Annotated in this window: 49 protein-coding genes and 1 pseudogene; 16 read left to right on the forward strand and 34 right to left on the reverse strand. The window is 71.0% G+C overall.

The window, feature by feature from the left end; genetic code table 11:
* A pseudogene (locus LQ222_RS19060) lies at window positions 1–482 on the reverse strand (hypothetical protein); the annotation flags it as partial.
* An 89-nt stretch (window positions 483–571) separates the two neighbouring features.
* Between LQ222_RS19060 and LQ222_RS19065 the strand changes: the two are divergent.
* On the forward strand, window positions 572–2,371 hold the full coding sequence (locus LQ222_RS19065) for an alpha/beta hydrolase (protein WP_230168476.1): 1,800 nt from the start codon (window positions 572–574) through the stop codon (window positions 2,369–2,371).
* A 189-nt stretch (window positions 2,372–2,560) separates the two neighbouring features.
* Here LQ222_RS19065 and LQ222_RS19070 read toward each other — a convergent pair whose 3' ends face one another.
* The 10 genes from LQ222_RS19070 to LQ222_RS19115 form a co-directional block, all read right to left on the reverse strand.
* The gene (locus tag LQ222_RS19070) at window positions 2,561–3,193 is read right to left on the reverse strand and encodes a hypothetical protein (protein ID WP_230168429.1); all 633 of its coding nucleotides are present in this window, start codon (window positions 3,191–3,193) and stop codon (window positions 2,561–2,563) included.
* Window positions 3,190–3,768 (reverse strand): hypothetical protein, encoded by a 579-nt coding sequence (locus LQ222_RS19075; protein ID WP_230168430.1) that lies wholly within the window; start codon window positions 3,766–3,768, stop codon window positions 3,190–3,192. The genes LQ222_RS19070 and LQ222_RS19075 overlap by 4 nt, the downstream gene beginning before the upstream one ends.
* Window positions 3,769–3,833: 65 nt before the next feature.
* Complete coding sequence (locus tag LQ222_RS19080; protein ID WP_230168431.1) at window positions 3,834–4,811, reverse strand: 2-dehydropantoate 2-reductase; 978 nt, start codon at window positions 4,809–4,811, stop codon at window positions 3,834–3,836.
* Window positions 4,808–5,203, reverse strand: a complete 396-nt coding sequence (locus tag LQ222_RS19085; protein WP_230168432.1) for a VOC family protein — start codon at window positions 5,201–5,203, stop codon at window positions 4,808–4,810. The genes LQ222_RS19080 and LQ222_RS19085 overlap by 4 nt, the downstream gene beginning before the upstream one ends.
* Window position 5,204: 1 nt before the next feature.
* Complete coding sequence (locus LQ222_RS19090) at window positions 5,205–6,716, reverse strand: acyl--CoA ligase (RefSeq protein WP_230168433.1); 1,512 nt, start codon at window positions 6,714–6,716, stop codon at window positions 5,205–5,207.
* Between the two features lie 86 nt (window positions 6,717–6,802).
* Window positions 6,803–7,351, reverse strand: coding sequence for a gamma carbonic anhydrase family protein (locus LQ222_RS19095; RefSeq protein ID WP_230168434.1), 549 nt, complete (start codon window positions 7,349–7,351; stop codon window positions 6,803–6,805).
* Window positions 7,352–7,532: 181 nt separating this feature from the next.
* Complete coding sequence (gene argC, locus LQ222_RS19100; RefSeq protein ID WP_230168435.1) at window positions 7,533–8,498, reverse strand: N-acetyl-gamma-glutamyl-phosphate reductase; 966 nt, start codon at window positions 8,496–8,498, stop codon at window positions 7,533–7,535.
* Between the two features lie 142 nt (window positions 8,499–8,640).
* A complete protein-coding gene (gene rpsI / locus LQ222_RS19105; protein ID WP_230168436.1) occupies window positions 8,641–9,126 on the reverse strand; it encodes a 30S ribosomal protein S9 in 486 nt (161 codons plus the stop codon).
* A gap of 4 nt (window positions 9,127–9,130) precedes the next feature.
* Complete coding sequence (gene rplM / locus LQ222_RS19110) at window positions 9,131–9,616, reverse strand: 50S ribosomal protein L13 (protein WP_230168437.1); 486 nt, start codon at window positions 9,614–9,616, stop codon at window positions 9,131–9,133.
* A 147-nt stretch (window positions 9,617–9,763) separates the two neighbouring features.
* Window positions 9,764–11,011, reverse strand: coding sequence for a S9 family peptidase (locus tag LQ222_RS19115; protein ID WP_230168438.1), 1,248 nt, complete (start codon window positions 11,009–11,011; stop codon window positions 9,764–9,766).
* Between the two features lie 167 nt (window positions 11,012–11,178).
* Here LQ222_RS19115 and LQ222_RS19120 point away from each other — a divergent pair, with 167 nt between their 5' ends.
* From LQ222_RS19120 to LQ222_RS19170, 11 genes are all read left to right on the forward strand, one after another.
* Window positions 11,179–12,153 (forward strand): tripartite tricarboxylate transporter substrate binding protein, encoded by a 975-nt coding sequence (locus tag LQ222_RS19120; protein WP_230168439.1) that lies wholly within the window; start codon window positions 11,179–11,181, stop codon window positions 12,151–12,153.
* Window positions 12,154–12,194: 41 nt separating this feature from the next.
* Window positions 12,195–12,587, forward strand: coding sequence for a VOC family protein (locus tag LQ222_RS19125; RefSeq protein WP_230168440.1), 393 nt, complete (start codon window positions 12,195–12,197; stop codon window positions 12,585–12,587).
* Between the two features lie 41 nt (window positions 12,588–12,628).
* Window positions 12,629–14,332 (forward strand): dihydroxy-acid dehydratase, encoded by a 1,704-nt coding sequence (locus LQ222_RS19130; RefSeq protein WP_230168441.1) that lies wholly within the window; start codon window positions 12,629–12,631, stop codon window positions 14,330–14,332.
* Window positions 14,333–14,369: 37 nt separating this feature from the next.
* Window positions 14,370–15,035, forward strand: coding sequence for an extensin family protein (locus LQ222_RS19135; protein WP_230168442.1), 666 nt, complete (start codon window positions 14,370–14,372; stop codon window positions 15,033–15,035).
* Window positions 15,032–15,892, forward strand: coding sequence for an SDR family oxidoreductase (locus tag LQ222_RS19140; protein WP_230168443.1), 861 nt, complete (start codon window positions 15,032–15,034; stop codon window positions 15,890–15,892). Before LQ222_RS19135 ends, LQ222_RS19140 begins: the two co-directional genes overlap by 4 nt.
* A 16-nt stretch (window positions 15,893–15,908) precedes the next feature.
* Window positions 15,909–17,090, forward strand: a complete 1,182-nt coding sequence (locus tag LQ222_RS19145) for a M20 aminoacylase family protein (RefSeq protein WP_230168444.1) — start codon at window positions 15,909–15,911, stop codon at window positions 17,088–17,090.
* 75 nt (window positions 17,091–17,165) lie between these two features.
* The gene (locus LQ222_RS19150) at window positions 17,166–17,657 is read left to right on the forward strand and encodes a hypothetical protein (RefSeq protein WP_230168445.1); all 492 of its coding nucleotides are present in this window, start codon (window positions 17,166–17,168) and stop codon (window positions 17,655–17,657) included.
* 147 nt (window positions 17,658–17,804) lie between these two features.
* A complete protein-coding gene (locus LQ222_RS19155; RefSeq protein ID WP_230168446.1) occupies window positions 17,805–18,299 on the forward strand; it encodes a cupin domain-containing protein in 495 nt (164 codons plus the stop codon).
* Window positions 18,300–18,372: 73 nt separating this feature from the next.
* Window positions 18,373–19,872: an ABC transporter substrate-binding protein gene (locus tag LQ222_RS19160; RefSeq protein ID WP_230168447.1), complete on the forward strand. Its 1,500-nt coding sequence runs from the start codon at window positions 18,373–18,375 to the stop codon at window positions 19,870–19,872.
* Window position 19,873: 1 nt separating this feature from the next.
* Entirely contained in the window at window positions 19,874–20,857 is a 984-nt protein-coding gene (locus tag LQ222_RS19165) for a zinc-binding dehydrogenase (RefSeq protein WP_230168448.1), read from the forward strand.
* Between the two features lie 12 nt (window positions 20,858–20,869).
* The gene (locus tag LQ222_RS19170) at window positions 20,870–22,573 is read left to right on the forward strand and encodes an amidohydrolase family protein (protein ID WP_230168449.1); all 1,704 of its coding nucleotides are present in this window, start codon (window positions 20,870–20,872) and stop codon (window positions 22,571–22,573) included.
* A 99-nt stretch (window positions 22,574–22,672) separates the two neighbouring features.
* Here the strand turns inward: LQ222_RS19170 and LQ222_RS19175 are convergent, their stop codons facing one another.
* The 3 genes from LQ222_RS19175 to LQ222_RS19185 are packed head-to-tail and all read right to left on the reverse strand — an operon-like array spanning window position 22,673 to window position 25,019.
* Entirely contained in the window at window positions 22,673–23,473 is an 801-nt protein-coding gene (locus LQ222_RS19175) for an ABC transporter substrate-binding protein (RefSeq protein ID WP_230168450.1), read from the reverse strand.
* On the reverse strand, window positions 23,470–24,306 hold the full coding sequence (locus tag LQ222_RS19180; RefSeq protein ID WP_230168451.1) for an alpha/beta fold hydrolase: 837 nt from the start codon (window positions 24,304–24,306) through the stop codon (window positions 23,470–23,472). Before LQ222_RS19180 ends, LQ222_RS19175 begins: the two co-directional genes overlap by 4 nt.
* Entirely contained in the window at window positions 24,303–25,019 is a 717-nt protein-coding gene (locus tag LQ222_RS19185) for a PIG-L deacetylase family protein (protein WP_230168452.1), read from the reverse strand. The genes LQ222_RS19180 and LQ222_RS19185 overlap by 4 nt, the downstream gene beginning before the upstream one ends.
* 100 nt (window positions 25,020–25,119) lie before the next feature.
* On the opposite strand from LQ222_RS19185, the gene LQ222_RS19190 reads away from it, so the two are divergent.
* Both LQ222_RS19190 and LQ222_RS19195 read left to right on the forward strand, forming a co-directional pair.
* Window positions 25,120–26,757: a GMC family oxidoreductase gene (locus tag LQ222_RS19190; protein ID WP_230168453.1), complete on the forward strand. Its 1,638-nt coding sequence runs from the start codon at window positions 25,120–25,122 to the stop codon at window positions 26,755–26,757.
* The gene (locus LQ222_RS19195) at window positions 26,754–27,689 is read left to right on the forward strand and encodes a carotenoid 1,2-hydratase (RefSeq protein WP_230168454.1); all 936 of its coding nucleotides are present in this window, start codon (window positions 26,754–26,756) and stop codon (window positions 27,687–27,689) included. The genes LQ222_RS19190 and LQ222_RS19195 overlap by 4 nt, the downstream gene beginning before the upstream one ends.
* On the opposite strand, the gene LQ222_RS19200 is transcribed toward LQ222_RS19195, so the two are convergent.
* Both LQ222_RS19200 and LQ222_RS19205 read right to left on the reverse strand, forming a co-directional pair.
* Window positions 27,664–28,812: an ATP-grasp domain-containing protein gene (locus LQ222_RS19200; RefSeq protein WP_230168455.1), complete on the reverse strand. Its 1,149-nt coding sequence runs from the start codon at window positions 28,810–28,812 to the stop codon at window positions 27,664–27,666. The two genes, LQ222_RS19195 and LQ222_RS19200, sit on opposite strands and share 26 nt — an antisense overlap.
* Entirely contained in the window at window positions 28,809–30,191 is a 1,383-nt protein-coding gene (locus LQ222_RS19205) for a cytochrome P450 (protein ID WP_230168456.1), read from the reverse strand. Before LQ222_RS19205 ends, LQ222_RS19200 begins: the two co-directional genes overlap by 4 nt.
* A 134-nt stretch (window positions 30,192–30,325) precedes the next feature.
* Here LQ222_RS19205 and LQ222_RS19210 point away from each other — a divergent pair, with 134 nt between their 5' ends.
* Together LQ222_RS19210 and crtD are read left to right on the forward strand one after the other, a co-directional pair.
* On the forward strand, window positions 30,326–31,063 hold the full coding sequence (locus LQ222_RS19210; protein WP_230168457.1) for a hypothetical protein: 738 nt from the start codon (window positions 30,326–30,328) through the stop codon (window positions 31,061–31,063).
* A 6-nt stretch (window positions 31,064–31,069) separates the two neighbouring features.
* Window positions 31,070–32,590 (forward strand): 1-hydroxycarotenoid 3,4-desaturase CrtD, encoded by a 1,521-nt coding sequence (gene crtD / locus LQ222_RS19215; RefSeq protein ID WP_230168458.1) that lies wholly within the window; start codon window positions 31,070–31,072, stop codon window positions 32,588–32,590.
* Between the two features lie 164 nt (window positions 32,591–32,754).
* Here the strand turns inward: crtD and LQ222_RS19220 are convergent, their stop codons facing one another.
* The 18 genes from LQ222_RS19220 to LQ222_RS19305 form a co-directional block, all read right to left on the reverse strand.
* On the reverse strand, window positions 32,755–34,314 hold the full coding sequence (locus LQ222_RS19220) for a phytoene desaturase (RefSeq protein ID WP_230168459.1): 1,560 nt from the start codon (window positions 34,312–34,314) through the stop codon (window positions 32,755–32,757).
* A gap of 93 nt (window positions 34,315–34,407) precedes the next feature.
* A complete protein-coding gene (gene pufC / locus LQ222_RS19225; protein ID WP_230168460.1) occupies window positions 34,408–35,499 on the reverse strand; it encodes a photosynthetic reaction center cytochrome PufC in 1,092 nt (363 codons plus the stop codon).
* Entirely contained in the window at window positions 35,496–36,476 is a 981-nt protein-coding gene (gene pufM, locus LQ222_RS19230) for a photosynthetic reaction center subunit M (protein ID WP_230168461.1), read from the reverse strand. The genes pufC and pufM overlap by 4 nt, the downstream gene beginning before the upstream one ends.
* Before the next feature lie 21 nt (window positions 36,477–36,497).
* Entirely contained in the window at window positions 36,498–37,322 is an 825-nt protein-coding gene (gene pufL / locus LQ222_RS19235; RefSeq protein WP_230168462.1) for a photosynthetic reaction center subunit L, read from the reverse strand.
* 124 nt (window positions 37,323–37,446) lie between these two features.
* Window positions 37,447–37,638: a hypothetical protein gene (locus LQ222_RS19240; RefSeq protein WP_230168463.1), complete on the reverse strand. Its 192-nt coding sequence runs from the start codon at window positions 37,636–37,638 to the stop codon at window positions 37,447–37,449.
* Between the two features lie 27 nt (window positions 37,639–37,665).
* Window positions 37,666–37,842 (reverse strand): light-harvesting protein, encoded by a 177-nt coding sequence (locus LQ222_RS19245; protein WP_230168464.1) that lies wholly within the window; start codon window positions 37,840–37,842, stop codon window positions 37,666–37,668.
* A 133-nt stretch (window positions 37,843–37,975) separates the two neighbouring features.
* Window positions 37,976–39,415, reverse strand: coding sequence for a chlorophyllide a reductase subunit Z (gene bchZ / locus LQ222_RS19250; protein WP_230168465.1), 1,440 nt, complete (start codon window positions 39,413–39,415; stop codon window positions 37,976–37,978).
* Window positions 39,416–39,417: 2 nt separating this feature from the next.
* A complete protein-coding gene (gene bchY, locus LQ222_RS19255) occupies window positions 39,418–40,917 on the reverse strand; it encodes a chlorophyllide a reductase subunit Y (protein WP_230168466.1) in 1,500 nt (499 codons plus the stop codon).
* Between the two features lie 3 nt (window positions 40,918–40,920).
* Window positions 40,921–41,928: a chlorophyllide a reductase iron protein subunit X gene (locus tag LQ222_RS19260; RefSeq protein WP_230168467.1), complete on the reverse strand. Its 1,008-nt coding sequence runs from the start codon at window positions 41,926–41,928 to the stop codon at window positions 40,921–40,923.
* Entirely contained in the window at window positions 41,925–42,863 is a 939-nt protein-coding gene (gene bchC, locus LQ222_RS19265; RefSeq protein ID WP_230168468.1) for a chlorophyll synthesis pathway protein BchC, read from the reverse strand. The genes LQ222_RS19260 and bchC overlap by 4 nt, the downstream gene beginning before the upstream one ends.
* An 82-nt stretch (window positions 42,864–42,945) precedes the next feature.
* Window positions 42,946–44,097, reverse strand: a complete 1,152-nt coding sequence (locus tag LQ222_RS19270; RefSeq protein WP_230168469.1) for an acetylserotonin O-methyltransferase — start codon at window positions 44,095–44,097, stop codon at window positions 42,946–42,948.
* Between the two features lie 7 nt (window positions 44,098–44,104).
* Window positions 44,105–44,971: a polyprenyl synthetase family protein gene (locus LQ222_RS19275; protein ID WP_230168477.1), complete on the reverse strand. Its 867-nt coding sequence runs from the start codon at window positions 44,969–44,971 to the stop codon at window positions 44,105–44,107.
* A 326-nt stretch (window positions 44,972–45,297) separates the two neighbouring features.
* Window positions 45,298–45,954, reverse strand: a complete 657-nt coding sequence (gene bchJ / locus LQ222_RS19280; RefSeq protein WP_230168470.1) for a bacteriochlorophyll 4-vinyl reductase — start codon at window positions 45,952–45,954, stop codon at window positions 45,298–45,300.
* 4 nt (window positions 45,955–45,958) lie between these two features.
* On the reverse strand, window positions 45,959–47,617 hold the full coding sequence (gene bchE / locus LQ222_RS19285; protein ID WP_230168471.1) for a magnesium-protoporphyrin IX monomethyl ester anaerobic oxidative cyclase: 1,659 nt from the start codon (window positions 47,615–47,617) through the stop codon (window positions 45,959–45,961).
* Between the two features lie 75 nt (window positions 47,618–47,692).
* Window positions 47,693–48,751 carry a phytoene/squalene synthase family protein gene (locus tag LQ222_RS19290; protein ID WP_230168472.1) on the reverse strand — a complete coding sequence of 353 codons (1,059 nt, stop codon included), beginning with the start codon at window positions 48,749–48,751 and terminating at the stop codon, window positions 47,693–47,695.
* On the reverse strand, window positions 48,748–50,037 hold the full coding sequence (locus LQ222_RS19295; protein ID WP_230168473.1) for a DUF3422 family protein: 1,290 nt from the start codon (window positions 50,035–50,037) through the stop codon (window positions 48,748–48,750). Before LQ222_RS19295 ends, LQ222_RS19290 begins: the two co-directional genes overlap by 4 nt.
* On the reverse strand, window positions 50,034–50,918 hold the full coding sequence (gene bchO / locus LQ222_RS19300) for an alpha/beta fold hydrolase BchO (protein WP_230168474.1): 885 nt from the start codon (window positions 50,916–50,918) through the stop codon (window positions 50,034–50,036). Before bchO ends, LQ222_RS19295 begins: the two co-directional genes overlap by 4 nt.
* 1 nt (window position 50,919) lies before the next feature.
* Window positions 50,920–51,687, reverse strand: a 768-nt coding sequence (locus LQ222_RS19305; protein WP_230168475.1) for a VWA domain-containing protein, incomplete at its 5' end; no start/stop codon positions are given.

The raw sequence follows: 51,687 nt of genomic DNA on the forward strand, positions 1-51,687 counted from the left end.
GCGGTGGCCGGCGCCGCGGGCACCGACGGCGGCAGGCCCGGCGCATCCCAGGGCACGCGCGGGGCCGCGGTGATCGGCGGCGGGCCGGGCGGGCGCATCGCCATGCTGCGGTCCCCCACCGTGCCGGACGGGCGCATCGGTTCCGGCCGCATCTCGGGGTCGAGCGGATTGCGGCTGCGCTGGCGTTCCTCGGCCAGGGCGGCGGTCAACGCGTCGCGCACGGCAGGGTCCGCCACGGCCGGGCGTGCGGGGATGGTGCCGAGATTGGGGACGGCCTGGTCGGTGCCCGGCGGTGGCTCGCGCCCCTCGAAGGCCGGGCCGGTGATGCGCGAAAACAGGGGGCCGATCGACGACGGCCCCTCCCCCGGGCTGCACCCGGCGGCCAGCAGCACCACGGCCAGCACCAGCGGCCGTGCTTGCCCGGCCCCTGCCCGGCCCCTACCGTGCCCCGGCAAGATCGCGTGGCCCGTCGTCAAGGTCATGCCGCCTCTGTTCCCGTCACGCGGAAGCGGTAACCCGAATCGGCCGGCCCGCGAAGTCAGGCATGCTGTCCCACGGACCGGAACACCCGATGGCCGAAAAAGAACCCCCGAACCCCGCCTTCCGGCTGCCCGACCCGGCGCTGGTCAGCCGCACGATGGCGGATGTGGCGGAGCGCGGGCAGCGCATCGTCTCGGATTTCCTGAAGCGCCAGGCCGACGGGTCGCCCGACCCTGATCCGCTGAAGATCGGCCACGCCTTCCTCGAGATGACGACGCGGCTGATGGCCAACCCGGCGCGGCTGGTGCAGGCGCAGCTGGGTTTCTGGCACGACTACCTCACGCTTTGGCAGAACACCGCGCGGCGCATGATGGGCGACGTGCCCGCCCCGGTGATCGCCGAGGACGACAAGGACCGCCGCTTCAAGGACGAGGCCTGGCGCGACCACGAGGTGTTCGACTTCATCCGCCAATCCTACCTGCTGTCCGCGCGCTATTTCCGGTCGGTGGTGGAAGGCACGGAAGGGCTGGAGCCCAAGACCGCGCAGAAGGTGGATTTCTACACGCGGCAATTCGTCGATGCGATGAGCCCGACCAACTTCCTGATGACCAATCCCGAGGTGCTGCGCCGCACCGCGGAATCCGGTGGCGAGAACCTGCTGCGCGGCCTGTCGAACCTGCTGAGCGACCTTGAGCGCGGGCGCGGCAAGCTGCGAATCCGCATGACCGACGACACCAAGTTCAAGGTCGGCGAGAACATCGCGGTCACCCCCGGCAAGGTGGTGTTCCAGAACGACCTGATGCAGCTGATCCAGTACGCGCCCAGCACCGAGAAGGTGCTCAAGCGCCCGCTGCTGATCATCCCGCCCTGGATCAACAAGTTCTACATCCTGGATTTGCGGCCGAAGAATTCCTTCATCCGCTGGGCGGTCGAACAGGGGCACACGGTCTTCGTCATCTCCTGGGTCAACCCGGACGAGGCGTTGGGCGAGAAGGGCTTCGACGACTACATGCGCGAAGGCCCCTATGCCGCGCTGGACGCCATCGAGCAGGCGACCGGCGAGAAGGGTGCCAATGTCATCGGGTATTGCCTGGGCGGCACGCTGCTGGCGTCCACGCTGGCGCACATGGCGGCGAAGAAAGATACGCGGGTGAAGTCCGCCACCTTCTTCACCACCATGGTGGATTTCGAGGAAGCCGGCGAACTGGGCGTGTTCATCGACGAGGAACAGCTCGCCGCGCTCGAGGACAAGATGCAGAAGCTCGGCTACCTCGAGGGCCGGGAGATGGCGACCACCTTCAACATGCTGCGCGCCAACGACCTGATCTGGTCCTTCGTGGTCAACAACTACCTGATGGGCCAGGAGCCCTTCCCCTTCGACCTGCTGTACTGGAACGACGATTCCACCCGCATGCCGGCGAAGATGCACAGCTTCTACCTGCGTCGCATGTACCAGCAGAACGACCTGGTGAAGCCGGGCGGCGTGGACCTGCTCGGCGTCAAGCTGGACCTGCGGAAGGTCAAGCTGCCGACCTACATACTGAGCACGCGCGAGGACCATATCGCGCCATGGAAATCCACCTATCGCGCCACGCAGCTCTACAAGGGGCCGACGCGCTTCGTGCTCGCCGCATCCGGGCATATCGCCGGCGTCGCGAACCCGCCCGATGCGGGCAAGTACAGCCATTGGGTGCAGGATGACCTGCCGCCCGACCCCGATGACTGGTTCAAGGGCGCGACCGAGCTCGCCGGGTCGTGGTGGCCGGACTGGCATCGCTGGGTCAGCGGGCTGGATCGCACGACCGTGCCCGCGCGAACCCCGGGCGCAGGCGCGCTGCCGGCGCTGGAGGATGCACCCGGATCCTATGTGAAGGTGATGGCGACGGATTGACCGCGCGCGCGGCACGGGAGCATCCGCCTGGAGCATGCTGCGTTCGCTCGCGCTCACTTCGCAGGCTCTAGCTTTTGTTTGAGAGCATCGTCACGCGTTCAGATAATTCGATCTGAACGCGATCTGCTCTGGCCGGCGCCCTGAAAGCCCGGCGCCAGGTGCCTGAATCGGCGGTCGCCGCCGGCCCGCCTATTCCCCGAGGCCGAGCCCATCCGTGATCGCCCCCGGTGCGCCGGCCTGCCACCAGTTCCCCGCCCCCGCCCAGCCACGGTCGAGGTCAAGCCGCCGGACATCGCGTGCCAGCGCCGCGGTCGCCTGTTCCGCCGCCGGCAGCGGGCCGATCGCGGCCAGGCGGTCGAGCGTCGCCTCGCCGCCTGGTTCGAACAGGCTGGCCGGCAGCGCGGCGGCCGCCCCGGCGCGGTCCCCGGCACGCAGCCGCGCCGCCGTGCGCGACAGCGCCTGCACCACCTCCGTGCCCGGCGCGCGCTGCGCGACGCCTAGCGCGGCGCGGGTCTCGTCGCGGGCCGTCCGCATCGCAAAGCCGATGGATGGCGAGAGCGACGGCCAGGCGCGCCGGTCGGCGACCTCCAGTTCCAGCGCCTCCAGCCGGGCGATCGCCAGCGCGGTCTCGGCCGGGCGGTCCTGCAGCGCCGTGCCCTGGTTGGCGAAGGCGGCGGCGGTCGCGAAGACCGCGGCGCGCAACGGTGCGCCCGCGCCGGGCGCACCGGCCAGGATCGCCGGCGGCAGGGTGGCGGGCGTGCGCAATTCCTCGCAGGCGCCGAGCGCGAGGGGGGCGAGCAGGAACATCCGCCGCGTCGTCATCGCCACCTGTCCCGCCCACCCTGGCGCTGGATGCGCCACATCTCGTTCTGCGCCATCGCGGCCGCCCAGGCGGTCCGCGGCAAGGCCGGCAGGGCTGCGAGCCGCGCGAGGGAGGCCGCCCCACCCGGCATGACCAAGGGTGGCTGCAACGCCGCACCCGCCGCCGCGCCGTCCTGCGCGCCGATGCCCATCCGCACGCGGGTCATGGCGTCGATCACCGCCTGCGGCTCGGCGGCCTCCGTGATGCCGAGCGCGCCGCGCCATTCCGGCCGTGCCTGCAGGAAGGCGATCTGCACGAGCGGCTGCATCTCGGTCCAGCGCTGGTTGGTGCTGAGGTCGATCGCCAGGAACTCGGCCTCGGCGATGGCCTGCGCGGCCTCGGCGGGGCGCCCGGCAAGGCGCTGCGGGTCGGCGAAGGCATAGGCGGTGTGCAGGATCCCCTGGCGCGCCAGGTCGGCGAAGGGGTTGTTCGGGTCGGCCGGCAGCGCGACGAAGGGCGGCGGCGGGCGGTTGCAGGCCGACAGGGCGACCAGTGGCAGCAGGCCGGCGGCGCGGCGCGGCAGGGCAAGGGGCATGGCGGCGTCCTCCCGCCGGTCCATCTGGCGCCGCGCGGGCGCCGGGGCAATGGCGCGGGTCGGCGTCACAGGCAGCCGGCGGCCCGCGCACGGGCGCGCACCAGGGACAGCACGGTGCGGCAGGTCGCCGCCGGCTCGCCCACCAGGTCGGCCAGTTCGACCACGGCGCCGAGCAGCGCCTCGACCTCCATCGGGCGGCCGCGCTCCAGGTCCTGCAGCATCGAGGTCTTGTGGGCGCCGACCTCGGCCGCGCCGGCGATACGCTTGTCGACATCGATGGCGAAGCGGATGCCCAGCGCCTCGGCCACGCGCTGGCCTTCGAGCATCATGGCGCGCGCCACGCCGCGCTGCTCGTCATCGGCGACCAGCACATCCAGCGTCGCGGTGGTCAGCGCCGAGATCGGGTTGAAGGCCAGGTTGCCCCACAGCTTCACCCATAATTCGTCGCGGATGCGCGGGCGCACCGGCGCCTTGAAGCCGGCGGCGATCAGCGCCTCGGACAGCTTCTGCGCGCGCGGGGACCGCGACCCGTCCGGTTCGCCGAGCGAGAAGCGGTCGCCATAGGTGTGCTCGATGATGCCCGGGGCCGGGACCTCGGCCGCCGGATAGACGATGCAGCCGATGGCGCGCGCGGGCGGCAGCAGGCGGGTGACCACGCCACCGGGGTCGACGCTCTCGACGATCCGCCCGGCATTCGCACCCTCGATGCCGTGGAAGTACCACCAGGGCACGCCGTTCACCGCGCTGACCACCGCGGTCTCGGGGCCGAGCAGCGGCTGCATCTGCTGCGCCGCGCCGGGCAGCGAATGCGCCTTCAGCGTGACCACCACATAATCCTGCACGCCCGCTTCCTCGGCGCTGGCGACGCAGCGCGGGCGGGCCACCACCTCCTGGCCCTCGCTGACCAGGCGCAGCCCATCCGCCTGCATGGCCGCCAGGTGCGGGCCGCGGGCGATGACGGTGACCTCGGCTTCGCCGCGCAGCGCCAGCTTCGCGGCCATCAGCCCGCCGATGGCGCCGGCGCCGAAGATGCAGATCCTCATGACGCGGTTTCCTTCGGCATCAGCGCCTGGCTGACATAGAGCGTGTGACCCTGGTCGTCGCGCAGCACGATCTCGCGGGTGTTCCAGGGGCGGTCCACCGGGCCGGCGATGATCGGCACGCCCTGCGCGCGCAGCCGCGCGGCCATGGCGTCCACGTCCTCCACATGAATGTAGAGATGCAGGTGATCCCCCGCCGCGACGTAGCCGACCGACGGGTCCGGGGCGTCCACGCGCTTGAGGTGGATCTCCGCATCGCCGGCGCAAATGCCCGCGTAGAAATCCTCCCAGCGGAACGCGAGGGTGAAGCCGAGCACCTCGACATAGAAGCGGATCGACGCCTCGATGTCCGTCGTGCGCAGCTGCGGCGTGATGCCGGTGATGCGCGTGGCCATGCTAGAGCGCCAGGCCCAGCTTCTCGGCGAGGCCGATCCGCATCAGCTTGCCGGTGGCACCCTTCGGGATCTCGGGCAGGAACACGACCTTGCGCGGCACCTTGAAGTCGGTCAGGTGCTGGGCGGCGAAGTCGCGCAATTCGCGTTCCGTGCAGTCCATGCCCTCGCGCAGCACCACCGCCGCACCCACTTCCTCGCCCAGCTTGGCGTGCGGAATGGCGAAGGTCAGCGCCTGCGCCACCGCGGGGTGGCCCGACAGCACACCGTCCACCTCCAGCGGGCTGACCTTCTCGCCGCCGCGATTGATCAGTTCCTTCAGGCGGCCGGTCAGCGTCAGGAAGCCATCCTCGTCGAAGGCGCCCTGGTCGCCGGTGCGGAACCAGCCACTCGTGTAGGCCTTGGCGTTGGCCTCGGGGTTGGCCTCGTAGCCGGCGGTCACGTTGGGGCCGCGGATCACCACCTCGCCGATCTCGCCTACCGGCAGCAGCGTGCCGTCATCGGCCATCACCGCGACCTCGGGGCCGGCCGGCTGGCCGACCGAACCGGGCTTGCGCGGCCCCGCCAGCGGGTTCGAGCACATCTGGTGCGAGGCTTCCGTCATGCCGTAGCTCTCGACCAGCGGGCAGCCGAACACGGCTTCGAGCTGCTGCATCACCGGGCCGGGCAGCGAGGCGGAGGACGAGCGCAGGAAGCGCAGCGGCGCGCGGCGGATGATGTCGGCATTGCGCTCGGCGCGCGACAGGATCGCCTGGTGCATGGTCGGCACCGCGGTCACCCAGGTCGGGCGTTCCTCATCCAGCCAGCGGAAGAAGCGCAGCGCGTCGAAGCCCTGGGTGCAGACCACCGCGCCGCCGGCGCCGACCGAGGCCAGCACGGCGGCCATCAGCCCATGGATATGGAACAGCGGCATGATGTTCAGGCACGCATCATCGGCGCCCAGTTCCAGCGTGCGCGCGATGTTGCGGGCCGAGGCACAGACATTCGCCTGGGTCAGCGGCACGATCTTCGGCCGCGCCGTGGTGCCCGAGGTATGCAGCACCAGCGCGATGTCCTCGGGCCAGGCGAGCCCCGGCTTCTCGGCATTGGCCGGGCTGCCGCCTTCCAGCGTGAAGTCGCCCGCGGCCTCGCCGGGCACCAGGTCGAGCACCGGGATGGACAGCCGCGCCGCCACCTCGCGCGCGTCGGAGGCCATGCCGTGCAGCACGACCAGCGCCTTCGCGTTCAGATCGGTCAGGTAGAAGGTGAATTCCTCCGCCCGGTAGGCGGGGTTGAGCGGCGCGGTGGTGGCGCCGGCGCCGATCGCCAGGAAGGCGGCCGCCATCTCCGGCCCGTTCGGCAGCACGATCGCCACGCGGTCGCCGCGGCCGATGCCCATGCCGTTCAGGGCCCTCACCGTGCGGGCGCACAGCGCGCGCAGCCCGCCGAAGGTCAGGGAGGCGCGGTCATTGGTCCCGCGGATCGCCGCCGCATCCTCCGCCCCGCCGGCAAGCAGGCGGGAAATCGTCTCGCTCATGCGCAATCCCTCGTTCGCGGCGGCGACTATGGGAGAGGCGGGGCCCGGCGTCAGCCCCCAACCCGCAGCCGCGACGCCCCCGCGGCTCAGCCGCCGAGCGAGCGCCGATGGCGTCCCGACAGCTCGACATAATGCCCCGCCGTGCGGTCGAAGCCGGCGCGGCGTTCGACGGTCAGCACCTGGACCATCTTGGCCGGGTTGCCCATCCAGAGTTCCATCGCCTTGATCACCTTGCCCGGCGGCAGCACCGACCCGGCGGCGAGCACGCCGCCTTCCTCGATGATGGCATCATCCAGCACGGTGGCACCCATGCCCACGAAGGCGCGGTCGTGCAGCGTGCAGGCGTGGATGATCGCCGCGTGGCCCACGGTCACGTCGTTGCCGATGGTGGTGCATTGCCGCCCGGCATTCACATGGATGATCGTGCCGTCCTGGATGTTGGTGCCGGTGCCGATGGTGATGGTGTTGGTGTCGCCGCGCAGCACGCAGTGGTACCAGACGTTGGACCCCTCCCCGATCGCGACCTGGCCGATCACGGCGGCGGTGGGCGCGACCCAGGCGCCGGGATGCACCGACGGGCGGTGGCCCTCGAAGACATAGAACGGGGGCAGGGTCGTGGGCTGGTTCGCGTCCATGGCGGGTCCTCCGGCGAAGTCCGGCGCAGTTTGCGCCTTCGGGCGAGGCGGCGGAAGGCCGGGCGCCGCGGTCGCGCCGCAGGCACGCGCCTGCCTGGCTTGCGCGCCACGCCGCGCCATGGCGTGGGCGCGCCGTGCGCCCGGCCCGAGGCTGCGCCCCGGGCCGAAGACGCCGTTGGCCCTATTCCGCCGCGCGGGCCGTCGCCGCCGGCAGGTCGGCCTGCACCGGGATGCCCAGCATCAGCCCCAGGTTCTGCACGGCCGCGCCCGACGCCCCCTTGCCGAGGTTGTCGAAGCGCGCGACCAGCACCGCCTGGCCCAGCGCCGCGTCCCCATGCACGCGGATCTCCAGCCCATTGGTGCCATTCAGCGCCTGGGGTTCGATCTTGCCGGAGGGATCGGCCGGCACCACGCGGACGTAGGCGCTGCCGGCGTAGCGTGCCGCGAGCAGCGCCTCGATCGCGGCCGGCGTCGTCGGCTTCGCCAGCATATCGAGGTGCAGCGGGATGGCGTCGATCATGCCCTGGGCATAGTCGGCCACCGCCGGCACGAAGATCGGCCGGCGCGTCAGCAGCGAATACTTCTGCAGTTCCGGCACGTGCTTGTGCTTCAGCGCCAGGCCGTACATCTCGAAGTCGGGCGCGGTGCGGGCCTCGTACTGCGCGACCATCGCCTTGCCGCCGCCGGTATAGCCCGACACGGCATTGACCGTGACGGGATGGTCGGTCGCCATGATGCCGGCCTCGACCAGCGGGCGCAGCATCAGGATTGCGCCGGTCGGGTAGCAGCCGGGGTTCGACACACGCATCGCCGCCGCGATCGCCGCCGGCTGGTCGGGTGTCAGTTCCGGCAGGCCATAGACCCAGTCCGGGTCCACCCGATACGCGGTCGAGGCATCGAGCAGCTTCGGCGCATCGGCGCCGAGCGAGGCGGCCATGGCCGTGCTTTCCTTCGCCGCGTCGTCGGGCAGACACAGGATCACCAGGTCCACCTCGGCCATCATCTCGCGGCGCGCGCCGGGGTCCTTGCGGCGGTCGGCGTCGATCGATCGCAGGGCGACATGCGGGTTGGCCGCCAGCCGCTCGCGGATCTGCAGGCCGGTCGTGCCGGCCTCGCCGTCGATGAACACCTTGGGGGTCTTGGCCATGGGATATGGACCTCCGTTGCGTAGCGAGTTTGCCGCGAAAAGCGGCCCGGAATGCAATAGGGGCGGATCCTCGCGGATCCACCCCCTTTTGCATGACAGTCCTGCGTCGAAGGACCGGCGCTGCCGCGCCGATCCGCCGGCGTCAGCGCTTGGAGAACTGGAAGGAACGTCGGGCCTTGGCCTTGCCGTACTTCTTGCGCTCGACCACGCGCGGGTCGCGGGTCAGGAAGCCGGCCTTCTTCAGGATGGCGCGCAGTTCCGGTTCGAAGTTGGTCAGCGCGCGCGAGATGCCGTGGCGCACCGCGCCGGCCTGGCCCGAGAGCCCGCCACCGACCACCGTGCAGTTCACGTCGAACTGCTGGTAGCGGTCGGCCACCAGGAAGGGCTGGGTGATCAGCATGCGCAGCACCGGGCGGGCGAAATAGCGCGCCGCCGGCTTGTCGTTGATCAGGATCTGGCCCTTGCCGGGCTTCACCCACACGCGGGCCACGGCGTCCTTGCGGCGGCCGGTGGCATAGGCGCGGCCCTGCGCGTCGCGCTTGGGTTCACGCTTGATCGCGGCCTCGGGCGCCGCCGGGGTGCCGGCGACCATCTCCTTGAGGTCGGCGAGGGTACGGGTCTCGCTCATGACCTCAGGCCACCTTCTTCACGAGGACGGAGTTCTTGCGGTTCAGCGCCGCGACGTTCAGGGTCTCGGGCGTCTGGCCGCCATGCGGGTGCTCGGCGCCCTTGTAGACGTGCAGGTTGCGCATCTGCTCGCGGCCCAGCGGACCGCGGGTGATCATGCGCTCGACCGCCTTCTCGATGACCCGCTCGGGGTACTTGCTCTCGAGGCGCTCGCGCACGGTGCGCTGCTTGATGCCGCCGGCATAGCCGGTGTGCCAGTAGAACACCTTCTGCTCGGCCTTGGCGCCGGTCACGCGGATCTTCTCCGCGTTCACGATGACGACATGGTCGCCGCAATCGACATGCGGGGTGAATTGCGGCTTGTGCTTGCCGCGGAGGCGATTGGCGACGAGGGTGGCGAGGCGGCCGAGCACGAGCCCATCCGCATCGATCAGCACCCAGGCCTTCTTCACCTCCGCCGGCTTCAGCGAGGTGGTTTGTCTCGTGAGCATCGGTTTTCCAGGTTCAGGCGTGTTTGGTGGCGCGGTGTATCAGCGCGATGGGCGGGAAAGTCAAGCACGCCGCCGCATACGCGAATGCGGTAACCGGATACCTGAACCTTGCCACACTCCCCCGCGCCACCGCGCCGGCGCGGCGCGTCACCCCGCCGCCAGCGAATCGAACCAGGTCTTCCAGGCCGTCACCGACCGCGCATAGGTGCCGCGATGGGTGGCGTCGGCGCCGGCCGAGATCGCCTGCACCGTGTCATTGCCGATGGCCTGCTGGAAGGTCATCGCCAGCCGGCCGATCCCGGTGCGGATCGCCTCGTCATTCTCGCCATAGTAGGTGCGGACCGGCGTGCGGATCACCCAGCGATAGGCCTGGTTCGCCGCCAGCAGGCGCCCGAGCGCCGAAGCCCCGAAGAAGGCCGGGTCGAAGTAGGCGTCGGCCACCAGGTCGCGCAGCACGGTCGGGATGCGGGCGGGATCGACCGCCTCGCCGGCCCAGGCCTGCCGCGAAATGTCGTAATGCGCCGGCTTCAGCACCGACCGCGCCAGGCCGGGGACGCCGTAGTAAATCTCGTAGGAAAACGACACCAGGATGAACAGCGTGGTGACCCAGGCGGCATCGTTCGGCCGCGGGAAGGCCAGGAAGCCGTTCAGCGCCGCCCAGGGATCGACCGGCGCGCTGGCGGTGACGGCGGCGCGCACCGGCACGCCGATCGCCTCGAGCCGTTCGAGCAGCGCCATCGTCACGTAGCCGCCCTGCGACCATCCGGCGAGGAACAGCCCGGGCGCGGCAAGGCCCAGCGCCGCCAGCACCGCCCGCCCGGCGGGAATGAGGTCCGCCGTCGCCTGCTGGTGGCTGGCCTTCACCATGTAGCCCTGCGGCTCGGTGGATTCGCCCATGCCGATGTAGTCGGCGCCCAGCAGCACGTAGCCCTGCCCGGCGAATTGCGCGAGCATCAGCTGTGTCTCGGGCGATTGCTCGGGAAACGAGGGCACCTGCTGGCGGCCATAGACCGTGCCGTGCTGGTAGGACACCAGCGGCAGCGTGGCCGCGCCGCCCTCGGGCACGGCGAGCAGCCCGGAGAGCACCACCGGCCGGTTGCCCCGTTCCGGCACGACCGAGGGATAGCTCACGCGATACAGCCGCACCGCCTGGCGCGCCGGCGTGGCGGCGACCGGCACGCCGAAGAAGGCCGGCGCATCGGTGGCGAGGATGCGGTTGAGCCGGTCGGCATCCCAGCGCCCGACCTGGCGATAGGCGATTCCCCCGGGCAGCTGGATCACCGCCCCCGGCGCAGGCTGCGCGCGGGCCGGCGCGATGGCGGCGGCCAGCGCGCCAAGGCCGGCGCCGCCGACAAGGCGGCGCGGCAGCGGCGGATCGGGATGGCGGTCAGTCATGCGGGTCCCCTGACGGTGGGCTGCCCGCGATGTGCCGGCCGCCCCCGCGGCAGCCTACCCGCCAGAGACCAACAGACCCTTGAAGCCGGCGCCATCGCGTGGCGCTGCGCTGGACAGCACGGCGTCCGACACGGCAGCCTGGGCACCACACAGGGAGAAACGCCGCAATGACGGGCACCACACGCCGCGCGCTGCTGATCGGCGCGACCACCACGCTGGCGGCCCCGCCGCTGCGCGCGCAGGGCGGCTATCCGGGCGGGGGCACCGTCGCGGTGGTCATCCCGTATTCGCCGGGCGGCGCCTCGGACGTGGTCGGGCGGCTGGTGACGCAGGGGCTGCAGGAACGGCTCGGCGGGTCCTTCGTGATGGACCACCGGCCCGGCGGATCGACCTCGATCGCGGCGCGGCACGTGGCCCGCGCGCGGCCGGACGGCATGACGCTGCTGCTGGGCACCATCGCCACCTTCAGCCTGACGCCGCTGGCGCTGCGCAACCCGGGCTACGATCCGCTCACCGACTTCGTGCATGTCAGCCAGGTCTGCGAGACGCTGTCGCTGCTGGTGGCGCATCCGCGCTGGACCAGCCTGCAGGAACTGCTCGCCGCGGCGAAGGCCCGGCCCGAGGCGGTGTCGTATGCCACCTGGGGTGCCGGCACCACGGCGCACCTGCCGATGCTGGACCTGTCGGCGCGCGCCGGCGCCACCATGCTGCACGTGCCCTATAACGGCGCGCCGCCGGCGCTCACCGACACCATCGCCGGGCGCACCGACTGCATGTTCGCGCTGCTGGCGGCCAGCAAGGGGCATCTGGAAGCCGGGCGGGTCCGTGGCCTGGCGGTGCCCACCGCGCAACGCGCGCCGCAACTGCCCGAAGTGCCGACCTTCATCGAGACGGGTTTCGCCGGCTTCACCTGGGGCGGCTGGTATGCGGTGCAGGCACCGGTGGGCACGCCGGCGCCGATCGTCGAACGGCTCAACGAGGCGCTGGGCCGGACCTTCGCCGAACAGCGCACCATCGACTTCATGGCGACGCAGGGGCTGGCCCCCGCGCCGATGGGCGGCGCCGCGCTGGTGGCGCGCATCCAGCGCGAATTGCCGCTGCACCGCGCCCTGATGCAGCGTGCCGGGCTGGAGCCGACCTGACCCCCCGCGCAGCCCCGGCCACCGCAAGGCAGACCGCACGGATGTACAGCCACGTCACCCTCGGCACGGCCGATATCCGCCGCGCCGTCGCCTTCTACGACCCGCTGCTGGCCTGTCTCGGCCTGGCCCGGCAGGAGGCGGATCTGGACAAGGGCCATGCCGGCTATGCGGCGGCACCCGAAACCACGCCGCAGTTCTGGGTGCTCGCACCGATCGACGGGCGGCCCGCCAGCGTGGGCAATGGCGTCACCATCGGCTTCGAGGCGCCCGACCGCGCCAGCGTGGACCGCTTCCACGCGGCTGGCCTGGCCCATGGCGGGACGGATGAAGGCGCGCCGGGCCTGCGCGCGCACTACCACCCCGACTATTACGGTGCTTATCTGCGCGACCCTGACGGCAACAAGCTCTGCTGCGTGTGCCACCGCCCGGCCTGAGGGCAGGCAGCCCTCGCGCGGACCGGAGAGAGACGCGCGCGATGACCGAACACAAGAAGCCCCATGGCCTGGGCCGCAACGCCTCGAACTACGGCGACCCGGCCTTCGCGCTGTATCTGCGCCGGTCCTTCGCCAAGTCCATGGGCTATTCGCAGGCCATGCTGGACAAGCCGGTGGTCGGCATCGCCGACACCGCGTCGGACTACAACAACTGCCACCGCACCATCCCCGAGCTGATCGAGGCGGTGAAGCGCGGCGTGCTCGCCGCCGGCGGGCTGCCGCTGTCCTTCCCCACCATCAGCATCTGCGAACCGTCGCTGTCGCCGTGCTCGATGCACTACCGCAACCTGATGGCGCTCGACACCGAGACGATGCTGGCGAACCAGCCGATGGATGCCGCGGTGCTGGTTGGCGGCTGCGACAAGACCGTGCCGGCGCAGCTGATGGGCGCGATCAGCTCGGGCACGCCATCGGTGATGCTGGTGGTCGGGCCGATGCTGGCGCAGTCCTTCGAGGGCGAACGCCTGTCCGCCTGCACCGATTGCCGCCGCTACTGGGCGCGCTATCGCGCCGGCGAGGTGACGGACGAAAAGATCGCCACGCTGGAAGGCAAGCTCGCCACCACCGCGGGGACCTGCGGCGTGATGGGCACGGCCTCGACCATGGCGTGCATCGCGTCCACGCTCGGCTTCATGCCGCTCGATGCCGCATCCGCGCCGGCGGTGCATGCGGACCGGCTGCGGATTGCCGAGGAAGCCGGCGCGCAGGCGGTGCGGCTGATCCGCAACCCGGTCTCGCCGCTGTCGCTGATGACGCAGGGCAACCTCGACAACGCGGTGCGCGTGCTGCTGTCGCTGGGCGGGTCCACCAATGCCATCGTGCACCTGGCGGCGATCGCCGGGCGCGCGTGGCTCGACCTTGACCTCAAGCGCCTCGATGCGCTGTCGGAGGAGACGCCGGTGCTGGTGGACCTGAAGCCCACCGGCGAGGGCTACATGGAGGATTTCCACGCCGCCGGCGGCATGCGCGCCCTGCTGTGGGAGTTGCGCGACCTGCTCGACCTGACGGCGAAGGACCTGGATGGCGTGTCGCTCGCCGATCGCATCGGCGATGGCAGTCACTTCGTCGACCGGCGCATCATCCGCGCGCGCGGCGAGCCGGTCTCGCCGGTCGGCGGGCTGGTCGCGCTGTTCGGCTCGCTGGCGCCGGACGGTGCCATCCTGAAGCGGTCGGCGGCGACCCCTGCCCTGTTCGAGACCGAGGCACGCTGCCTGGTCTTCGACGGCCTCGCCGACCTGTCCAACCGCATCGACGACCCGGAACTGGACGTCACGCCGCAGGACATCCTGGTGCTGAAGGGTGCGGGTCCGCGCTCGCCGGCCGGCATGCCGGAGGCGGGCTACCTGCCCATCCCCAAGAAGCTCGCGCGGCAGGGCGTGAAGGACATGGTGCGCATGAGCGACTGCCGCATGTCCGGCACCGCCTTCGGCACCATCGTGCTGCATATCGCGCCCGAGGCCGCGGTCGGCGGGCCGCTCGCACTGGTGGAGACCGGCGACCGCATCCGGCTGTCGGTCAAGAACCGCACGCTCGACCTGCTGGTGCCCGAGGCCGTGCTGGCGCAGCGCCGTGCCGCCTGGACGCCCGCCCCCGCGCCGAAGCGCGGCTGGGACAGGCTGGTGCATGACCAGGTGACGCAGGCGCCGCTCGGCGCGGACCTCGCCTTCCTGCGCGCGGAGCCTTGATCAGGCAGCCCGCCCCCATATTGGCGGGGTGCGCCGCGTGATCCTCCTGGCCTGCCTGCTCGCCACGGTATCGGCCGTGGCGTGGCTGCTTCCCCGCCTGCCCGAGGCCTGGAACCCCTTCGCGCCGATCGACCTGGCGGGTCCGGTCGGCCCCTTCACCCGCCACAAGCTGCGCGCGCTGGCGGGCGACCCGGCCGCCTGCTTCGCCGCGCTGGACTCCGCCGGGGTCGCGGCGACACCCTTGCCCGATGGTTCCGCCGCGCCGGATTGCCCGCTGCGCGCCACCACCCGCCTGCCTGGCGCCTTCGACCCGGCGCGGCCGCTGCTGACCTGCCCGATGGCGGCGGCCTGGACGGTGTATGAGCGCCAGGTGCTGGCGCCGGCGGCCGAACGTCACCTCGGCACCGGCATCGCGCGCGTGCGGCACCTCGGCACGCTGGCCTGCCGCGACGTGCGCGGCGGGACGCGGCGCAGCCAGCACGCCAGCGCCAATGCCATCGACCTCGCCGCCCTGCGGCTGGAGGATGGGCGCGAGGTGAGCATCCTGCGCGACTGGGGCCGCGACACCCCCGCCGGCGCCTTCCTGCGGGACGCGCGCGACGGCGCCTGCCGCATCTTCGCCGCGGTGCTGGGGCCGGCGCGCGATGTGGCGCATGCAAACCACTTTCACCTCGACCTCGGCCGCTGGAGCGCCTGCCAATGACGATCGCCCTGGTCGGCGCGACAGGGCGGTCGGGCCTGGCGCTGGCGCGCGCGCTGGCGGAGGCCGGCACGCCCTTCATCCCGGTGGCGCGCGACGCGGCGAAATGGCGCGCGCTGGGCCTGCCGGGCGATCCGCGCGCGGCCGACCTGCGCGACGCCACGGCGCTGGCGCGCGCCCTGGCCGGGGCGGACCGCGTGGTCAGCACCGTCCATGCGCGCTGGGCGCCGGCGCTGCTGGCCGCGGCCGACCCCGGCGCATCCTTCGTGCTGATGGGATCGACGCGGCGCTTCTCGCGCTGGCCCGACGACCATGGCGATGGCGTGCGGGCGGGCGAGGCCGCCCTGCTCGCTTCCGGCCGCGCCGGCGTGATGCTGCACCCGACGATGATCTACGGCGCGCAGGGCGAGGACAATGTGCGCCGCCTGGCGGCCCTGCTGGCGCGCCTGCCGGTGGCGCCCCTGCCCGGCGGGGGCCGCGCGCTGGTGCAGCCGATCCACCAGGGCGACGTCACGCGCTGCCTGGTGGCCGCGCTGCGGCACGACTGGGACGGGGCGCAGGCCATCGTCATCGCCGGGCCGGCGCCGATGGCCTATCGCGACTTCCTGCGCGCCGTCGCGGCCGCGGCGGGGCTGCGCGCGCCGCCCATCCTGCCCATTCCCGCGTTGCCGCTGCGCCTGGTCGCGCCGCTCGCGCGCCTCATTCCCGGCCTGCCGCGGGTGGGTGGCGACGAGATCCGGCGGTTGACCGAGGATAAGGATTTCGACATCGCACCGATGCGCCGCCTGCTGGGTGTGAACCCGATCGGCTTGGCGGAAGGCCTTGCCCTCACCTTCGGGGCGCCCCACACCACCGGCTGACAGGACGGAGGCCACCATGCCCGTGAACAACCGCATCGCCGATTTCCATGCCGAGATGACCGCCTGGCGGCGCGACTTCCACCAGCATCCGGAGCTCGCCTTCGAGGAAGTCCGCACCGCCGGCATCGTCGCGCAGAAGCTGCGCGACTTCGGCTGCGACGAGGTGGTGACGGGCATCGCCAAGACCGGCGTGGTCGGCGTGATCCGCGGCAACAACGCCGCATCCGGCCGCGCCATCGGGTTGCGTGCCGACATGGATGCGCTGCCGATCCATGAGGAGACCGGCGCGGCGCATGCCTCCACCATCCCAGGCAAGATGCACGCCTGCGGCCATGACGGGCACACCACCATGCTGCTGGGCGCCGCGAAGTACCTGGCCGAGACGCGCAACTTCGACGGCACCGTCTACGTGATCTTCCAGCCCGCCGAGGAGAATTTCGGCGGCGGCGAGGTGATGGTGAAGGAAGGCCTGTTCGACCGCTTCCCGATGGAGCGTGTCTTCGGCCTGCACAACTGGCCCGGCGCGCCCGAAGGCACCTTCCTGTGGCGCGAGGGCCCGGTCATGGCGGCGGTCGCGAACCTGGAGATCACCATCACCGGCAAGGGCGCGCATGGCGCCATGCCGAACAATGGCAACGACCCGATCGTGATCGCCGCGGCCATGGTGCAGGCGCTGCAATCGATCGTGGCGCGCAATGTCGAACCGGTGGAAGGCGGTGTCATCACCATCGGCCACATCAATGGCGGCTTCACCTACAACGTGATCCCGGAGCAGGTGCGGATGCTGGGCACCGCGCGCTGGTTCGCGCCCGAGGTCGGCGACCTGCTGGAGAAGCGCTTCCTCGAGACCGTGGGCGGCATCGCCGCCGCCTTCGGCGCGGCCGCGGAGGCGAAGTTCATCCGCCTGTATCCCGCCACCATCAACGAGGTCACCAGCGTCCACCTGGCGGCCGATGCCGCCCGCGCCGTGCAGGGCGATGCGCGCGTGGTGCCCATGCCCAAGCCGACCATGGGAGGCGAGGATTTCTCGTTCATGCTGAACGCCAAGGATGGCGCCTACCTGATGCTGGGCGGCGGGCGCGGGGCGGATGACGCGAATGTCCATCACCCGAAATACGACTTCAACGACGACATCCTGCCGGTCGGTGCCTCCTGGTGGGCGGCGCTGGCGGAACGGCTGATGCCGCGCGCCGGCTGATCCGTCGCGTTAGCGGATTGGCAAGCTTTGCGGGCGAAGGTTGCCGAGGTCCTGCCCTCGCACCCGGAGCCCGCCATGCCCCGCACCACGCCCCGCATCGACGCCTGGCCGCTGCTGCCGCGCAGCGCGGCGGGATGGGCTGAGGGGCGCCCTGTCGATGAACCCGCCCGCGCCGCCTTCGATGCCATGGCAGGCATCGCGGCGGCGCTGCTGGCGTTGCGCTGGCTGCTGCCCCAGGGCGCGCTGGCGCATGAATTCGCCGCCCAGGTGGCGCTGTGGGGCGGGCTCGGCGGCATGGCCGTGACGGCGGCGATCCTGGCCCTGGTCGGCGCCATGCCGCTGGCGATGCCGCTGATGGGCATGGTCGGCCCGCTGAAGGACGTGGCGCTGCGCGCCTTCGACCACGCCGTGCACCTGGCGCTGGTCATGAGCTGCGCGGGCATGGTCGGCGCGCTGGTGCTGTTCGGCCATGTCAGCGTGCCGGTGCTGCTGTTCGCCGGCCAGGCGGCGCTGCTGGTGCTGTGCTACCGCACGCGCATCTGGCTGGCGGGCGAACGCACCGCCTGACAGCGTTTCGCCCCGCGCGACGGCCCGGGAGAAACCGCTGCTCGTGCCCGCGCCGCGCGTGGCAGCGCATCGCTATTTCGGCCGACCGCTTGCGGCGCCCAGGGCGGCGACGCCATTCCTGCGACAGACACGCGCAGGAGACGACCCATGCCGCATGACGGCCACGACCACGCCGCCATCCCCGAGGATGGCTGGAAGCACAGCGGCGTCCGGGTGATCCCGGGCGACAACCTCGATACCAACACCGCGCAGACGCCGGGGATGAACCGCGCCGCCGCCATCAACGCCGCGCGGGTCGGCGCGCAGAAGATCTGGGCGGGCACCGTGCATATCCATGCCGATGCCAAGACCGGCGCGCATCACCACGGGCACCTCGAAAGCGTGATCTATGTGGTGAAGGGCCGCGCGCGGATGCGCTGGGGCGAGAAGCTGGAATTCGTGGCGGAGGCCGGGCCCGGCGACTTCATCTACGTCCCGCCCTATGTGCCGCACCAGGAGATCAACGCCTCGGCGCACGAGACGCTGGAATGCGTGCTGGTGCGCTCCGACAACGAGGCGGTGGCGATCAACATCGACATCGAGCCGGCCGAGAAGCCCGAGACGGTGCTCTGGATCGACCCGATCCACCGCGCGCCGGGCTGACCGGGCGGGGCGCTCCATTGCGCGCGGCGCGGCCGCGGGGAAGACTGGCCGCCCTGCCCGGGAGGCCTTCGACATGCGCATCCTCGCCACGCTGCTGGCCCTTGCCTGCCTTGCCGCGCCCGCCGGGGCGCAGCACCTCCGGATCGGCCTGACCTCCGACCCCGATGTGCTGGACCCGACGCTGTCGCGCACGGTGGCCGGCCGCCAGGTCTTCGCCGCGATGTGCGACAAGCTGGTCGACATCAACGAGCGGCTGGAGATCGTCCCGCAGCTCGCCACCGCCTGGCGCTGGGAACAGGACGGCCGCGCGCTGGTCTTCACGCTGCGCGACGGCGTGCGCTTCCATGACGGCGAGGCGCTGACCGGCGAGGCCGCGGCGATCGGCCTGCGCCGCCATCTCGAAACACCGGGGTCCACCCGCCGCGCCGAGATGGGCCCGGTCACCGAGGTGGTCGCGACCGGCCCCTTGGAAGTCACCTTGCGCCTGTCCGAACCCTTCGCGCCGCTGCTGGCCGCGCTGTCCGACCGCGCCGGCATGCTGGTCTCGCCACGCCAGGCGCGCGTGACGGGCGCGGATTTCCAGCGCGAGCCCGCCTGCGCCGGCCCGTTCCGCCTGACGCGCCGCATCGCGCAGGACCGAATGGAGCTCGAACGCTTCGACGGCTATTGGGACCGCGCCAATATCCATGTCGAGCGCGTCACCTATCGCCCGATCACCGATGCGACGGTGCGCCTGGCCAATCTGCGCGCCGGCGCGCTCGAGGTCATCGAGCGCGTGAGCCCGTCGGATGTCGGCGACGTGCGGCGCGACCAGCGGGTGCGACTGCACCAGGGGCCGTCGCTGGCGACCTTCTACATCGCCATCAACGTCGCGAACGGGCCGCGCGCGCAGACGCCGCTCGGCCAGGATGCCCGCGTGCGGGAGGCGCTGGAGCGCAGTATCGACCGCCAGGCGCTGGTCAACGTGGCCTTCGAGGGGTTGTGGGTGCCGGCCAACCAGGCAGTGCCGGCGGACCACCCCTTCTATGCGCGGTCGGTGCCGATGCCCACGCGCGACGTGGCGCGCGCCCGCGCCCTGCTGCGCGAAGCGGGCCACCAGCGCGTGCGCATCCGCCTGTCGGTGCCCAATACCACCGACTACCAGCAATCCTCCGAGGTCATCCAGGCCATGGCGGCTGAGGCCGGCATCGACATCGACATCCAGCAGGTCGAGACGGCGACGCTGCTCAACCAATGGAGCGTCGGCGATTTCGAGGCGCTGATGATCCAGTGGTCGGGGCGCGTCGACCTCGATGGCAACATCTTCGCCTTCACCACCTGCAACGTGCCGCTGAATGGCGGGAAATACTGCAACCCGCAGGTCGATGCGGCGCTGACGCAAGCGCGGCGCAGCGTGGACCCGGCGGTGCGCGCGGGTGCGTATGACCGCGCGGCGCGGATCTACCTGGCGGAGCGGCCCTACATCAACCTGTGGCAGCCCCTCACGCTGCATGGCGCGCTGGCCTCGGTCCAGGGCTTGCGCGTGGTGCCCGATGGCCTCATTCGCCTGCAGGGATTGCGGGGAGGACGTTGAGATGAGCGGCACGATGCGCGCGGCGATGGTCACGGCGGATGGCGTGAAGGTGCAGGAGGCCCCGCGCCCCGCGCCGGGGCCCGAGGAGGTGCTGGTGCGCGTGCGCGCCGCCACGCTGAACCGCGCGGACCTGGGTGTCGCGGCGGGCGGATCGCATGGCGCGATGGGCGGCGCGGGGACCATCCTCGGCCTTGATTTCGCCGGCGAGGTGGCGGCGGTGGGCAGCGCGGTGACCGGCGTGAAGCCGGGCGACCGCGTGACGTGCTCCGGCGCGGGCGGCTATGCCGAATACGCGATCGCCGACATGGCGCGGGTGCAGCCCGTGCCCGATCGCAACATGTCGTGGGAGGAAGCGGCGACGCTGCCGGTCGCGCTCGCCACCATGCACGACGCCATCGTGATGAACGGCCGCCTGGCCAAGGGCGATAGCGTGATGATCCTCGGCGCGTCGTCGGGCGTCGGCATCATGGGGATGCAGATCGCGAAGTTCATGGGGGCGTCGCTGGTGGTCGGCACCTCGACCGATGCGGCGCGGCGCGCGCGGCTGAAGGAATTCGGCGCGGATGTCGCGGTGAACACGCGCGACGCGGATTGGGCGGACCAGGTGCTGGCCGCGACCGGCGGCAAGGGCGTGAACCTGGTGGTCGACCAGGTGAGCGCGGCGACGATCAATGCGGCGATGCGCTGCACCGCCATCCTGGGGCGCATCGTCAATGTCGGGCGGCTGGGCGGCGCAAAGGGCGAATTCGACTTCGACCTGCATGCGACGCGGCGCATCGCCTATATCGGCGTGACGCACCGCACGCGGTCGCGCGAGGAGATCCGCGCCGAATACGCCGCCATGCGCCGAGACCTGTGGGAGGCGGTGGAACAGGGGCGGTTCTCGATCCCGATCGACCGCGCCTTCCCGCTCGACCAGGTGGCCGAGGCGCTGGCCCACATGAAGGCCAACCGCCACTTCGGCAAGATCGTGCTGTCGGTTTGAGGGAGGCGCGCCATGCATGACCTGGTGATCCGCGCAGGCACGGTGGTGGACGGCACCGGCGCACCGCCCTTCGAGGCCGATGTCGCCGTGCAGGGCGGGCGCATCGTCGCGGTCGGGCGCGTCGCGGATCGCGGCGCCGAGGAGATCGACGCCAAGGGCCTGCTGGTCACGCCCGGCTTCGTCGATATCCACACGCATTACGACGCGCAGGCGACCTGGAGTTCGCAGTTGCTGTCGTCGTCGATCAACGGCGTCACCACCGCGCTGATCGGCAATTGCGGCGTGGGCTTCGCGCCCTGCCGGCCGGACCGGCGCGACATGCTGGTGAAGCTGATGGAGGGCGTCGAGGACCTGCCCGAAGTCGTGCTGACCGAGGGCCTGCCCTGGAACTGGGAGAGCTTCCCCGAATACCTCGATGCCCTGGCGGCGCGGCGCTACGACACCGACATCGCCGCGATGGTCACCCATGCCCCGCTGCGCGTGCACGTGATGGGCGAACGCGCCGAAGCCCATGCCGAAGCCACGCCCGCCGAATGCGCGGAGATGGCGCGGCTCGCCGCGGAAGGGCTGGCGGCCGGTGCGGTCGGGATTTCCACGTCGCGCGCGCTGGCGCATCGCACGCTGGATGGGCGGCATATCCCCACGCTCGGCGCGCCGGAGGCCGAGCTGGAAGCCCTGGCCGGCGCGCTGCGCGCCCATGGCAGCGGCTGGCTGCAGGTGATCTCGGATTTCGACGATCCGGCCGAGGAGGAATTCGCGCGGCTGCGCCGCGTGGCCGCGGTGGCGGGGCGACCGCTGACCTTCTCCCTGTTGCAGCGGGAGTCGAAGCCGCGCTTCTGGCGCTGGCTGCTCGACCGCGTGGACGAGGCGAATGCCGCCGGCGTGACGATGCTGGGCCAGGTGATGGGCCGCCCGGTCGGGCTGATGTTCGGCTTCGAACTGTCGCAGCATCCCTTCCTGACGCGACCGTCCTTCCGCGAAGTGGCTGACCTGCCGCTGCCCGCGCGCATCGCAGCACTTCGCGACCCGGCGCGGCGCGCCCGCATCCTGGCGGAAGCGACCGACGACCCGGCGTTGAAGGCGCGACTGAACAACTGGGACAAGATCTTCCCGCTGAACGACCCGCCGGACTACGAGCCGCCGCCGGAGCGCTCCGTCGCCGCCATGGCCGCGGTGCGTGGCATGACGGCCGAGGCGCTGTGCTACGACCTGATGCTGGAACGCGATGGCCGCGCCATCCTCAACCGCCCGCTGCTGAACTACGCCGATGGCGACCTGGCGGCGATCCGCGAGATGATGACGCATCCGCACACGCTGATGGGGTTGGGCGATGGCGGCGCGCATGTCGGCTACATCTGCGATGCGTCCTGCATGACGCATATGCTGGTGCATTGGGCGCGCGACCGGGTGCGCGGGCCGAAGCTGCCGGTCGAGCAGGCGGTGAAGCGGATCAGCCGCGACAATGCCGCAGCGATGGGGCTGATGGATCGCGGCGTGATCGCGGCCGGGCGCAAGGCGGACATCAACGTCATCGACTTCGCGCGGCTGCGCATGAAGGCGCCGGAGATGCGCTACGACCTGCCCGCCGGCGGCAAGCGGCTGGTGCAGGAGGCCGAGGGCTATGTCGCGACGGTGCTGTCGGGTGCGGCGACGTATCGCGAGGGCCAGGCGACCGGCGCCCTGCCCGGCCGCCTGGTGCGGGGCGCGCGCGCATAGCGCAGATCGCGTTCAGATGGAATCATCTGAACGCGTGAAGATGCTCTGAAAGCAACAGGCTAGAGCCTGCGACGTGAGCGCGAGCGAACGCAGCATGCTCTAGGACCAGACCTCCTCAGGCGTCAGGGGCTGCGCGACCAGCCCCTGCTCCGCGCAGAACCGCCCGGCCAGCGCGATGGCCGGCGCCAGCGCCTCGCGCGGCGTCAGTGATGCGGCGAACACCTGCCGCAGCCCGTCCATCACCGCCGCATCGCGCGCCAGTTCCGATTTCACCACCACCAGGTGGTTCACCGGCTTGAAGCCGTAGCGCGCCTGGAAGTCGCGGCCGGCCTGCGCGGGGTCCGGGAAGACCGTCCGCATGCCGGCCGGCACCTCGAAGCCGAAGATCGCGGCATCCAGCGCGCCGCCGCGCAGCATGGTCGCGATGTCGCTGCCAGGCGCGGCGCGCGTCACGAAGGGCGGGTCGCGGAAGGTCGGCACATGCGCGTCCTCGAAGGTCGTCCAGGCGATCGAATCGGGCGGCACGCCGTGGCTGTCGGCCAGCACGCCGCGCAGCCACATCCCGGTCGTCTGGCTATACGCGCGCACGCCGACGCGCTTGCCCTTCAGGTCGGCCGGCCCGCGGATCGGGCTGTCCTGCGGGCAGACCAGCGCGCCTTCCTGGTAGCGGGCGGCCATCACCACGGGCAGCAGGGTGATGGGGATGCCGGCCGCCTTCGCCATCAGGAAGGTGGCGATGGCCATTTCGCTGACATCGAAGCGCCGTTCCCGCACCATCGGCGCGAAGGCCATGTTGATCGGGCTGACGGCGACGCGGTCGAGGCGCACCGCATCGCTGCCGGGCAGGTCGGCGGTGTGCGGATAGGCGCCGATCGCAGCGGTTAGGAGGCGCGGGCTCATGCGCCGACCTCGGCGAAGAAGGCATCGACCTTCGCGTTGAAGGCGACGGCGTGTTCAAAATGGCCGGAATGCCCGGCGCGCGGCAGCGGCGAGACGCGCGCGCCGGGGATGTCCGGTGCCATGCCGGCAGGTGCGAAGGGCGGGATCACCACGTCCTCCTCGCTGGGGACGAACATCAGCGGCGTGTTCGCCGCGGCGAAGGCAGCCGGCGGGCGGCTGCGCGCGGCGTGCAATTTCGCACGCAGCGCCTCGCGGTCGAAGCCCTGCGTCAGCCCGTAGATGTGCTGATAGAGCTGCGCCAGCGCCGGCTGTTCTTCCGCCATGCGCGCACCCGAGGCCGGCAGCATGTTGCGCGCCAGAAGGTCGGTGCGCGCCTCGGCGCTGGCCTTGCTCCAGGGCGCCAGCTGCGCGCGTTCCGGCTCGCGCATCTGGCGAGGATCGAGCGAGCCCGTCGTCGCCGCCAGCACCAGTGCCTTTACCCGCCCTGGCCGCAGCAGCGCGTATTCCACGCCCGACCAGCCACCCATCGACTGACACACCATGCGGATGTCGCCGAGCCCGAGCTCGTCGACCAGCGCCGCGACGTCGCCAGCATATTCCGCCGGGTCGGGCCCGCTGGCCGGCGCGGTGGAGAGGAAGAAGCCGCGGTGCGAGAAGGTGACGCAGGTGTAGCGGGTGGCGAAATGCGCAACCTGCTGCCACCAGGAGAACAGGCAGCCGCCGAGGCCATGCGCGAAGACGATGGCCGGCCCCTGCCCCGTCACCTCGTAGCGGATTCGCGCATCCGGGCGGTCGATCCAGCCGGCGCGACGCGGCGGTGCGGCGAAGCTCATGCCAGGGTCTCGACGACATGCGGGAAGACCGACTGGTAGCCCTCGCCCCAGGTGATCGACTTGTCGGAATTGCGCGCCGCCTGCGCGCCACGCTGCTGCGCCACGCGGGTGTAGTATTCCCACAGGTGTTCCTGGCCGGCCATGCATTCGATGGCGGCGCGCTTCTGCGGCCAGGCGCTGCCGATATCCAGCAGCACATCGGGCTTCCAGCCGCATTGCTCGGGCTGGTGCGGTTCGAACAGGAAGACCGGCGGCGCGCCCAGCACCTTCTGGCCCGGATTGTGGCCATGCGCCTGGGCGGTGATGCGCGCGTGCTGCGCGAAGTCGGTCACGGCGGGATGGTCGCGGTTGTAGATGTCCTCCTTGCTGTGCGTCAGCACGAAGGCCGGGTGGATGTCGCGATACACATCCACCAGGCGGAACAGCGAATCGTTGGTCAGCGTGATCGGATAGTCGCCCAGGTCCCAGAACTGGATGTCGTGGACGCCGAGCACCGCGGCGGCCTTCTTCGCCTCGGCCTCGCGTTCGGCCTTCACGCGCTCCAGCGTCATGCCGGGCACGCGCCACAGCTTCGCGGATTCGCCGCGCTCGCCATAGGACAGGCAGACCACCGTCACCTTCCAGCCCTTCGCGGCATGCAGCGCGATGGCGCCGCCGGCGCGCCAGACGAAATCGGCGGAATGGGCGGACACCACCAGGGCGGTCTTGGACATGCGGTTCCTCCAACGGGACGTTCGGCGCGCAGTCTGGCGGCAGAGAACGCGCGCGCCTAGGCTGTGCGGACCGGAAACCGCACGGAGCCGCCCGCCCGCCATGGCCAGCACGCCCGACACCTTCGACTACGTCATTGTCGGCGCCGGCGCCGCCGGGTCCATCCTGGCCGCGCGGCTGACCGAGGACCCGGGTGTCACGGTCTGCGTGCTGGAGGCCGGGCCGCCCGACCGCAACTTCTTCATCCATCTGCCGGCCGGCTTCATCAAGACGCTGGTGGACCCGTCGGTCACCTGGCAGTTCAAGACCGCGCCGACCGAGCGCACCGGCGGGCGCGCCATCGCGACCACGCAGGGTCGGACGCTGGGCGGGTCGTCCTCGGTGAATGGCATGATCTACAATCGCGGCCAGCCGGACGACCTGAACAGCTGGGCGCAGCGCGGCAATCGCGGCTGGGGCTATGCCGATTGCCTGCCCTACTACATGCGGACGGAGAAGCGCGTGGGCGTGGGCCGCGACGACCGCCGCGGGCGCGACGGCGCGCTGCCGGTCACCGACATGGACTGGATCCATCCGCTGAGCGAGGCCTTCATCGAGGGCTGCGTCGGCGCCGGCATCCCGCGCGCGCCGGACTACAACAGCGGCGACCAGGCTGGCGTGGGGTATTTCCAGCGCGCCATCCAGGGCGGCTGGCGGGTCTCGGCGGCGCGTGCCTTCCTGCACCCGGCGATGGCACGCCCGGAGCTGGAGGTCCGCACCAATGCGCGCGCCTGCGGCATCGTCTTCGAGGGACGGCGCGCGGTCGGCGTGCGCTACCTGGCGGCGCGTGGCGCCACGCCCATCGAGGTGCGCGCGCGGCGCGAGGTGATCATCTCCGCCGGCACGGCGAATACCGCGCGGCTGATGCAGGTCTCGGGCATCGGGCCGGCGGCCACGTTGGCGCGCATCGGCGTGCCGGTGTTCCACGAATTGCCGGTCGGCGAGAATTTCCGCGACCACTACGCGTCCCGAATCGTGATGCGTGCCAAGCCGGATACCGAGACGCTGAACCAGCTCGCCCGCGGCTTCGGCCTGGTGAAGCAGCTGGCGCGCTGGGCGACCGGCAAGCCGAACATCCTGGCCACCGCGCCATCGCATGTGCACCTGTTCTGGAAGTCCTTCGAGGGGCTGGACGAACCTGACCTGCAATGTGTGTTCACGCCCGGCTCCTATGCCGAGGGCAAGGTCTATGTGCTGGATGACTACCCGGGCTGCACCGCCGGTGCCTGGCAGCACCGCCCCGACAGCATCGGCTGGGTGCGCGCGAAATCCGCCGATGTCTTCGACGACCCCGAGATCCAGCCCAACTACCTGAGCGACGAGAATGACCGCCGCGTGCATCTGGGCGGCATGCGCCTGATCCGCCGCCTGCTGCACACGCCGCAGATGATGCGCTTCCTCGAACGTGAGACGCTGCCCGGCCCGAACATCGAGCGCGACGATGAGCTGCTGGATTTCGCCTATCGCAACGGCAGCACGACCTATCACCTGATCGGCACCTGCCGGATGGGGCCGGAGACCGACACGAGTTCGGTGGTGAACGACCGGCTGCAGGTGCATGGGCTGCAGGGGCTGCGCGTCGTGGATGCCTCGGTGATGCCGTCCATGCCCTCCGCGAACACCTATGCCACCACGATGATGATCGCGGAGAAGGCGGCCGACTTCATCCGCGGCCGCGAACCGCTGCCGGCGGCGGCGTGAGCGCGCGCCCCTGGTCCTTCGACCAGCCGGTCGCCTCGCGCGGCTATCGCTGGTGGTATGTCGATGCGCTGTCGGATGACGGCGCGCATGGCATCACCATCATCGCCTTCATCGGCACGGTCTTCTCGCCCTGGTATGCCTGGGCGCATCGGCGCGGCGAGGTCGATCCCGCCGAACATTGCTGCGTGAACGTCGCGCTGTATGGCGCGCCGAAGCGCTGGGCGATGACCGACCGGCGCGCAGGCGCGCTGAAGCGCGACGCCGACACGCTCACGATCGGCCCGTCATCGCTGCACTGGGACGGCACGGCGCTGACCATCGGCATCGAGGAAGTGACCGCGCCGATCCCTTCGCGCCTGTCGGGCAGCGTGCGCGTGCTGCCCGACGCGGTGTCGGAGCGCGCCTTCGTGCTGGACGGCGCCGGGCGGCACCGCTGGCAGCCGATCGCCGCGCGCGCGCGGGTCGAGGTGGCGCTGACACACCCAGCCCTGTCCTGGTCCGGCCCCGCCTACTTCGACACCAATACCGGCACCGCGCCGCTGGAGGATGATTTCGCCGAATGGGATTGGTGCCGCGCACCCATGCGCGATGCGACGGCGGTGCTCTACAACGCCACGCGGCGCGACGGGTCCACGCAGTCGCTGGCCCTGCGCGTCGGGCGCGATGGCAGCGTGCAGGATGTCGAACCGCCACCGCCGGTGCGGATGGCACCCACGCTGTGGCGCCTGCCGCGGCCCACGCGCGCCGAGGGCGCCGCCGCCACCGCCACGCGCACGCTGGTCGATGCTCCCTTCTATTCGCGCTCGGAGATCCGCACGCGCCTGCTCGGCCAGGACGCAACGGCGGTGCATGAGTACCTGAACCTCAAGCGCTTCCGCTCGCCGATCCTGTATTCGATGCTGCCCTTCAGGGTGCCGCGGACGCTGCGCTGAGCGCGTGCTCGGCGCGCCAGCCGACATCGAGCGTCGCGACCTCGCCGAAACTCGCGCGGCTCGCCATGGCGGCGCGGATGATCGGCCAGGTGGTGAAGGTCATGGTCAGGAAGGGCATCGGGTCGCGCGCGCTCCAGGTGACGTCGCGCGTGGTGGCCAGCGTGCGGAGCTTGCGCCCGAAGCCGCCGCCGCGGAACAGCGAGAGCTGCGTCTCGGTCAGGCAGGAATAGAATTGCTGCAGGCGAGTATCGGGCCGGTGGCGCAGCGGATGCGCGGGGTCCAGCACGGCGCGCGCAAGGTCGTCCGGCGCGAAGAAGTGCAGGCCACTGGTGGTGCGCGGATTGCACTCGATCGCGAAGGGCTGGCCCTGGTCATCCAGCATGAAGTCGAAGGAGAGGAATCCGGTCCAGCGCGTGGCGGCGGCGTAGTCGCGCACGAAGGCCTCGATCAGCCTGTCCTGCACGCGTTCGAAGGCGATGCTGACCGAACCGGACTGCATCACGCCCTGGTAGACGACGGTGCCGCTGACCACGCCGTCATGCACCAGGGAACAGGTGCTGCGTTCGCCCCCCTGGATGCGCGCCTGCACGATGGCGGGCGCGTCGGCGTCGGGCAGCGCCTCGCCGCGACGGACCACGCGCACGCCGCGCCCCGAACAGGCATGCAGCGGCTTCACCACGACATCCTGCATGGCAGCCAGGGCCGCGCCCTCGCCGCTGCCCAGCGGATGCGTGGCCGGCACGGGCAGCCCCCAGTCCGCCGACTGCGCGGCGAAGCGGCCCTTGTCATGCGCGGCGAGCACGACGTCCTGCGGCATGGAAAACAACCGTGTGCGCGCCGGCAGGCGGCCGTGCAGGGCGGCGACATGCACCACTTCCTCGGAGACCGGCACCACCAGGTCGACGGCTTCGTCCTGCACCACGCGCAACAGGTCGGCCAGATAGCGCGCGCGGTCCTGCGCCGGCGCGGTGACCTGGATGCTGCGCGCGACCGTGTTGGATGCGCCGGCCAGGTGGCGGCGGAAGGGTTCCGCAACCACCACGCGCCACCCCGCGGCGTGGAAGGACCGCGCCAGGTCCAGCGCCTTGGGCAGCCGCCCCAGCGTCAGCAGCACCGTGTTCATCGCGCCGGCGTCACGGTGACCATGATCTGCCCGACCGGGCGCGTGGTCAGGCGCGCGGCGGGGCGCACCGATCCGGGTGCCGCCACGTGGACGTCGAAGCGGCGGAACAGGCGCGCGACCAGCAGCACGGCCTCGACCTGCGCGAAGGCGGCGCCGGCGCACACGCGCGGGCCGATGCCGAAGGGGATGTAGGCGCCGGCCGTCATCTCCGCCTCGCGGTCGAAGCGGTCGGGATCGAACAGGTGCGGGTTGCGCCAGTAGGATTGATGGCGGTGCAGCACCCAGGGTGCGACCATGACCAGCGCGCCGCGCTTCACGCGGTATCCGTCCAGCGAGGTCGCGACATTCGCCACGCGCGGCAGGAAGGTGATGGGCGGGTAGAGCCGCAGAGTCTCGCGGAAGATGTTGCGGATGAAGGGCAGCTTGCGCGTGTGCTCGAAGGTGACGGGGCCGTCGCCGCAGACCGCCTGCACTTCCGCGCGCAGCCGCGCCACCAGGGCGGGCTGCGTGGCCAGGATGAAGAACACCCAGGTCAGCGCGCTGGCGCTGGTCTCGTGCCCGGCCAGGAACAGCACGCCGAGCTGGTCGATCAGTTCCTCGCGCGTGAAGGCCCGGCCTTCGAGGTCGCGCGCGGCGATGACGGCGGCGCAGATGTCGTCGAAATCCGCCCCGGCGGCGAGATGCGTATCGAGCAGCGCGCCCAGATGCCCGCGGATCAGCGCGCAGGCATCCAGCACATGCTGTTTCTGGGGAATGCGCGTCCAGGCGCGATCCAGGATCAGGCGGCGGATCTCCACCTGCGCGACCGAGCGTTCGAAATCGGTGAAGGCGTCGAAGACCTCGTGCGCGACCTGGCTTTCCAGGCTGGTCGAGAACACCGTGCGGCAGATGATGTCGGCCGTGAGGTGGCTCATCATCAGGTCCAGCGAGAAGGGCGCGCGTGCCTGCGCGAGCGTCGTCTCGGTGGCGGCCACGCCGGCTTCCATCGCGGGGAAGGCGCGGTTCACGCGCATCATGGTCAGCGCGGGGTCGATCATGGCGCGCTGGCGCCGCCAGGTGTCGCCGGAGGAAACGAAGATCGAATCGCCGATCAGCGGATCCAGCGCCTCCACCATCAGGTCCGACTTCGGGAAGATGCCCTCGGGGTCGGCCAGGACGTGCCGCACGAGGTCCGGCCGGTTCACGATGATGGTGGATCGCCGCGACCATCCCAGCGGGCCGATCGGCATGCGATACGCTTCCGCCGGCAACAGGCCGAGCAGATTCCCCTCGCCTTCCATCATGGCGCGGACCAGCGCGATCACCGCCGGCAACGACCGCGGATGCGGCGGTTCGAAGGGCGCCCAGGGCGTCGTGGTGTCGGCGAGCGCGGCGCTCATGACGCCCGCGCCGCAGCACCGAAATCGGATCGATTCACGACCGGCCTTGGCCCCCTGCAAAGGCACCATTCCGTTGCTTGACATCAACTTCTGTCAAGGTTGATTGTCACATCAAAGCGCGGAGGCCATCGAGGATGGAACTGTTGCTGTTCCACGGCCTGGTTGCCGCGCATATCGTGACGGGCGCGACCGGCGCGATCGCCTTCTGGGTGCCGGTGGTCGGGCGCAAGGGCGGTGCCAATCACCGCCGCTGGGGCCGCCTGTTCACGCGCTGCATGCTGGTCACCGGCTGCCTGGCGATGGCCATGGCGAGCCTGACGCTGATCGATCCGATCGGCACGCATCCGCATCTGGAAGGACGCTTCGACGCAGCCTTCCTGCGCGGCATCTTCGGCTGGATGATGCTGACCACGGCGCTGCTGACCATCAACCTGGCCTGGTATGGCTGGCTCGCGGTGCTGAACAAGCGCGGCGGGCATGAGCGCAACCGCACGCCGTTGAACATCGCCCTGCAATACATCCTGCTGGCGGCATCATTGAACTGCGCGCTGCAGGGATGGCTGATCGGGCAGCCGCTCATGTACGGGATCGCCGTGGTGGGTGTCGCGACGGTGGTGACGAACCTGCGCTTCCTGTGGACCGCCTCGCCGCGGCCGACCTATTGGCTGAAGGAACATGTGAAGGCGTTGGTCGGCGCGGGCATCTCCGTCTACACCGCCTTCATGGCCTTCGGGTCGGTGCGCGTGCTGCCGGAGCTCGCGCTGCATCCGATCATGTGGGCCATCCCCTGTGCGACGGGCATCGGCATCATCCTGTGGCATTGGCGTGCGGTGGACCGGCAATCCGCGGCGCGCCGCGCGGTCGCCGCCTGAGGCCACATGGCTGAACCTAACGTCATCGTGGTCGGCGCGGGCATGGGCGGGCTCACGGCCGCGGCGGACCTGGCGCGGCGCGGCGCGCGCGTGACGGTGGTGGACCGCGCCGCCGCGCCCGGCGGCAAGATGCGGCGCGTCGAGGTGGATGGTGCCGGCATCGATGGCGGCCCGACGGTCTTCACCATGAAATGGATCTTCGACGGGCTGTTCGGTGATGCCGGGCGGCGGCTGGAGGATCACCTGCAGCTGCACAAGGCCGACATCCTGGCCCGCCATGCCTGGCGGCGCGGCGGGCAGCTCGACCTGTTCGCCGACGTGGCGCGTTCGGCGGAGGCGATCGGCGATTTCGCCGGGGCGCGCGACGCGGCCGGGTATCGCGCCTTCTGCGCGCGCGCCGCGGGCATGTACCGCACGCTGGTCGGGCCCTTCATCGCATCGGAGAAGCCATCGCAATTCGACCTGGTGCGGCGCATCGGCTTCGCGCATGTCGACAGCCTGGTGCGGACCTCGCCTTTCGCGACGCTGTGGAATGCGCTGGGCGATCACTTCATCGACCCGCGGATGCGGCAGCTTTTCGCGCGCTACGCGACCTATGTCGGGTGTTCCCCCTTCCTGGCGCCGGCCACGCTGATGCTGATCGCGCATGTCGAACAGGACGGCGTGTGGCTGGTGAAGGGCGGCATGCGGCGCGTCGCCGACGCCGTGCGGGAGCTGGCGGAATCGCAGGGCGCGGTGTTCCGCTTCGGCGCCGAGGTGCGCCGCATCCTGGTGGTGCGCGGCCGTGCCGCCGGCGTCGAGCTGGCGGATGGCGAACGCATCGAGGCCGACGCGGTGGTGTTCAACGGCGCGCCGGATGCGCTCGCCGCCGGCCTGCTCGGCGACCCCGTGCGCCGCGCGACCGAGCCCGTGCCGCGCGAGGCGCGCACGCTGTCGGCCGTGACCTGGTGCGTTCATGCGCCGACCGAGGGCTTCGCGCTCGATCACCACAATGTCTTCTTCGCCGAGGACTACGCGGCGGAGTTCGAAACCATCTTCCGCCGCCGCGCCATCGTGCCCGCGCCGACCGTCTATGTCTGCGCGCAGGATCGCGGCGGCGCGGAGCGTCCGGCCGCGGGGGGCCGCGAAAGGCTGCTGCTGCTGGTCAATGCGCCGCCGGATGGCGACCGCGCCGCGCTGGACGCCGCGCCCGTCGCCGACAGCGCCTTCACGCTGCTGCGCGACTGCGGCCTGCTGGTGCGGCGCGAGGACGGCGCCGGGGTCGCGACCACGCCCGCCGGCTTCGATGCGCTGTTCCCGGCCACGGGCGGCGCGCTCTATGGCCGGCTGGGCCATGGCTTCAACGGCAGCTTCGCGCGGCCCGGGGCGCGCAGCGCGATCGCCGGGCTCTACCTGGCCGGCGGGGGCGTGCATCCCGGGCCGGGCGTACCGATGGCGACGATGTCGGGGCGGCTTGCCGCGGCGCGCCTGCTGGAGGACCGCGCCGGACGCCGGCGCAGCGTCATCGCGATGAAGGTCGGGCGGTAGAGCAGATCGCGATCAGAGGGACTCGGCTGATCGGGCGAGGACGCTCGTGAACGCCAGGGGCTGGAGCCATGTCCGTTCGCCCGGGCTCGCTACCATGCCTCCAGGCCATTGTTGTCACGCGCATCTCTGCCCGTGCAAACGGCTTCGTCTGAACGGATGATGTGCTAGAGTCGTTGCACCGAGCCGGGCCGAGCGGACGCGGCGCCGGCGGCGAAGGCCGTGCCATGCGGCACCACCTGGTCGAGCAGCTTCGCCGATGAGATCACCCCCGGCACGCCGGCGCCGGGATGCGTGCCCGCGCCGACCAGGTACAGGTTCGCCACTTCCTCGCTGACATTGTGCGGGCGGAACCAGGCGCTCTGGAACAATTGCGGCTCGAGCGCGAAGGCCGCGCCGTTCACCGACAGCAGGCGGTCGCGGAAATCCTGTGGCGTCATCACGCGCGATGTCACCAGCGCATCGCCCAGCCCCGGCAGGACCGTGTCCTCCAGGCGCTTCTGGATCGCTGCGCGATAGGGTTCCGCCATCGCCGCCCAGTCGGTACCGCTGCCCAGATGCGGCACCGGCGCCAGCACGTAGAAGGAATCGCAGCCCTCCGGCGCCAGCGACGGGTCGGTCGCCGAGGGGCGGTGCAGGTACAGGCTGAAGTCGTCCGACAGGTGCTTGCGGGTGAAGATGTCGCGCAGCAATTCGCCGTAGCGCGGGCCGAGCACCATGGTGTGGTGATACACGTCGTCGTAGCGCCGGCTGGTGCCGAAGTACCAGACGAACAGGCTCATGGAATACCGCGCGCGGGCGATCTTCCTGTCGGTCCAGCGCCGCCGCTTGTGGTGGCCGAGCAACTTCGAATAGGTCCAGGCGACATCTGCGTTGGACACCACGATGTCGGCGTCGATGCGTTCGCCGGAGGCCAGCGTGACGCCCGTGGCGCGGCCATCCTGCGCCTCGATCCGCGCGACCTCGGCATTGCAGCGCAGGGTGCCGCCGAGGCGGTCGATCAGCCCCGCCATGCCCTGCACCAACGACCCCATGCCGCCCATCGCGTAGTGCACGCCATGCATGCGTTCCAGATGCGCGATCAGGCAGTAGTAGGCCGTGGTGGTGAGCGGATTGCCGCCGATCAGCAGCGGATGGAAGGAGAAGGCGACGCGCAGCTTCTCGTTCTTGAAATAGTCGCAGACGCGCGAATAGACCGTGCGATAGCCCTGCAGCCGGATCATGTCCGGCGCCGCCTTCAACAGCGTGCCGAAGCGGTGGAAGGGGCGGTCGGCCAGTTCCTCGAAGGCGACCTTGTAGATCTTCTCGCTCTCGCGGATGAAGCGTTCGAAGCCGGCCAGGTCCTCGGGTGCGATGCGGCGGATCTCGGCGCGCGTGGCATCGAGGTCGGCGGAACAGCGCATCACCGTGCCGTCGTCGAAGCGGATCAGGTAGAAGGGGGTCATCTCCCGCAGCTCGACATCGTCCGACAGGCGGCGTCCGGCGAGGGCCCACAATTCCTCGATCAGGTAGGGCGCGGTGATGATGGTGGGACCGGCATCGAAGGTGAAGCCGTCCTGGCGGAACACATAGGCGCGCCCGCCTGGCGCATCGAGCTTCTCGAGGACCGTCGCGCGCCAGCCGCGCGCGCCAAGGCGGATGGCCGCCGCCAGCCCGCCGAAGCCCGAGCCGATGACCACCGCATGCGGGCGTGGGTCGCGTGGTGCCTCGGTCCCGTCACGCGCCATCGGTCAGGCCTCCGAAAGAAAAAGGGGGGAGCGGACGTGCCGCTCCCCCTACCTATCCCCGGCGGCGACCGGGGAGTGGCGCCGCCGCCGTCATCACTGCGGTACGAGAGCCGCCGACCGGGCAGGCCCGCCGCTGATTGCACGCAGTTCGGGATAGTCCTGGAGCATCGGGGCGCCGTTGAGCGGCCTGTTCACACCCCGATGGCATGTCGAGCAGTTCACCATGAGCGCATCGCCGGTCGGACCCAGGCGCGCGATGCGCGGACCCGCTTCGGGCGGGCCGTTCGGATGCGCGGCCCACAGCGGCGTGAGCGGCGCGATGTAGGTCATGTTGATGTCGCGCACCATGCGGATGCCGTGCCAGGCAGTGGCACGCGCCGGCGGGCTGCTCTCCCAGGCCGAGAAGGACCGGCTGTTGTGGCAGAAGGTGCAGTTCACCCCGAGGCCCGAGGACATGTGCATCATCAGCGCGTAGGTGTTCTCGGTCTGCTGGATGCTGGTGGTGTTGTAGCGCGGCAGCGAGGTCTGGCTGATCACGCGGATATTGCCGTCGCGCAGCAGGAAGGGCGTGAAGGGATCCGCCGGCATCGACGACAGCCCCGCGGCCGGCGCTGGCCGGTTCTGCCCGGTCTGCGCCTGCAGGCCGTTGCTGGAGGGCATCGGCGCCGACCACACCTCGGCGGGCACCGGCCGGCCGCGGTGGCAGGTGTAGCAGGTCACGCCGGTCTGCCCGACATGCGGATGGTTGTTGATGGTGCGGACCATCTGCAGCATCCGGCGCGAGACGACCTTGGTGTAGACCTCGTCGGACGCCATGTTCTCGACATTGTGGCAATAGGCACAGCCATTGCCTTCGTCGCGCACCGACTGCGGAACCACCCAATCGGTCATCGCCTGCATCACGCGCAGGAACTGCGCGTTCGACAGGTCGCCCAGCAGCTGGACGTTCTGGTAGATCGTGCTGGCGCGGTCGCCGTCATTGTCGGCGGCCTCGGGTGCCTCGGGCACCTGGTTGGCCGCGACCGTCGTGGCCCGCAGGCGCGGATTGACCACCGTGCCCATCGAGGTGCCGCGGAAACCACCCTGGGTGGTCTGCACCGGGGGCCGTTCGAAGGTCGGCACCAGGATCGCGGCGAGCACGAGGGCGCCGACGGCTGCGCCCACCTTGAGGTTGAAGCTGCTCATCGCGCCGCTCCCTGGGTGATGGAAGGATCGACCGTCGCCGGCCACGGCGTCGGGTAGGCCGGGGCGAAGTGGCGATCGACCGCCCAGAGGTACCAGTTGTCCACCACCGTGCCGGTCAGCAGGATGCCGATCCCGCCGGCGATGGGGCACAGCACCGCGAACCACCAGGCCCAGCGATGGATGCTTTCGAAGGTGGCGTTGAAGCCCATGGTCCAGCGCCAGAACAGGCCGCCGCGTTCGGCCGCCGTGCCGCGATGGAGCGTCAGCTCGATCTCGCGCTCACCGCCATAGCGCCCCAGCGCGAGGATCGTCGCGCCATGCATCGCGAACAGCAGCGTCGATCCGTACAGGAACACGATGCTGAGCGCATGGAACGGGTTGTAGAACAGGTTGCCGTACCGGATGGAGAAGGCGGCGGTCCAGTCGAGGTGCGGGAAGATGCCGAAGGGCACCGCCTCGCTCCAGGAGCCCATGGCGATCGGGCGGATGAAGCCCAGCACCAGGTACAGCCAGATCGCGGCGGCGAAGGCCCATGCCACATGCGTCCCCATCCCCAGCGCGCGTGCGCGCCGATAGGTGCGCACCCACCACAGCAGGATCGACACCGTGAGGAAGAAGCCGGCCATCAGCCACCAGCCGCCTTCGCGCAGCGGCGGGAAGCGCAGCCCCCATTGCGGGCCGGGCGGCTCGAGCCCGAGCCAGAACAGCTGCCGGATGAACTGGAGCGGATTCCAGTTCACCGAGGCCAGCATGTTCAGCCCGATGATCTCGAAGGCGATGAAACCGAACAGCAGCGACAGGATGCCCGTGTAGCCGAGGTAGACCGGCCCGATCTGCGCGTCGCCCAGCCGACCGAACAGATGCACCTCGCGCGGCGTGAGATCGCGCGCATCATTGTCGGGACCGAGCGGCACGCCCGGGTAGGGGGTCGGTCCGCGGACCTGCACCCGCGTGAAGATGTTCTGGTATTCGGCCATGTGCGTCTCCTCCCCTTCCCGTCAGGACCAGATCGGCAGGTTGAGCCACCAGCCCCACCATTCGGGCCAGCCGCGCGTCCAGAAGGGACCACTGATGACAATGCAGACCGCGCTCCAGAACCCGGCCGACAGCGCGAGGAACAGTCCGAGCCGATGGATGCCCAGCGTGCCGATCGAGTAGCCGATGAAGTCGCGGAAGAAGGTGTTCTCGTGCTCGGGCGACTTGACCGGCTCGCCCTCGGGCGGGTTCAGCGCCGAGAGCACCAGGCCGCCATGCATCGACAGCGCGAGCACCGTGGTGAAGAAGAACGACACCGCGATCATGTGCGCCGGATTGTAGTGGAAGTGCAGGTACTGGTACCCGACGTTCGACACCCAATCGAGATGGCTCCAGATGCCGTAGGGGAAGCCGTGCCCCCAGGCGCCCATCAGCACGGGGCGGATCACCACCAGCGTGATGTAGGCGAAGACGGCGACGCCGTAGGCGATCGGGATGTGATACCCCATCCCCAGCTTGCGGCTGATCTCCGCCTGGCGCAGCGCCCAGGAGACGAAGGCGCCGATGGCGCAGATCGTGATCCACTGCCACAGCCCGCCTTCGCGCATCGGCGCGAGACGAAGGCCATAGGACAGGTCCGGCGGCGCGATGTTGATCAGCCACGGGTTCCAGGTGCCCTGGATCGCCGCGCCCATCCCGATCAACGCGACACCGATCGCCGTGAAGAAGATCGTGGTCACGCCGAAGAAGCCGACCCAGAACGGCCCGACCCAGAAATCGAACAGGTCGCCACCGACCAGCGTTCCGCCACGGACGCGATATTTGCGTTCGAAACTCAGCATGGCCATCGCTTCAACTCCTCCCTCAGGCAGGTGCGTCCCGACGACCGCTCACGGCCTTCCCCGGGTGTGCGGGCGAGGCCCCGTGCGGGGCCTCGCCCAATGCGCCGCGATGCGGCGTGGGCGCGTTGTCTCAGCGCGCGCCGGGCGGCGCCACGGGCTGCCCCGGGACGAAGACCGGCGACGTCGCGCACCAGCCCCAGTGGTCGCAGTACCGCGGGGAGCTCATGACGACGAAATGCAGGATCGTCGCCACGGCCATGACACCAGCCGCGCCGAGAAACCCGACCCGACGCGCGTCGATGACCATCCACATCTTATGCATGGTGTTTGTTCCTTTCCCGTGCCGGCTTCAGAAGAAGCGCCAGTCGGGCGGGACCATCTGGCCGGTGTAGACCAGGGGCCTCCACAGCCAGACGAGGATATGCGCGCCCATGGAGGCGAAGACCGCGAAAACCCATCCCTGGACTACCAGGCGATGGACTTCGCGGGCTTGCTCCTCCGTCAGACGCGTGCGTGCTTCGGTCATTGGGAGACCTCCACAGTCGCCTTTCGGCGGTTACCGCGCATTTCCCGCGCGGCTGGGATCGGCAGGGCGGCAAGCCGCCCTGGTCGACGGGTGGCGCGCGCCACGACGGGCACGCGCGATGGGGTGCGGGGCGTCACGAGACGCCCTCCAGTTCAAGGCTGAGCGCCACGCGATCCGCGGTGACGCGGTCTTCCTGGGCCGCGCGCGCGTCGCGTTCGATGCGTTCGCGCAGGCGCTTGGCGGCCGAGATCCGCAACAGGAAGGGTTCGGATTCCACCATGCGGTCGAGCAGCGCGACGGCGTCCGGTTCCCAGCGTTCTGCGGGGCGCGCCGGAGTCGGTTCCACCTTGTCCATCTCGGTCGCGAGCGGAAGGATGTGGAACAGCGCATCGAACAGCGCGTTGCAGTATTCCTGCACGATGTAGGTCGCGCCGGCGTAGCCCATGAAGGGCGTGCCGGTGGCGCGGCGGATGATCGCGCCGGGGAAGGATGCGGGAATGTAGGCGGCGCGGCAGCCCGCTTCCTGCGCGTACATCCGTTCGTTGAAGGACCCGAAGATCACCAGCGGCGGCTTCGCCTTGATGGCATCGCGCACCGCCTGGTTGTCGGGCTTCGCACCAGGCATGCGCGAGAAGGAGAAGGCGCAGGGCACACCCATCTCGTCCGACAGGAAGCGTGTCAGGCCGCGGCTGTAGGTCTCGGTCGCGTGCACGCCGAAGGCGGCGGTGGCGAAGAAGTCCTGCGTGACCGACCGCCACAAATCCCAGATTGGCTTGATGGTGGTGTGCTTCTCGCGCTCGATGAAGGGCTCGGCATCGAGGCCCGTCAGCTCGCCCAGTTTGCGCAGGAAGTTGGTGGTGGCGAAGATCCCGAAGGGCGCCATCAGATACGGGCGCTCCAGCGTCTCGCACAGCCGCCGGCCGAATTCCCGGTACATGCAGATGTTCACATCGGCATCGGGCAGCTTGCCGATATCCTCGACATGGCTGCCGAGCGGGAAGACCAGGTTGATCTCGCAGCCGATCCCTTCGACCAGCCGGCGGATCTCCGCCAGGTCCGATGGCATGTTGAAGGTGCCGTAGATCGGCCCGATGATGTTGACGCGGGGCTTCTCGCCTTCCTTGCGCACGCGCGGCTTGATCTTGCCGCGCTTGGCGCCGAATTCCGTCCACAGCCAGTTGATGGCGCGGTCGGCGGACTGCCACTGGTCCTCGTCGATGGTGCGCGGGATGAAGCGCTGCAGGTTCGACCCCTGCGGCGTGACACCACCACCGATCATCTCGGCGATCGACCCGGTCACCACGACCGCGGGCAGGTCGGGGTCCTGCGTGGCGGCCGCGCGCTTCATCGGCCCTTCGGTGCCGGTCTGCGACAGCGCGCCTTCATCGAGGCCCGTCACCACGATGGGCAGTTCATGCGGCGGAAGTGCGTCGGTGTAGTGCAGCACCGCCGTCACCGGCAGGTTCTCGCACCCCACCGGCCCATCGATGATCACGCGCAGGCCGCGCACCGCGGAGAAGGCGTAGACGGCGCCCCAGTAGCCCCCTGCCCGGTCGTGATCGAGGACGAGCATGCTCAGCTCCCCACCGCTTCTTCGGCCTTGGCCTTCGCGGCGCGCAGCTTGCGCTGCCGCTCACGGAAGCCTGGCGGATCGGAGGGCTTGTCGCGGAAGCCGTAGCCGGCGCCATCGGGCGTGCCGACACCGTCGAAGAAGCCGACCATGCGCGACATGCGTTCGCGCTGCCCGGTCTGCGCCGCCACGATGCCCGCCAGCGACGCCGCGCCTGCCGGGCCGAACAACGGACGCGCGCTCACCATATTGGTGAAATAGAGCGCGGGGATGCCGAGCTCCTTGGCCTTTTGCACCAGCGGCGTCGTGCCGAGCGCCAGGTCCGGGCGCACATCCTTCATCGCCGCGAGATCCTGCTCGAGCGAGGCGCGGTACTGCACATGCACGCCGCGCGCTTCGAGCCACTCGCGGTCGGCATTGCTCCATTCCGTGCGCGGGCAGGCGGTGCCCACGTACGGCACCTCGGCGCCGGCCTCGACCAGCAGGCGGGCAACCAGCAGTTCCGAACCTTCGTAGCCGGAGACGGTCACGCGCGCCTTGACCGGCGCCGCGGCCAGCGCAGCGGCGATGGCCGGCAGGAAACGCTGCTTGGCCACGTCGATCTTCGCCTGCGGCAAGCCGGCCGCGGCGCCGATCGCATCGAGCCACGCCGCGGTGCCATCGACACCGACCGGGCCCGAGCCCACCACCGGACGCCCCGCGGCTTTGAATTCGCGGATGGACGCCGTGTAGAAGGGATGCACGGCGGCGGCGACCACGCAGTCGAGCGCCGCATAGAGGTCACGCCATTCGCGGCACGGCGTGGAGGGCGCCAGCGACAGCCCCATCGCACCCAGCATCGCGCCGACACCGGGCGGGTCGCCTGGGAACATCTCGCCGATCATCGCGACGGTCGGTTCGCCCTCGACCAGGTTGCGCGGCCGCGCCACCGCGCCGGCCTCGGCCTCGTGCCGGGCATAGCGCAGCATGGCACCGGCCAGCACATCCTTGGCTTCCGCATGCGTCGGCACGCCGAAGCCCGGCACGTCGATGCCGATGATCCGCACGCCGTCGATCTGCTTGGGCAGCAGTTCCAGCGGCACGCCGGAGGCCGTCGGTACGCAGAGGTTGGTGATGACCACCGCGTCGTAGTCCTCGGGCCGCGCCGTCGCGTGCACCGCGTCGCGGATGTCCTCGAACAGCTTGCCGGTGACCAGCGTCTCGGAATTGAAGGGCACGTAGCCCACCGTCCGCTTCGCGCCGTAGAAGTGGCTCGTGAAGGTCAGGCCGTACACGCAGCACGCGCTGCCCGACAGGATCGTCGCGACCCGCTTCATCCGCAGCCCGACGCGCAGAGACCCGAAGGCCGGGCACATGGATTGCGGCTGGTCGTGCGGACCCTTGGGGTAGTCGGCGGCCAGGCGTTCCATCGCCTCGCCCTTCCCGGCCGCCCGCGCGGCTTCCAGCATGGTCTCGCGACCGCCGTGGCAGCCACCGTCAGGCGATGCGGGAGGGAGTGCGTCCATCGCTCAGGCGCCCTCGTAGACCACTTCGAGCGAGGGCTTGGTGATGATCTCGGCGCCGCACATGTCTTCCATGGTGGCCGGGTTCAGCACCACGCCGCGGCCGACCGCCTCGCCCTTGAACAGGCCGAGCAGTTCCTCGTGCGTCAGGGGCTTCGGGCGCAGCGGCGGCGCTTCCGCCACCTGCACGCCGAGGGCTTCGAACAGCGCGCCCCACTGGCTGTCGGGCGTGCCGATGATCTCGTAGTTCGCGCTCTTGCGGCGGATGTCGTCATCCTGCGGGATGGCGGCCAGCACCGGGATGCCGGCGGCGGCAGCGAAGGCCGCGGCCTCACCGGTGCCGTCATCCTTGTTCACCACCATGCCGGCGACGCCGACATTGCCGCCGAGCTTGCGGAAATACTCCACCGCCGAGCACACGTTGTTCGCGACATACAGCGACTGCAGGTCGTTCGACCCGACGACGATGACCTTCTGGCACATGTCGCGGGCGATCGGCAGGCCGAAGCCGCCGCAGACCACGTCGCCCAGGAAGTCGAGCAGCACGTAGTCGAAGTCCCACTGGTGGAAGCCCAGCTTCTCCAGCAGCTCGAAGCCGTGGATGATGCCGCGCCCGCCGCAGCCGCGGCCGACTTCCGGCCCGCCGAGCTCCATCGCGAAGACACCGTCGCGCTTGAAGCAGACATCGCCGATCTGCACCTGCTCGCCGGCCAGCTTCTTCTTGGACGAGGTCTCGATGATGGTCGGGCAGGACCGTCCGCCGAACAGCAGCGACGTCGTGTCGGACTTCGGGTCGCAGCCGATCAGCAGCACGCGCTTGCCCTGCTGCGCCATCATGTAGGACAGGTTCGCCAGCGTGAACGACTTGCCGATGCCGCCCTTGCCGTAGATCGCGATGACCTGCGCCTGCTTCTTCACCTCGCCGACATGCACGGGGTCGGGCTCGATCGCGGCCTCGGCGCGCAGCGTGGCGGCCTGGTCGGCGGAGGGTGCGAAGCCGGTCGGGGCGTTCATGCGCAATCTCTCCAGTCGAGGACCATCTTGAGGCAGGCGGGGTCGTTGAAGGCCTGCGCATAGGCCTGGGGGGCACGCTGCGCGGCTTCCTGGTGCGTCACCAGGCCATCGAGGCGCAGCACGCCCCGGGCGATCACGTCGCGCGTGGCGCGCAGGTCCGCCTCCTGCCATTCGGCGGCGATGCGGATGCGCGCCTCCCGCATGAAGGCCGGCGGGAAGGCGAAGCCGATGCGGTCGCTGTAGAAGCCCGCCAGCACGATCTCGCCACCCGGCGCCATGCGCTGCACCAGCTGGTCGATGATGCCGGCGTCGCCGCTCACGTCGTAGATGCTGCGATAGTCGCGCCGCGTATCGAGGTCGGGATCGACCACTTCGTAGCCCTGCGCGCCGGCACGCCGCGCGGCGTCGCGTTCCCACACGACCGGCGCGCCGCCCTTGAGCACCGCGATGCGCGCCAGCAGGCGGCCGAGCACGCCATGCCCGACGATCAGCTCCGGCAGCCCGGCATGCGGCGCGGCCATCGCGTGCCACGCCGTCGCGGCCAGCGCGAGCAGCACGCCCTCGGCGCCCGTCGCGTCATCGAGCAGCACCGCGCGCTTGTCCGGCACCACGAGCCGCGCCGCGGCGCCGCCGAACAACCCACGCACATCGCCGAAGCAGCGCGCGCCGGCGACGAAGACGCGCTCGCCGGGCTGGCGCGTGGCCAGGCTTCCGGCGGAGATCACGCGACCGACCGATTCGTATCCCGGGACCAGCGGATAGCCCATGCCCGGGAAGTGCGGCATGCGGCCCGACCAGAGCAGGCGTTCGGTGCCGGTGCTGATGCCGCTCCATTCCACCGCGACGACGATGTCCTCGTCACCCGGCGGCGTCAGCGTAAGTCGGCTGAGCACCAGCTCCTCGGGGGCCTTCAGCAGGACTGCGATGGTATCCACGGCGGCCCTCCCAGGAGCAGGTTGTAAGTCAGCGTAAAGTGACGGTTTAAACTGTCAAGCCAAACTGACACGCACGACGGCATCACGCCGCTTTCCGCGCCAGCACCGCGCGCGTCAGCAGCGGCGTTGGCGTTGACAACATGCGACTTTCCGAGAAACCGGCGGTCGCGATCATCGTGCGGATTTCTTTTGGCGTGCGCGGTCGGCCACGGCCCATCGCCAACAGGTAGAAGCCGAAATACGCCTCGCCCATCGGTTCGGCGCCGCTGGTGCCGGCCATGGGTTCGGCCAGCAGCAATGCGCCGCCCGGCGGCAGCGCGGCATGGATCCGCCGCAGCAGGCCAAGCGCCACCTCGTCATCGTGGTCGTGCAGCACGCGCACCAGCGTCACCAGGTCGGCGCCCGGCGGCAGCGCATCCTGCGTGAAGTCGCCGCCGTGAACGTTTGCGCGCGCGCCGAGTCCCGCCGCGGCGAACCGCGCGCGTGCTTCCTCGGCCACGGCCGGCAGGTCGAACAGCATCAGATCGAGTCGCGGCGCCTCGGCCGCCACCGCGCGCAGGAACGCGCCATTGCCGCCGCCGACATCGAGCACGCGCCGATGCCGGTCGAACCGGTAGGCGGCGAGCACCTCCTCCGCGACCATCGGCTGGCTCGCGGCCATCAACGCCGTGTAGTCGCGGATGCGCTCCGCAGGCACGGCGCCGGGCGCGGCGGCGCCGGAATAGGCCCAGTAGTCCGACAGCGCATTGCCGCCGCGCGGCCGGCGCAGCATCGCGACCGGATCGGCGAGGTCGGCGTAGAGCATCGCGTGGTGCTCGACCATCGCGGCGATGCCGTCATTGCCGATCATCGCCGCGCCGAGCTGCCCGAGCGTCCAGGCGCCATCCGTGCGGCGCGCCGTCAGTTGCAGCGCGGCGGCGGCGGCCATCAGGCGATCGGTCGCCTCGGGCGACAAAGCCAGGCGTGGCGCGAGTCGCTCCGTCGTCAGCGGGGCTTCCGCCAGGATCGCGAACACCCGCAGCCGCACGCAGGCGAACAGCACCTGCGTGTAGACGAAGCCCGCGCAGAGATCGAACAAGGCGCGCGCACGACGCCGCGCGAAGGGTCGTGTCAGCGGGAAGCGCGCCGCCCAGCGCCGGAAGCCCGGCTTCGCCGCCAGCGCCTCGCGCAGCGCGCGGACACGGTCGACGAGCGAGACCCGCGGCGCCGCGGCCAAGGCATCCGCCCCCGACATGCGCTGCTCAGGCCGCCGCGAGCTTCGCCGGCAACAGCCGGCGCGCCTCTGCCAGGATCAGCCCGCGCAGCGCGGCCTGGCCGGGGCAGTCCGGGATCGACGCCACCGCGCCATCGGCCAGCATCGCAAGCCGCGCGACGGCGCCCTGCAGGCCGAACTCGATCACCGCGCTCGGTCGGCCGAGCGCCTTGTCGCGCCCGACCGGCTTGCCGATCGTCGCCTCGTCCTCGACCGCGTCGCGCAGGTCGTCGGCAACCTGGTAGGCCTCGCCCAGCCGGTCGCCGAGCAGGCGCCACGCCTCGGCATCGCCGGCACCGGCCGCCGCGGCACCCGCCACCGCGGCAGCGGCGAACAGCGCGCCGGTCTTCTGGCGCTGGTAGTCGGACAGGTTCACCGCCGGCTCGCATTCCCAGGCCTGGCCGGCGACGATGCCGAACGGCACGCCGACGCCATCGCCCACGGCGCCGATCACGTGCCCGAGCCGTTCCGGCGCGCAGGGCGCCGCGCGCGCCAGGGTCTGGAACGCCAGCACGATCAGCGCATCGCCCGCCAGCACCGCCAGCGGCTCGCCGAAGGCGCGATGAACGGATGGCTTGCCGCGCCGCGTATCGGCATCGTCGAAGCTCGGCAGGTCGTCATGCACGAGCGACGCGCAATGGAGCAATTCGATGGATGCGGCCGCCGCGCTGGACAGTCCCGGCCGGTCGTCGCCGCAGGCCATGGCGACCGCGATGGTCAGGCGCGGGCGGATGCGCGCACCCTTGGGGAAGACCGCGTGGCGCATGGCGGCGGCCAGGCGGGGCGGCGCGCCGGTGGCATCCGCCAGCAGGACGGCGTCGGCCAGCGTGCTCTCGATGCGGGTCGCGGGATCCATCATGTGGCCTTTCCCTCCGGCGTGGCGGGATGACCGGCCGCGGATCGATCGCGGCGCAGGTTCGTCATCACGCCTTGTCAACTTGGACTGTCAACTTTTTCTGACAGCGCCGTCAACGGCTTTCCTGCCGAGGTCCCTCCCCCTCGGCGCGTCCTCGCGCGGGGGCGCCGCAGTGGGCGTCGCGCGGCAGGACATCCAGCGGGGCCCCGTGCCTCGCCGTTCAGCCGCCCCGCGAGGATGCCGGGCCACGCCACCAGAGGATGCTGCGTTCGCTCGCGCTCGCTTCGCAGGCTCTAGCCTGTTGTTTTCCGAGCATCTTCACGCGGTCAGATGAGTCCATCGGAACGCGATCTGCTCCAGGCCGCGCTCCCGCGGCGTGGCAGCGGCGCGCTCGGCCACCGGATCTCGAAGATGCAGGCAGGATCGCCGCAGGCCTCGCAGGCTGTCTCGACCACCTGCGCCGCGGGCGCGACCAGCGCCCGGAACAGCCCCTGGAAGGTGGCCGCGTAGTAGCCGCAGACGGGCGTGGCGGCGTGGACACCGCGCGCGAGCGGACCGCCGGCGATGCTGAAGCGCACGGCACGGCCCGGCAGCACGGCGAAGCGGCCGCTGCCGGCAAAGGTCCAGGCATGGCGGCCGATCGCCCCCAGCAGGATGCGCGCGGCCCAGCGCGCGGGCAGGCGCGGCAGGACCAGGTGCATCACGCGCGGGATGCGATGCGCGAGCAGATACGCCGCCGTGCGACGCCCCGCATCGAAGGCGATCGCCGCCGCCTGGTCGGGCGGCACCAGGCCGCGCAGGGCCGCGTGCAGCGCCACGACCTCGGCTTCGTCCACCATGCGTTCGGGCGGCGACTCCAGCCGATGCGCCAATCCGGCGCGGGCGAACACCGCGCGGGTATCGGCGTGACCGCGCAGCGCGTCCAGCGCCTCGGCCAGTCGCGTGACGGCGTTGGGGCCGATGCGCGCGGCAGCGTCCGGCACGACGTCAGTCCCCCTGCAGCGTCGCCCTTTCGCGCGGCGCCGCGGCGGCGTCCATCTGGGCCTCGGTCAATTGCTCCGCGCCGCCGCCGCAGGCGCGGAGTTCGGCATTCGCGGCCGGCATCTTCACCTTCGGGCGATGCATGGTCTTCCACATCGCATTGTGCGGCGCGCGCGCCGCCTCGGCGCTCAGCGTGCGCGTCTCGTCGAAGTGGAAATCGACCTTCTTCTTCGATTGAGGCCCCCAGTAGCCGACCTTGCCGAGGTCGTAGAAGGTCCGCTGGAAGCCTGACTTCGCGAAGGCCCAGAGGCAGCCCATCATGTAGCGCCGCTTCACCTTGTCGCGGATCCACGGATAGCCCAGGAAAGCCTTGCGCATATAGAAGCGCCGGTAGTTGTGCATGGTGCGATCGAGCAGCGTGGCGCGGTCCATCGCGTCCGGCTTCATGATCGGCGTGACGAAATTGTACTTCGAGAAGTCGAACACCTCGACCTTGTCGCCCAGCTCCTTGAACAGGTCGTTGAACGGCCAGGGCGTGTACATCGCCCAGTTCGCCATGTCCGGATTCCAGTCGAGCGCCATGCGGTAGGTCTCTTCCAGGGTCTCCGGCGTCTCGTTCTCCAGGCCGACGATGAACTGCGCCTCGGCGACGATGCCGTTCTGGCGCAGCAGCTCGATCGCGCGCTTGTTCTGCGCGACCGTGGTCTCCTTGTTGAAGCGATCCAGCTTGAGCTGCGCCGCCGCTTCCGTGCCCAGCGAGATGTGGATCAGCCCGGCGCGGCGATACAGCGGCAGCAGCGCCTCGTCGCGCAGGATGTCGGTGACGCGCGTGTTGATGCCCCAGAGCACCGGCAGGTTGCGCTCGACCAGCGCCTCACAGAATTCGACGAACTTCTTCTTGTGGATGGTCGGCTCCTCGTCGGCCAGGATGAAGAAGCCGACGCCGTGGTTGCGCACCAGGTCCTCGATCTCGTCGACCACCTTGCGCGGATCGCGCACGCGGTAGTCGCGCCAGAATTTCCACTGGCTGCAGAAGGAACAGGTGAAGGGGCAGCCGCGCGCCAGGTTCGGGATCGCCACGCGCGTGTTCATCGGGATGTAGATGTAGTTCGACCAGTCGAGGATGCCCCAGTCGGCGGTGATGCGATCCACCTCCTTGATCGGCGGGCAGGCCGCGGTCGCCTTCAGGATCCCCTCGGCATCGAGGAACGCGACGCCCTTCACGCTGGCGCGTTCGGCCGGCCAGCGGCCTTCGTCGATGCAGCGCACCAGGTCGAGCAGCACCTGCTCGCCCTCCCCGCGCACCACCACGTCGATCCAGGGCGCCTCGGCCAGCACCTGCGGGTACATGAAGGTGCCGTGGATCCCGCCCAGCACGGTGACGGCGCCGGGGCAGGTCTCCTTCGCCAGCTTGAGCACCGCCTCCGCCTCGTAGATCGCCGGCGTGATGGCGGTGGCGCCGATCAGGTCGGGCTTCAGTTCCGCCAGGCGTTCGCGCACCTGGTCGTGCGTCAGGTGGTTCGTCATGGCGTCGATGAAGGTGATGTCGGTGTAGCCCGCCGCCTTCAGGAAGCCGGACAGGTACGCGACCCAGGATGGCGGCCAGTTCCCCGCGATCTCGGCGCCGCCGGAATGGTAGTTCGGATGAATGAGGACGATGCGCATCCCTGGCCTCCCGCCGCATCCCTCGCGGCGTGGAACAGGGTGCGGCGTGTCAGGCCATCGGCGCTTTGCGCTGTGTCAATCTGCACTGACAGTCGAGCGATTGAACGGCAGCGACCGCGGCGCGCCGTCCCGGTCGATCTGGTCCATCAGTTCCAGCGCCCAGACCAGGCGCGCGCCCCAGCCGCGCGGGATCAGGCCGCGCGGGCGCGGCGCGGCCGCCACGGCGTCGACCAGGTAGGTCGTGGCCTCGCAGGGCGGCGCCCCGGCGCCGTCGCGCTGCGCCACCAGCGCGCCGGCGGCGCGCGCCAGCAGCACGGCCTTGCGCCAGCCTGGCACCACCGCGCGCCGCGTGACGGAATCGAGCCCGTTGCGTTCCACCTCGCGCCCGATCTCGGCATAGATCACGCGGGCGGCGCCGATGCCGGCGCGGCAGTCGCGCGGCAGCAACGCGATGCCGGCCTCGGCGCGCGCATAGTGCCGGTCCGCCGCCGCCAGCAGCCGTGCGGTCAGCCGCCCGATCGCCGGGCTGAAGCGCGGCGCGGCCAGGAAGTCCTCGGGCGCGATGCCTTCCTCGCGCAGCCAGGACAGCGGCAGGAACAGCCGGCCCTCGCGCGCATCCTCGCCGATGTCGCGCGCGATGTTGGTCAGCTGCATCCCCAGCCCCAGGTCGCAGGCGCGCGCGATCGCGGCCGGCTCCCGCACGCCCATCAGCAGCGTCATCATCGCGCCCACCGTGCCGGCGACGCGCGCGGCATAGGATTCCAGCGCGGCCATGTCCTCGTAGCGCCGCCCGTCGGCATCCCAGGCGAGCCCTTCCAGCAGCGCCTCGGGCAGCGTGCGCGGAATGCCGAAGTGATGCACCACGGCCGCCAATGCACGATCGACCGGGTCGTCCTGCGGCCGCCCCGCGCAGGCGGCATCGAGCCGCGCGACCAGCCGCTCCATCGCGGCCTGCTTGTCGGCGCCCAGGTCGATCTCGTCATCCGCCACGCGGCAGAAGGCGTAGAGCGCGGCGGCAGGTGCCGCGATGCGGCGCGGCAGCAGCATCGACGCGGCGTGGAAGGACTTCGACCCGCCGGCCAGCAGCCGACGGCACGCCGCGAGGTCCGCCTCGGCGATCCGGAACCCGGTCATGCCTCCTCCTTCTCCATCCGCCTGCGGACGCGCCGCGTGCCGAAGAACACCGCCGCCGCGACCAGCGGCACGGCCAGGCCTGCCACGATGTCCTCGCGCAGCGGCAGGCGCGGCCCGGACAGCGCCTTCGCCGCATAGGCGATCAACCCGACGACATAGTAGGTGATGGCCGCGACCGAGAGGCCCTCGACGGTCTGTTGCAGCCGCAATTGCTGCCGCGCGCGCCGGTCCATCGAGGCGAGCAGCGCCTGGTTCTGCCGTTCCCGCGTGAGGTCGACGCGCGTGCTCAGCAACTGCGTCGCGCGCGCCACGCGCTGCGAGAGCATCTCCTGCCGATGCGCCATGACCAGGCAGGTGTTCATGGCGGGCGCGAGGCGCCGCTCGGTGAATTCGCGCACCGTCTGCAGGCCCTCGATGCGGCCTTCGCGCAGATCCTCGATGCGCTGGCGCACGATCTCGTAGTAGGCGGCGGCGGCGGCGAACCGATAGCGGTTGCGCGCCTCGCCGCTCTCGATCTCGGCGGCAAGGCGGGTCAGGCGATCGAGCAGCACGGGTTCGTCACTCGCGCTGCAGGCCACCAGCGCATCCGCGACTGCGGCGAGCTCGCGCTCCTGCGCGGCCAGCACGGGCGACAATTCGCGCGCCAGCGGAAACGCCAGCAGCGCCATCACGCGATAGGTGTCGATCTCGAGCAGTCGCTGCACGATGCGCCCGGCCTGGCGTTCCCCGGTGCCGCGGTCGAGCAGCAGGAACCGGCTGAAGCCATCCGGCTGGATGCGGAAGTCCGTCACGGCGGTGGCGCGCCCGCCGCTGACCTCGGCGCCGACCAGGTGATTGCCCGCGAAATGCCGCAGCGACAGCGCCGCAAGGTCGAGCGGCGCGCCGTCATCGGGCAGCAGCGCCACCTGCTGCGCGGCGATCACGCGGCCCTGCAGCGCGGCGAGCCAATCCGCCGGCACCGCATCGGTCGCCGGCGCGGCGAAGGGATCCGCCGCGCCGCCCGCGGTGATCAGCATGAAGCGGCTGAATTCGGTGTGCCGTTCCCACTTCAGCCGGAACGCCCCGAGATCCGCGCTGTAATGCGCCGCGCCATCGGCCGGCACCGGCGCGCCGAAGCGCCGCGCCAGGTCCTGCACCGCCGCCAGCGCCTGGTCGCGCGGCGCACCCTCCGGCGGGATCAGCGCGAGATGCGCGATGCGGCAGGGCGGCACCAGCGCCTCGGGCGGGCGCGCATGCACCTCGTCGTTCAGTTCGACGCGCAGCGGGTGGAAGGGCGGCAGGGTCACGGTGCCGCCATCTCCGGCTGCAGCGCGCGCAGCAGCATGTCGGCGACCATGTCGGGACGTTCCTCATGCGCGAGATGACCGAGACCGGGCAGCGTGGCGATGCGCGCGCGCGGCAGGATCTCGATGATGCGGCGCGCCTTGGCGGGAGCGATGGTGCGGTCGTTGGCGCCGACCACCAGCAGCAGTTCGGCGCGCAGCCGCGGCAGGTCGCGCAGCAGCGGCCGCAGGTCCCAGTTCGCCATCATGCGCAGCGCGCCCGACAGATGCCCGGCCCGGCGGAACAGCCGCGCATAGAGATCGACCCCGCGCGCATCGATCCGCGAACCGGTATCGCGCAGCAGACGCTCGGCGACCGCGCGGTTCGCAGCGCGCCAGGCGAACAGCCGCGGCACGAAGGGCAGCCCCACCAGCAGGCGCGCCGCGCGCGTGAAGAAGGCGGCGTGCTCCTCGCCGAGCGGCGTCAGCGCGCCGTTCAGGCTGACCACGGCCAGCGGTGCGATGCGGCCGTCCAGCGCCATGCGCAGCGCCACCGCCGCGCCGGCCGAATGCCCCGCCACCAGCACCGGCGCGACGCCGAGTGCATCGATCAGCGCATCGACCAGCCGTGCCATGCCGGGCAGCGTCAGGCCGGGATCGGCGGGCATGCCGGTGAAGCCGTGCCCGGGCAGGTCGGGCGCCACCACGGTCGCATGCGCCGCCAGCAGCGGCAGCACGTCGCGCCACGAATGCGTGGCCGCCGCGGTGCCGTGCAGCAGCAGCACGACCGGCCCCTGCCCTGCCACCTGCACGTGCCAGTCGATGCCGCCGGCGCGCAGGAAGCGGCTGTGCTCGCGGTTGGGCCAGTCGCGGCCGTCGATCGGCCAGGCGGGGCGATCGGTCATGTCAGGCGGCCGCGTCGCGCACCGCGACCGACAGGCGCGCCGCATCGGCCATCGGCAAGGGCAGGTAGCGCGCACCCATCGCGGCGGCCAGGTCGCGTGCGAAAGGCTGCGGCCGTGGCGCGGTATCGACCAGCAGCGCCGGCACGGCGGCGATCCGCAGCGGCTTCGCCGCATCCAGCGCGTCCGCCTCGGCCTGTGCGCGCCCACCGGTGCCGTCGCGCGCGACATTGGCGCGGCCGTCTGTCAGCAGCACCAGCAGTGGCGTGCGACCGGCGCGGCGGCAGGCATCGACCATGCCGCGCGCGGCATCGAGCCCGGCGGCGAGCGGCGTGCCGCCGCCGCCCGGCAGCCCCGCCAACGACCGCTTCGCGCGCACCAGGGATGCGGTGGGCGGCAGCAGGATCTCGGCGGCGCGGCCGCGGAAGCCGATCAGCGCCACCTTGTCGCGGCGCACATAGCAATCCGCCAGTAGCAACTCCACCGCGCCCTTGGCTTCCGCCAGCCGATGCATGGCCGCGGAGCCCGACGCATCGACCACGAAGATCGCGGTGGTCTCCTGCGGCGCATCGAAGCGGCGCAGGCGGATATCCTCCCGCTTCACCACCAGGCGCGGCCCACCCGCACGCTGGCGAAGCCGCTGCCAGGGTGCCGCGGCGCGCAAGGTGTCCACCAGCGCCAGGCGCGCGCCGGCGCGCAGCTCGCCCTGGCGCGTGCCGGCCGGACGGCCCCGCAGCGGCGTCGCGTGGCGCGCGCCGGCGCGGCCATCGGG

The organism is Roseomonas sp. CECT 9278 (assembly GCF_918698155.1).
In the GTDB taxonomy this organism is placed as follows: domain Bacteria; phylum Pseudomonadota; class Alphaproteobacteria; order Acetobacterales; family Acetobacteraceae; genus Neoroseomonas.

What these genes read in the sequence shown, in the direction of transcription:
- LQ222_RS19065 (WP_230168476.1), top strand. Translation starts at nt 572, where the DNA reads ATGGCCGAAAAAGAACCCCCGAACCCCGCCTTCCGGCTGCCCGACCCG.
- LQ222_RS19070 (WP_230168429.1), bottom strand. Translation starts at nt 3,193, where the DNA reads ATGACGACGCGGCGGATGTTCCTGCTCGCCCCCCTCGCGCTCGGCGCC.
- LQ222_RS19075 (WP_230168430.1), bottom strand. Translation starts at nt 3,768, where the DNA reads ATGCCCCTTGCCCTGCCGCGCCGCGCCGCCGGCCTGCTGCCACTGGTC.
- LQ222_RS19080 (WP_230168431.1), bottom strand. Translation starts at nt 4,811, where the DNA reads ATGAGGATCTGCATCTTCGGCGCCGGCGCCATCGGCGGGCTGATGGCC.
- LQ222_RS19085 (WP_230168432.1), bottom strand. Translation starts at nt 5,203, where the DNA reads ATGGCCACGCGCATCACCGGCATCACGCCGCAGCTGCGCACGACGGAC.
- LQ222_RS19090 (WP_230168433.1), bottom strand. Translation starts at nt 6,716, where the DNA reads ATGAGCGAGACGATTTCCCGCCTGCTTGCCGGCGGGGCGGAGGATGCG.
- LQ222_RS19095 (WP_230168434.1), bottom strand. Translation starts at nt 7,351, where the DNA reads ATGGACGCGAACCAGCCCACGACCCTGCCCCCGTTCTATGTCTTCGAG.
- argC (WP_230168435.1), bottom strand. Translation starts at nt 8,498, where the DNA reads ATGGCCAAGACCCCCAAGGTGTTCATCGACGGCGAGGCCGGCACGACC.
- rpsI (WP_230168436.1), bottom strand. Translation starts at nt 9,126, where the DNA reads ATGAGCGAGACCCGTACCCTCGCCGACCTCAAGGAGATGGTCGCCGGC.
- rplM (WP_230168437.1), bottom strand. Translation starts at nt 9,616, where the DNA reads ATGCTCACGAGACAAACCACCTCGCTGAAGCCGGCGGAGGTGAAGAAG.
- LQ222_RS19115 (WP_230168438.1), bottom strand. Translation starts at nt 11,011, where the DNA reads ATGACTGACCGCCATCCCGATCCGCCGCTGCCGCGCCGCCTTGTCGGC.
- LQ222_RS19120 (WP_230168439.1), top strand. Translation starts at nt 11,179, where the DNA reads ATGACGGGCACCACACGCCGCGCGCTGCTGATCGGCGCGACCACCACG.
- LQ222_RS19125 (WP_230168440.1), top strand. Translation starts at nt 12,195, where the DNA reads ATGTACAGCCACGTCACCCTCGGCACGGCCGATATCCGCCGCGCCGTC.
- LQ222_RS19130 (WP_230168441.1), top strand. Translation starts at nt 12,629, where the DNA reads ATGACCGAACACAAGAAGCCCCATGGCCTGGGCCGCAACGCCTCGAAC.
- LQ222_RS19140 (WP_230168443.1), top strand. Translation starts at nt 15,032, where the DNA reads ATGACGATCGCCCTGGTCGGCGCGACAGGGCGGTCGGGCCTGGCGCTG.
- LQ222_RS19145 (WP_230168444.1), top strand. Translation starts at nt 15,909, where the DNA reads ATGCCCGTGAACAACCGCATCGCCGATTTCCATGCCGAGATGACCGCC.
- LQ222_RS19150 (WP_230168445.1), top strand. Translation starts at nt 17,166, where the DNA reads ATGCCCCGCACCACGCCCCGCATCGACGCCTGGCCGCTGCTGCCGCGC.
- LQ222_RS19155 (WP_230168446.1), top strand. Translation starts at nt 17,805, where the DNA reads ATGCCGCATGACGGCCACGACCACGCCGCCATCCCCGAGGATGGCTGG.
- LQ222_RS19160 (WP_230168447.1), top strand. Translation starts at nt 18,373, where the DNA reads ATGCGCATCCTCGCCACGCTGCTGGCCCTTGCCTGCCTTGCCGCGCCC.
- LQ222_RS19165 (WP_230168448.1), top strand. Translation starts at nt 19,874, where the DNA reads ATGAGCGGCACGATGCGCGCGGCGATGGTCACGGCGGATGGCGTGAAG.
- LQ222_RS19170 (WP_230168449.1), top strand. Translation starts at nt 20,870, where the DNA reads ATGCATGACCTGGTGATCCGCGCAGGCACGGTGGTGGACGGCACCGGC.
- LQ222_RS19175 (WP_230168450.1), bottom strand. Translation starts at nt 23,473, where the DNA reads ATGAGCCCGCGCCTCCTAACCGCTGCGATCGGCGCCTATCCGCACACC.
- LQ222_RS19180 (WP_230168451.1), bottom strand. Translation starts at nt 24,306, where the DNA reads ATGAGCTTCGCCGCACCGCCGCGTCGCGCCGGCTGGATCGACCGCCCG.
- LQ222_RS19185 (WP_230168452.1), bottom strand. Translation starts at nt 25,019, where the DNA reads ATGTCCAAGACCGCCCTGGTGGTGTCCGCCCATTCCGCCGATTTCGTC.
- LQ222_RS19190 (WP_230168453.1), top strand. Translation starts at nt 25,120, where the DNA reads ATGGCCAGCACGCCCGACACCTTCGACTACGTCATTGTCGGCGCCGGC.
- LQ222_RS19200 (WP_230168455.1), bottom strand. Translation starts at nt 28,812, where the DNA reads ATGAACACGGTGCTGCTGACGCTGGGGCGGCTGCCCAAGGCGCTGGAC.
- LQ222_RS19205 (WP_230168456.1), bottom strand. Translation starts at nt 30,191, where the DNA reads ATGAGCGCCGCGCTCGCCGACACCACGACGCCCTGGGCGCCCTTCGAA.
- LQ222_RS19210 (WP_230168457.1), top strand. Translation starts at nt 30,326, where the DNA reads ATGGAACTGTTGCTGTTCCACGGCCTGGTTGCCGCGCATATCGTGACG.
- crtD (WP_230168458.1), top strand. Translation starts at nt 31,070, where the DNA reads ATGGCTGAACCTAACGTCATCGTGGTCGGCGCGGGCATGGGCGGGCTC.
- LQ222_RS19220 (WP_230168459.1), bottom strand. Translation starts at nt 34,314, where the DNA reads ATGGCGCGTGACGGGACCGAGGCACCACGCGACCCACGCCCGCATGCG.
- pufC (WP_230168460.1), bottom strand. Translation starts at nt 35,499, where the DNA reads ATGAGCAGCTTCAACCTCAAGGTGGGCGCAGCCGTCGGCGCCCTCGTG.
- pufM (WP_230168461.1), bottom strand. Translation starts at nt 36,476, where the DNA reads ATGGCCGAATACCAGAACATCTTCACGCGGGTGCAGGTCCGCGGACCG.
- pufL (WP_230168462.1), bottom strand. Translation starts at nt 37,322, where the DNA reads ATGGCCATGCTGAGTTTCGAACGCAAATATCGCGTCCGTGGCGGAACG.
- LQ222_RS19240 (WP_230168463.1), bottom strand. Translation starts at nt 37,638, where the DNA reads ATGCATAAGATGTGGATGGTCATCGACGCGCGTCGGGTCGGGTTTCTC.
- LQ222_RS19245 (WP_230168464.1), bottom strand. Translation starts at nt 37,842, where the DNA reads ATGACCGAAGCACGCACGCGTCTGACGGAGGAGCAAGCCCGCGAAGTC.
- bchZ (WP_230168465.1), bottom strand. Translation starts at nt 39,415, where the DNA reads ATGCTCGTCCTCGATCACGACCGGGCAGGGGGCTACTGGGGCGCCGTC.
- bchY (WP_230168466.1), bottom strand. Translation starts at nt 40,917, where the DNA reads ATGGACGCACTCCCTCCCGCATCGCCTGACGGTGGCTGCCACGGCGGT.
- LQ222_RS19260 (WP_230168467.1), bottom strand. Translation starts at nt 41,928, where the DNA reads ATGAACGCCCCGACCGGCTTCGCACCCTCCGCCGACCAGGCCGCCACG.
- LQ222_RS19270 (WP_230168469.1), bottom strand. Translation starts at nt 44,097, where the DNA reads ATGTCGGGGGCGGATGCCTTGGCCGCGGCGCCGCGGGTCTCGCTCGTC.
- LQ222_RS19275 (WP_230168477.1), bottom strand. Translation starts at nt 44,971, where the DNA reads ATGGATCCCGCGACCCGCATCGAGAGCACGCTGGCCGACGCCGTCCTG.
- bchE (WP_230168471.1), bottom strand. Translation starts at nt 47,617, where the DNA reads ATGCGCATCGTCCTCATTCATCCGAACTACCATTCCGGCGGCGCCGAG.
- LQ222_RS19290 (WP_230168472.1), bottom strand. Translation starts at nt 48,751, where the DNA reads ATGACCGGGTTCCGGATCGCCGAGGCGGACCTCGCGGCGTGCCGTCGG.
- bchO (WP_230168474.1), bottom strand. Translation starts at nt 50,918, where the DNA reads ATGACCGATCGCCCCGCCTGGCCGATCGACGGCCGCGACTGGCCCAAC.